The organism is Kitasatospora sp. NPDC024654 (assembly GCF_055559155.1).
The window spans coordinates 18,064-74,153 of record NZ_JBVHLF010000002.1 but is presented as its reverse complement, the minus strand read 5'-3'; the positions used below and the strand labels follow the sequence as shown (position 1 = coordinate 74,153).

The following is a 56,090-nucleotide window of genomic DNA, read 5'->3' as shown; positions in this document are numbered from 1 at the left end:
CTTCTGCAAACGGGAGGCCGGCCCCCGACGAGGGGGGCCGGCGAACGGAACGCGGGCCCGGGCGGACGGGCCGCCCGGGCCGGGCAGGGGTGTCAGGAAGAGCCGGTGCGGTAGCCGGTGGTCAGCCGGCTGCCGGTGTGGCGCCACTTGGGCTCCTTGTCCACGGTCCTGGCCGTGATCGAGCGCAGCGAGCGGATCACCGTTCCGTAGGCGCTGCTGACCCCGCTGGAGATCTTGCCGCCCGGGGGCTCGTCCATGAACGGCATGAACATGTCCGGGAAGCCCGGCATGGTGCAGGCGATGCAGATGCCGCCGACGTTGGGACAGCCGCCCACGCCGTTCATCCAGCCCCGCTTGGGGACGTTGCACTTCACCACCGGCCCCCAGCAGCCCAGCTTGACCAGGCACTGCGGGGACCCGTACTCGGTGGCGAACTGGCCCTGCTCGTAGTAGCCGGCCCGGTCGCAGCCCTCGTGCACGGTGGCGCCGAAGAGCCAGGTCGGGCGGAGCTTGTCGTCCAGCGGGATCATCGGCGCGGAGCCGGCCAGCTGGTAGAGCAGGTAGACCAGGGTCTCGGAGAAGTTGTCGGGCTGGATCGGGCAGCCCGGCACGCAGACGATCGGCAGGCCGGCCTTGGACTTCCAGTCCCAACCGAGGTAGTCCGGCACACCCATCGCACCGGTCGGGTTGCCGGCCATCGCGTGGATGCCGCCGTAGGTGGCGCAGGTGCCGATCGCCACCACCGCGGTGGCCTTGGAAGCCAGCCGGTCGAGCCACTCACTGGTGGTGATCGGCTGGCCGGTCCTCGGATCGTCGCCGAAGCCGCACCAGTAGCCCTCCTTCTTGACCGCCTCGTTGGGGATGGACCCCTCGACGACCAGGACGAAGGGCTCCAGCTCGCCACGTTCGGCCTTGAAGAACCACTCGATGAAGGTGTCCGCGCCGCCGACGGGCCCGCACTCGAAGTCGATCAGCGGCCAGTGGACCTCGATCTTGGGAAGGCCCGGCAGCGCACCGGTGACGATCTCCTCGATGCTCGGCTGCATCGCGGCGGTCAGCGCGACCGAGTCCCCGTCGCAGCTGAGGCCGGCGTTGATCCAGAGAACGTGGACCGGCGGCCCCTGCTCGGCACGGGCGGCGGCGCGCCAGGCGCTGTCGTCCGTGGTCGTTGCTGGTGCACCCATGAGGAGACCTCCTCGGGGAAATGGGGGCAAGCTGGAAGTAACGGATGAACAACGTGTATCAGTCATTTGCCACCAACCTAGGAACAACTGAGCCAAACGGTGGCGTGGCGGATAGTGACCTCGACGGCCCGAACCAGGGCGCCGAGGCCGATGAGAAAGGGCACTGACCGGGCAGGCGGCGGGTAGGAACGTCACCGGCCAAGGTCGGAGGTGGCGACGATGGACGGACCCGGTGGATCCGGCCTGACCGGACGCGAACGGCAGATCCTGGCGCAGATCGAGGCCGATCTGAAGGCCGACGCCGCGCTGGACCACAGTCTGAGTCGCATGCGGACCGATCGCTGGCGCTACCTCTGGCAGCGGCTCTGCGCGGTGCGGGTGAGCGCGGTGGTGTTCCTGGGCGCCGCCTCGCTGGGGTTGCTCGGCGTGGCCCTGCAGTCGCCGGTGCCCGGAGTGCTGCTGGTCGGCGCGCTGCTCTGGACGGTCACCCTGGCGGCTCTGGCGGGCCTGACCGGCCGGCTGCTACCGCCCGCGCTGCGCCGACGTCGTGACCCGCGGCAGCGTGACGACGGCTGACCTCGCGGACCGTCGGGGTTCGACACGCCGCCCCTGAAATCCGGCCGTCACCGCTGGTGGGCTGCGTGTAATCACTGGCATGGATTCCAGCAAGGCGGCGCGGATCGCCGAGGACGGCGCGGTGGCCCTGGACGGCCGGCTCCCCGTGATGGAGGCCGGCCGTGAACTGCTCCGCAAGGCCTTCCCCGACCACTGGTCGTTCCTGCTCGGCGAGCTGGCGCTGTACAGCTTCGTGCTGCTGCTGCTCACCGGCGTCTACCTGACGTTCTTCTTCAACCCGAGCATGGCCGAGGTGGTCTACCACGGCTCCTACGCGCCGCTGAACGGCGTGCCGGTCTCCGAGGCCTACGCCTCGACCCTGCGGATCAGCTTCGACATCCGCGGCGGCCTGCTGATCCGGCAGATGCACCACTGGGCCGCGCTGCTCTTCGTCGCCTCGCTCTCCGTCCACCTGTTGCGGGTCTTCTTCACCGGGGCGTTCCGGCGGCCGCGCGAGCTCAACTGGGTACTGGGCGTGACGCTCTTCCTGCTCGCCGTGCTGGAGGGATTCTGCGGTTACTCGCTGCCGGACGACCTGCTCTCCGGCACCGGGCTGCGCACCGCGCAGGGGATCGTGCTGGCGATCCCGCTGGTCGGCAGCTACCTGCAGTTCTTCGGGTTCGGCGGGGAGTTCCCGGGCCAGGCCGTCATCCCCCGGCTGTACAGCACGCACATCCTGCTGGTGCCCGGGCTGCTGCTGGCCGTCATCGGCGCCCACCTGACCCTGGTGGTCCACCTCAAGCACACCCAGTGGGCGGTCCCCGGACGGACCAACCGCAACGTGGTCGGGATGCCGGCCTTCCCGCAGTTCGCCGCCCGCTCGGCGGGCCTCTCGTTCGCCGTCTTCGGGGTCAGCGCGTTGCTCGGCGGCCTCGCGCAGATCAACCCGATCTGGGGGTACGGGCCGTATCGGCCGGACATCGCCTCCACCGACGCCCAACCGGACTGGTACGTCGGGTTCCTGGAGGGGGCGCTGCGCCTGATGCCGCCGTGCGAGATCCGGGTGGCCGGCCACACCCTCGCCTTCGGCGTGCTGATGCCCACCGTGCTGCTGCCCGGGCTGATGTTCGCGATGCTCTACCTCTATCCGTTCTTCGAGGCCTGGCTGACCGGAGACACCGGCGAGCACCACCTCTGCGACCGGCCGCGCAACCGGCCGACCAGGACCGGGCTCGGGGTGGCCGCGATCGCCTTCTACGCCGTGCTGCTGCTGGCGGGCGGTCAGGACGTGCTGGCCGACACCTTCCGGGTCTCGGTCAACGGCCTGAACTGGAACCTGCGGATCGCCCTGCTGATGCTGCCGCCGCTCAGCTACCTGATCACCAAGCGGGTCTGCCTCGGCCTGCAGGAGCGTGACCGGGAGCGCCTGATCGAGGGGGACGAGACCGGCGACGTGCGGCAGTCGGTGGAGGGTGGCTACCAGGAGAACAGCGAGCCGCTGCCCGCCGCCCGCCGCTACCTGCTGCTCTCCCGCGACCTCCCGCAGCCGCTGGCCGAACCGCGGCCCGGGGGCCCGTGGGTGGACCGCCTGCGCCGCGCGCTGAGCGGCTGGTACCACGGAGACCGGGTCGAGCTGCCGGCCCGGCCGGCCGAACGGGCCGGGGCCCGCGCGGTGACGGCGCCGCCCGGCGGCGAGGAGCCCGAGCGCGTGGAGTGACGGCGCTCAGCCGCGGTCGCGGTACTGGAAGACGAACCCGAACACGCCGAGGGCCAGCACGACGACGCCGATCAGGAAGAGCCACAGGCCGAGCACCACGCCCAGCCCGGCGAGCGCGGCCCCGGCCGCCAGCAGCGGCGGGTAGCCGCTGCGCGGTGAGAAGAACGCCAGCGGGCCGGTGGTGTCGACGATCTCCGCCTCCTCGCGGTCCTGCGCCCGCACCCCGGTGCGCCGGTACTGGACATAGAAGAAGACCGCGATCAGCGAGGTCATCAGGAACGCCACCGCCAGCGCCGCCTTGCCGGCCGGCTCCTTGGCGAACGCGTCGTAGATGCCGCCGGCCACCGCGAAGAACACCGCGACCGCCGCGAACAGCGCGGCCTCGGTCCTCATCGGCCGCTCTCCCCGGTCCGCTCGGTACGGCGTGCGGGCGGCCCGGCCGGCTCGCCGGGCACCTCCGGGTGGTGCAGGTCGAAGGCCGGGCTGTCCGAGCGGATCCGCGGCATCGCCGTGAAGTTGTGCCGTGGCGGCGGGCAGCCGGTGGCCCACTCCAGCGAGCGCCCCCAGCCCCACGGGTCGTCCTCGTCGACCCGCGGCGCCCACGTGGCGGTGCGCCAGACGTTGTACAGGAACGGCAGGGTGGACAGGCCGAGCAGGAAGGCGCCCAGCGAGGAGACGGTGTTCAGCGTGGTGAAGCCGTCCGAGGGCAGGTAGTCCGCGTACCGGCGGGGCATGCCCATGACGCCCAGCCAGTGCTGGACCAGGAAGGTGAGCTGGAACCCGACGAACAGGGTGTAGAAGTGCACCCGGCCGAGCCGCTCGTCGAGCATCCGGCCGGTCATCTTCGGCCACCAGAAGTAGAAGCCGCCGTAGGTCGCGAAGACCACCGTGCCGAACAGCACGTAGTGCATGTGCGCCACCACGAAGAAGCTGTCCGAGACGTGGAAGTCGATCGGCGGCGCGGCCAGCAGGACGCCGGAGAAGCCCCCGAACAGGAAGGTCACCAGGAACCCGATGCTCCACAGCATCGGTGTCTCGAAGGAGAGCGAGCCCCGCCACATGGTGCCGATCCAGTTGAAGAACTTCACCCCGGTCGGCACCGCGATCAGGAACGAGGCGAGCGAGAAGAACGGCAGCAGCACTTGGCCGGTGACGAACATGTGGTGCGCCCAGACCACCGCGGAGAGCGCGGTGATGGAGATGGTGGCCCCCACCAGGCCCGCGTAACCGAAGATCGGCTTGCGGCTGAAGACCGGAATGATCTCACTGATGATGCCGAAGAACGGCAGCGCCACGATGTAGACCTCCGGGTGGCCGAAGAACCAGAACAGGTGCTGCCAGAGCAGCGCCCCGCCGTTGGCCGGCGCGAAGACCAGCGCGCCGAACCTCCGGTCCGCCTCCAGCACCAGCAGGGCCGCGGTGAGCACCGGGAAGGCGAAGAGCGCCAGGATCGAGGTGAAGAGCACGTTCCAGGTGAAGATCGTCATCCGGAACATCGTCATCCCGGGCGCGCGCAGGCAGACGATCGTGGTGATGAAGTTGACCGCGCCCAGGATGGTGCTCAGGCCGGCCACCGCCAGGCCCATCGCCCACAGGTCCCCGCCCAGTCCGGGGGAGTGGACCGCGCTGTTCAGCGGCGCGTAGGCGAACCAGCCGAAGGCGGCCGCGCCGTCCCGGGTCAGTAGCCCGCTGAGCACCATCAGGCCGCCGAACAGGAAGACCCAGTAGGTGAAGGCGTTCAGCCGGGGGAACGCGACGTCCGGGGCGCCGATCTGCAGCGGCATGATCCAGTTGGCGAAGCCGGTGAAGGTCGGTGTCGCGAAGAGCAGCAGCATGATCGTGCCGTGCAGGGTGAAGAGTTGGTTGTACTGCTCGTTGCTGAAGAACTGGAGCCCCGGCTGGGCCAGTTCGGCCCGCATCAGCATCGCCAGCACCCCGCCGATCAGGAAGAAGCCGAAGGACGTGGCGAGATAGAGGCTGCCGATCACCTTGTGGTCGGTGGTGGTGAACCAGCGGACCAGCGCGGAGCCCTGCCGGATCCGGTGGCCGGCGGATCCGGACCCGGGGAGCTGTTCGGCGACGGCCATCCGTCCTCCTGCGGTCGGTCGGGAACAACCGGGGCGGGGGCCGCGGTCACCGCTGCCATCCTGACGGCGGTTCTGGACAAAGCCCGGGCGCTGGACCGGCCCGCGGGCCCGAATCGTCCGAATGGCGGCAGCGGCCGGAGCGCTCAGCGCGCCGGTTCGACGGACCCGTCGCCGGCCGCGCTGGTGACGGCGCCGAGCGGGGACGCCAGCTCCTCCAGGCTGCGGCCCTCCGCCCTGACGCCGATGGCGGCCTCGACCAGGCCGGCCGCGATCATCAGGGCGGCGCCGGTGGTGAAGGCGAGCGTGGTGTCGGCGGGTTTGCCGCTGCTCACCAGGCCGTTGAAGAGCAGCGGCCCGGTGATGCCGCCGAGCGCGGTGCCCACCGCGTAGAAGAGTGCGATGCACAGCGCGCGGACCTCCAGCGGGAAGATCTCGCTGACCGTCAGATAGGCGGCGCTGGCGCCCGCGGAGGCGAAGAAGAGCACCGCCGTCCAGCAGGCGGTCATCGTGGCGGCGCTCAGCGAGCCGTGGCGGAAGAGCGCGGCGGTGCCGAGCAGCAGCAGGCCGGAGAGGACGTACGTGCCGGCGATCATCGGTTTGCGGCCCAGGCTGTCGAAGAGCGGGCCCAGCAGCAGTGGGCCGAGGAAGTTGCCGACCTCGATCACCACGAAGTAGTAGCCGGTGCTGCCGGTGGGCACGTGGAAGAAGGTGCCGAGGATGGTGGCGTAGCCGAAGGTGACCGAGTTGTAGAGGAAGGCATGGCCGAAGGCAGCGGTAGGAGCGTACAAGCGCGGGCGGTTTCAGGGAAGGGGATTCGGCGTGGTGGGGGTGCGGGCAGAAACGGCCGACCCGATGCGGTCGGAGTCGAGCGGGCAGCGGGTGTTGACCTGCGAGGATTGCGCCATGGCGGGTGCGCATGGCAACTGGTGCGGCGTAGGCCGGCCACTCCGCAGGGCCTCCTTGGCGGAAGAGCTATGGACGCTTTGACAGGCGGGCAGCAGTCCCGATCGTTTCTCGTGTTTGAGCGGGCGTGGCAGCGTCTGTTCGTACAGATGCTGACCTTTTGCGGACCAATCTGACTGCGTGTCAGGTTGCTGCCGCGCGAGCCGGGCAGGCTGAACCTGGCGGCCTGCGCAAGCGCGGGGTCGAGGTGGCGCCAGCGGTCAAGTTGATCGCGGTCCTGGATCAATGATCGTACTGATGTACAGGCCGCTCCCCTTTGGGTGAACCTGGTCGCGCGGCCTGCCGAGTCGGTCGGCGCATTTCGTCACCAGGGCGATCATGAACTGCGCGAGCTCACGTGAGGAGGCCATCGGGTGCACACGTTCACGGGCTGTTGAACGGTCAGGGGCGCGCCGACCGGCCGCGAGTCGGTCAGGTTTCCGCCGGGACCGTCAGGGCAGACGCCGCAGTGATGAAGGGCGGCAAGCCGAGGACAAGGGTCGCGCCATTCCGCGTGGACGGACCCCCTTCGTCCGTGAGGGGGTGTCCTGCCCTGAGCTTGGGCTCTGCGGGGGTCGAAGGAGTCATGGGGCAGCATCCGGAACAGTGCAGCCGGTCAGTGCCGGCCGGCGCGTAGGACCAGGATCGGCACGTCGTGCCGGCGAGTGGACGGGTGGGTGAGGCGGGTGGCAACCCCGGGACCGGGTGACACGTTGATCAGTACTGATGTGCCGGCCCGGCTGGACCGATTGCCGTGGTCCCGCTGGCACTGGCGGATCGTCATCGGCCTGGGCACCGTCTGGATCCTCGACGGTCTCGAGGTCACGATCGTTGGCAACATGGCCGGCCGGATGGCGCGGCAGGGCAGCGGGATCTCGATCAGCACCGAGCAGGTGACCACCGTGGCGGCGGCCCTCTACGTGGCCGGCGCCTGCACGGGGTCGCTGTTCTTCGGTTGGCTGACCGACCGGCTGGGCCGCAAGAAGCTCTTCATGGTGACCCTGGCCGTCTACCTGGCGGCCACAGCGGTGACGGCGTTCTCCTGGACGGCCTGGTTCTTCTTCCTCTGCCGGTTCTTCACCGGCTTCGGCATCGGCGGCGAGTACGCGGCGATCAACTCGGCGATCGACGAGCTGATCCCGGCCCGGGTGCGCGGCCGCGTCGACCTGATCATCAACGGCAGCTTCTGGATCGGTGCGGCGGTCGGCGCGTTCGCCTCGATTGCCTTGCTGAACACCGCCCTGTTCGCCACCGACCTCGGGTGGCGGCTGGCTTTCGGGATCGGTGTGGTGCTCGGGCTGGTGATTTTGCTGGTGCGGCGGCACGTGCCGGAGAGCCCGCGCTGGCTCTTCACGCACGGGCGGGCTGAGGAAGCCGAGGTGGTGGTCAGCGAGGCGGAGCGCACGGTCGCGGAGCAGAGTGGGGCGGAACTCCCGGAGCCTGAGGGCGAGCCGATCACGATCCGTCCCCGTGCCTCGATCGGCTTCCTGACGATCGCCCGGACGGTCACCCGAAGCTACCCGCGCCGAACCACACTGGGGCTCGCCCTCTTCATCGGCCAGGCATTTCTCTACAATTCGGTGACGTTCGGCTACGCGGTCATCCTCACCACCTTCTTCAAGGTGCCGACCGGCAACACGGGTTACTACTTCGCGGTGATCGCGGTGGGTAACTTCCTCGGGCCGTTGCTGCTGGGCGGGCTCTTCGACACCGTCGGCCGGAGGCCGATGATCGCCGGGACCTACATCGGTTCCGGGGCGCTGCTCTTCGTCACCGCGTTCCTCTTCCAGCGCGGTGACCTGACGGCGACCACGATGACCGCCTGCTGGACCGCGGTGCTTTTCCTGGCTTCGGCCGGTGCGAGCGCGGCCTACCTGACGGTCAGTGAGATCTTCCCGCTGGAGACCAGGGCGCTGTGCATCGCCTTCTTCTACGCGGTGGGCACCGCGATCGGCGGCATCACCGGCCCGCTGATCTTCAACGGACTGGTGAGCAGTGGGAAGACCCGCGACACCACGCTCGCCTTCTGCATCGGCGCGGCATTGATGGTCCTGGCCGGTCTGGTCGAGGCGGCGATCGGCGTTCGCGCCGAGCGGCGCAGTCTGGAGTCCCTGGCGGCACCGCTGAGCCTCGTGAACCAATCGGCCCTCGGCGCCCAACCCGAGCAGTCGCCAGGAACTGGTCGCCGGGAGGCTTGAGGCCCAGTCCTAGGGCGACCGAACAAGCAGGGCAGAGGTGGTTGGGTCGCACAGCTGCGCCGAGCGACTGGCCGGCAGACGGCCAGGGCTCTCGAACCTCCGCGCCTGTGCCGTTCGGAAACTCGTCGCTGCTGGTCAAGCCGCGTATTGGTACTCGTTGATCGCGCCGCCGAGCACTCGGGTGCGCAGGGTGGAACTTCATCTTCCCCATGCTCTCCATGATGGACATCATCCTTCTGGGGCCGAAACCCCTGATCAGGAGTGTCCGTCAAAGCGGATCAAGCCCAACTGGTCGCGGCTGGGACTGACGACGGCGTCGTCACCGGTGGGGCTGCTGCGCCGTTTCCCCGATGTCTCCCGCCAGGACGTCCTGCACGGTGAACCGCTCGAGTTCGGTTGCGACAGCGCCGGCGACCGCCTGGTCGAGAGCGGTGAGCGAGCGCTGGACACCGCGGCCGACAGCGCACGCCGGGTCGGGTCCGTGCAGTCCGAGTACCGGGTCCGTTCCCTGGAGGAGCCGCCAGACCTGTGCGAGCGTGACGTCCCGGGGGTCGGCCGCCAGCTCCGAGCCTCCGTGCACGCCGGGGCGTGACCGCACCAGCCCGGCTTCGCGCAGCGGGCCGAGCACCCGGCGCACGTAGACGGGGTTGACGTTGGTGCTCTCGGAGAGCTCCTCCGAGCTCACGGGACGACCGTCGGTCCGGTCAGCGAGGTAGGTCAGAACGTGCACGGCTACCGCGAACTGTGTGTTTGTCGACCGTGCCATGGGCCCATCTTGCCATATTGCAACCATCGTCACTACAGTAAGAAATCCGCAACCATGATGATTGCAAATTGGAGCAGAGATGACGATCGCCATCACGGGCGCCTCCGGTGCCCTGGGACGAGCCACTGCCGACTTCGTGCTGCGGGCCGTCGACCCGCGAGAGGTGGTGCTCACCACTCGCCGCCCGGAGGCACTCGCCGACCTCGCCGCTCGTGGTGCCGAGGTGCGACGGGTCGATTTCGACGATCCGGGCACGTTCGCCACCGCCTTCCGCGGCGTCGAGCGGCTGCTGCTCATCTCCACCGACGCGATCGGTGCGCGCCTGGACCAGCAGCGTGCGGCCATCGCGGCTGCGGCCGAGGCTGGTGTCCGGCACGTCGTCTACACCTCCGTCCCCGAACCGGTCGCGGCCAACCCGGCGTTGGTGGTCGCCGACCACGCGGGCACGGAGCAGGCGCTGCGTGACAGCGGCCTGCGGTGGACGGTGCTGCGCAATAACCTGTACGCACACATGCAGGTGCCGGCGATCGAGCAGGCCCTCGCGTCGGGTCGGCTGGTGACCAACGGCGGTGCCGGCGCCACCGCCTACGTGACCCGTGCGGACTGCGCTGCCGCGGCCGCCGCGGTCCTGACCCAGGACGGGCACGAGGGCATGGCGTACGACGTCACCGGACCGCAGGCGCTGACCGCCGCCGACCTGGTGGCTCTCGCGTGTGAGGTCGGTGGTCGCGACGTCGAGCTCGTCAACGTCGCCGATGCCGAGTTCATCGCAGGTCTGCGGGCCGCCGGGCTCCCGGTCGAGGTCGCGGAGCTGGTGGCGTCGTTCGGCGCGGCGACGCGCGGCGGTTACCTCGCGGGTGCCAGCTCGACGGTGGCCTCCCTGACCGGCCGCGAGCCGATGGCGCTGGCGGACGTCGTCCGGACGGCGCTGAAGTCCTGAACGGGGGTGCCGGGACGAGGAAATCGGAAATGACGAAAAGGACGAGCGCCGATGTCCGGGGTGGCAGAGCCCCGGTCCGGAGCGCTTCGGGCGTGTTGATTCTCGGGGCTCTGGTGGCGCTCGGACCACTGTCCACCGACGCCTATGTGCCGGGCCTGCCCCGGCTCGCCGCCGACCTGCGCAGTTCTTCCTCAACGGCCCAACTGACGGTGACAGCCTGCCTGGTCGGCCTGGCCGTCGGTCAGCTCGTGGCCGGTCCGATGAGCGACGCGCTGGGCAGGCGCCGGCCGTTGCTGCTCGGACTGGCTGTGTACACGGCGTCGGGGTTCCTGTGTGCCATTGCCCCGAACATCGGATCCCTCGTTCTGTTGCGCGGCGTTCAGGGCATCGGCGGCGCCTTCGCTCTCGTCATCGCCTACGCGTGCGTTCGTGACCGCTACGCGGGGAGGGCGGCGGCCCGCTTCTTCTCGCTGCTGCTCGTCACGGGCCTCGCGCCGATCCTCGCCCCGCTCGGGGGCGCCCAGGTCCTGCGGCTTTCGGGCTGGCGCGGCATCTGTCCAGCGCCTCACCGGCCGCTCGCCGGGCACCTTCCGCGCCTTCGTCGAACGGGAGCTGTCATGAAGCCGCTGATGTTCCACGACGATCCGGCGTTCTGGTTCGAGACGCTGCGCAACCTGGGCCTGGCCGCCTACGGCGGCTCGGATGTCGGCGAGGTCATCGCCACCGCCTCCCGCGTCGACCCCGGCGACTACGACGGCTGGCACGACGCCTGGCTGTCCACCGCCGAGCGCCTGGAGAACGAGGCCCGCGCGAGCCATCCGGTCAGCGAGCGCGACGGGCTGCTGCGCGCCTCCAGCTACTACCGGGCGGCCGAGTTCTTCCTCCACGGAAGCCCCGACGACCCGCGCATCGACCACGCCTACGAGCGCGGCGTCGCCTGCTTCCGCGACGCCATCGCCCACCTCGCCGGGGTCACGCCCGTGGAGATCCCGTACGAGGGCACCGTGCTGCGCGGCTACTTCTACCGGGCGGCGGGCGAGGGTCCGGGGCCGACCGTGGTGATGCACAACGGATTCGACGGCGCCGCCGAGGAGTTGCACTTCCTCGGCGCACTCGCCGGACAGGAACGCGGCTACCACGTCCTGACGTTCGACGGTCCCGGGCAGCCCGCGGCCATCCACCGGGACAAGCTGGTGTTCCGGCCGGACTGGGAGAACGTGGTCGGTCCCGTCCTGGACTTCCTCACCCAGGCCCCCGGTGTCGATCCGGCCCGCATCGCGCTGCTCGGCGTCAGTCTCGGCGGCTACCTCGCGCCCCGCGCGGCGGCCTACGAGCCGCGTGTGGCGGCCGTCGTCGCCGTCGACGGTGTCTTCGACGCCGTATCGGCGCTGACCGCGCAGCTCCCGCTGCCGCACGAGGAGGCCGTGCGGCGCGCGGCGGCCGAGCACGACGACGAGCTGGACCGCATGATCGCCGACGCCCGCGCGCGCAGCCCGATCCTGCGCTGGGCCTGCGACCACGGCCGCTACGTCACCGGGACCTCGAGTGACCGGGAGTTCCTGGCCGAGTACGCCCGGTACAGCTTCGAGGACGGCAGCGCGGGGAACATCACCTGCCCCGTGCTGGTGTGCGAGGCGACCGACGACCTGTACTACGCCGCGACCGAGGAGTCCGATCCGCGCAAGCTGCACCGGCACCTCACCGCACCGAAGACGCTCCTGAGCTTCACCGCGGAGGAAGGCGCCGACGCCCACTGCCACCCGGGCGCCCTGCGGCTGGCGGTGGCGCGCATCTTCGACTGGCTCGACGACACGATCTGACCCGGCCCCCTTGTGCGGACCGCCCGGCTGCGCCCGTGCGTGGGAGGTGCGGCCGGGCGTGAGCCGCCACTCACGCGACCCCGCCGAGTACCATGACCCGTTCCAAGGGCCGGGGTAGGCCGACGACGAAGGAGGACCGGTGGCCCAGCGCACCGAGCGGGCAGACGCCCTGCGGAACCGAGAGGCCGTCCTGGCCGCCGCCGACGCCCTCTTCGCCGCCAGCAGCAGCCCCCACACCGTGTCGATGGACGACATCGCCGCAGCCGCGGGCGTGGGCAAGGGCACCCTCTTCCGTCGCTTCGGCGACCGTGCCGGCCTGATCGCCGCTGTGATCGCCTCCCGCCTCGAACCCCTGCAGCAAGCCGTTCGGCAAGCGCAGGACGGGGGCGAGGCCTCACCACGCCAGCAGGTGCGGGACCTCCTCGACACCGCGCTGCGCTTCAAGATCGAGAACCGTCGTCTGATGTCGGCCGCGAAGGACGCCGGGCTCAGCAGCCCGTACCAGGCTGAGCACTACGGCTGGTGGCACCAGAACCTCTGCGGGGCACTGGACCAGGTACCCAGCGTCCGCGACGCGGACTTCACCGCCCACGCACTGCTGGCCGTCATCCGCGCGGACCTCGTGGCGTACCTGATCGACGATCGGAAGATGGAACCAGAAGGCCTCCGGGCCTCGTTGGCGGCCTACCTCGACAGCGTCCTCGGTAGCTTCTCCGATCCACCCGGCGCGAGCGATGAGACGCCGAGCGACCGTCCCGCTGGGGCCCAATAGTCATCCGGCTTATCCAGGACGCCGGTTGGTGCCGGTGGCGGGTTCCGCTGAGTCCCGGCCGGAGATGGGTCCGCCTCCTGGTGGCCCGGCACGCTCGTGGCATCGTCGATGTTCTCCTCGACGCAGGTCCCCAGCGGCCTCGGCAGCAGCGGCACGGTGGCGCCGAGGCCGCTGGGGTGGACGGTGCGGTCGATGAGACCTACGTCCTCCAGGCGTCGTAGGGTCTGGCCGGCGGTGATCTCACGCGTGCTGTGGTGTGGCACGCAGTCCTTCGAGAAGCGTGGCCAGGTAGCGGTGTGCGGTGTCGATCCGGTCGGCGGGCGTGCCGCCGTGGACGTTGACGGCGTAAGCGATGCCGCACATGAGTGGGACGAGGTCGGCTGCGGTCAGGTCGCGTCGTACCGCTCCGGCGTCGTGAGCCCGGTCGAGGAGTGCGGTGCCGGCCGACTGAAGCTCCTTTTTGAGTTCCGTGGTGCGCGGCAGGGTGTCGGTGGCTGTGGCGGCGACCGGGGCCAGGGACGCGTCGGTGACCTGTGCTTCGACGGTGCGGAACAGGAAGGCTTCGAGCGCGTGCCAGGGGTCGGTGTCGGCCAGCGCCTGCCGGCCGTGGGCGGTCAGTGCTTCCAGGCAGGGAGTGGCGACGGTCTCCAGCAGTGCCTCGGGGGTGGCGAAGTGCCGGTAGACGGTGCCGACTCCGAGTCCGGCGCGGCCGGCGACGTCGTTCAGCTGCAGGGGTGTGCCCTGGTCGACCAGGGCACGGGCGACGGCGACGATCCGGTCCCAGTTGCGGGCCGCGTCCTTGCGCAGGGGCGTCGTCATGGGGGCATTCTAATCGGATGGCCCATCCGGATGATCCCGCTGCCGGTACCCGTAGTGCCTGGCGGGTCAGGTGGTCGTGAGGGGTGCGTACCGTTCGCTGAGCCGGCGCACGTCCTGGGCGAGGCGGGGGTCGGTCGCTGCGCGCAGCGGCGTCACCGGGTGCGCCTGGGCTCCGATGACGATGCCGGTCCGGCCCGCAAGGCCGTCGTCGGTGGCGGCGATGATCGAGGGCCGGGCAGCCAGGGACGCCGGACCCGAGGTGGAGCGTTCGAACTTGCGGCGCACCAGCGGCCACAGCAGCCGCAGGGCTGGTGAGACGATCTTCGGGTCGGTCAGGGTGCCGTTGGTCATGTCGGTCGCGGCGCCTCCGGGGTCGGCGGCGAAGACGGAGACGCCCGTGCCCTCCAGTCGGCCGGCCAGTTCCAGCGTGTAGGCGAGGTTGGCGAGCTTGGCGCGGCCGTACCAGTGGAAGCCGTAGTAGCCGCCGGGTGGCTCGACGGTGTCGAAGGCCCGCTTCGCGAGCCCGACCGCGCCCGAGGTCACGTTCACGATCCTGCTGGGCGCCCCGGCTGTCAGCGTGGGTAGCAGCAGTTCCGTCAGCAGGTACGGCGAGAGGTGGTTGACGAGGAACGACGCCTCGATCCCGTCCAGGGCCCGTTGCTCCGGGAACATCGCCCCGACGTTGTTGACCAGCACGGTCAGCGGTTCGCCGGAGGCGGCATGCTCGGTGGCGATCCGGGTGGCGAGCGCGCGCACCTGGTCGAGTGAGCCGAGGTCGGTGGGCAGGAACCGCGCGGGGTGCGCCGGGTTCGTCGCGTTGATCCGGTCGAGCGCCTGGGCGCCGCGGTCGGCGTTGCGTCCGACGACGGTGACTGCGAACCCGGCGTCGGCCAGTCCCAGAGCCGTCTCCAGCCCGATGCCGGCCGTCCCCGCCGTGACCACGGCTGTCTTCGTCATGTGCCCCTCCATCCAGTCATGCGGATAGCTTATCCGCTTGATGGGAACCGTAGCACACAATCGGATGATCTATCCGCTTGGTGGTGCCGGCAGGGACGCGTCCTGCTCGCGGGCGACGCCGCGCACATCCACTGCCGTGCTTGTTCGACCTGACGGCATAGTCGCCTGGGCAGGTGATCGCGGCCCCGCTCGGGAAGCGTTCGAGCGGGCCGCGAGCCGACGGTTCGGCAGTCCGGCAAGGTGAATCCGGAGAACGGCCCGACCAGCGGCCTGAGGGCCTGTAGGTTGAGCCGGCCGTACAGACCCTGCTGATGTCCGAACTGGTGGTCGTGGAGCCTTGGAGTTCAGCCGGCGTGCGGCTCCGGGTCGGCGCAGTGCGGGGCCAGCTTCGCGACGCACAGCCCCGCCGCCGCGCAGCAGGCGATCAGCGCCGGCCAGGGCAGCTGTGCTCCGGACGAGAGGAGCCAGACCAGCAGGCCGGGAGCCACCGCGCTGCCGATCCCCCAGGACAGTTGGTACGCCGCCAGGTAGCGGCCCGAGCCGTGGGCGGGTGCGGTGACCACGGCGAGCGCGTTGATCGTCGGTGCGTACAGCATCTCCGCCAGGGTCAGGGCGCACACCGCGACGACGGCGCCCGGAAGGACCAGCCGCGCGGGCGCTGCGTTCAGCAGCCACAGGCAGGTAAACGCCAGTGCCCAGGCCGCTGCCGCCGCCTGGACCACGCGCGTGTGGCGGTGGCCGGCGGTGCGCTTGGTCACCGTGGTCTGGGCGGACAGGACGAGCAGGGTGTTCAGGGTGAACAGGACGCCGCCGATCCACGCGGACTGGTGGAGCACAGCGGTCAGATACACCGCGACGAGCACCGACAGCACGTTCATACACAGGACGAGCAGGATGTTCGTGCCGTTGATCAGCAGCAGCCGTCTGTCCCGCAGCACCTGCGCGTATCGAGCGGGCTCCGTCGCCTCGCCGCTGTCCGCGCGGGCCCGCACGGACAGCGGCAGGCTCCAACTGCCGATCACCGCCGCCACGGTGAGGAAGCTGACCGCGTTGACCGCCGCCAACAGCGGATACGCCCAGGCGCGGCCGAAGCCCACCAGGATCGCTCCGCTGAGCCCGCCCAAGCCGTAGCCGGCGTTTCGGAACGCGCTCTGCAGCGCGAACCAGTGAGCCCGCTCGTCCGCGGGCGCGACAGCGCCGACCAGGCTGACCAGCGCCGTCCAGCAGGTGCTCTGACCGACGGCGGTGACGAATGCCGCTGTTACCAGTTCCCAGGCGCCGTCGACGCGCAGATAGGCCGCGAAGGCCGCCGCGCTGACCAGGTTGCCCGCCATCAGCACTGCCCGCGGCCCGAACCGGTCGATCAGCGGGCCGACGGCCAGAGGTGTGGCCAGGGCCAGGAGGCTCGCAGTGGTCAGGCCCGCGCCGATCGTCGGGAGCGGGATCGCTGTGGTGTGCAGGAAGTACAGCACCGCGAAGGGCCGGAACAGACCGGACCCGGCGCCGTCCACGACGAGCGCGACCAGCAGCGGCCACTGTCCCGCACGTGCGGTGATACCCGGGCTCATGCCGGCCACAGCCCCCTTGCCGACAGCCGGTCCCGTGCACGCGCCAGTTCCGACAGCGAGGGACCCAGATACATCCGGACGTACCCGCCGGAGGCGGTCTCCGCGACGCGGGCAAGCGGCCAGGCGTCGGAGAGCACGACCCCGCATTCGAGGACCGCGCGCCGCAGGTACTCCTCGACGGTGACGCCGTCCGGCACGGGGTAGAGCACGTACGGCGCGGCCGGACCCGCGGTCGTACGGGCCCGCACCGGGGGCGGCAGCCAGCCCAGCACGGCCGTGCGCTTGGCGGCTGTCTCCTCGCGTTGCCGGTCGAGATGGGCGTCCACCGCGGCCCGGTCGGACAGCCAGGCGGCCATCGCCCACTGCAGGTGGATGGCGTAGTTGAACGTGTGCTGCGGCCGTACCTCGTTGACCAGGTCGTCGAGCGGGCCCGGTTCGGCGATGACGGCGCCCAGGGCCCAGCCGTTGCAGCCGAACTGCTTGCCCAGCGAGCGCACGCCCAGCCACGGGACCGGGGAAGGGTCGCCGTCGAGCCGGTCGAGCAGGATCCGCAGGGCCGAGGTGGCCGGCTCGGAACACATGCCGTAGTAGGCGTCGTCGACCAGGATCGCGGCGTCACGCTCGATCGCCACGTCGATCATGGTCGCCACCAGGTCGGGCGACCAGTTCGCGCCGGTGGGGTTGTGCTGGGCGTTGAGCACGACGAGCGCGAGATCGTCGATCGACGCGGCGGCGGCTCGGACGGCCGAGGGGCCGGGACCGCCCTGCTCGGCCGGGTCGAAGGGCACGTAGGCGCTGGCGAAGCCCATCGGCTCGAACACGCCCGCGTAGTCCCAGGCCGGCGCGACCGCCAGCACGGTGCCGCGGGGCAGGCGCGTGGCGAAGTCGCGCATGGCACTGCGGGTGCCGGTCCAACCGACCGCCAGTTCCCAGGAGTCGTCCTCGGGAAGGCGCTGGGTGTCGGCCACGTAGTCCTTGAGGACCCGGCGCAGCAGCGGCAGCCCGTACATCGAGAGCTGGTAGCCGTGCGAGTAGGCAGGCACGTCCCGCAGCGCCGCCTGCAGAGCGGCGGGCGTCTGGTTCCAGGTCTCGCCGAGGCTGAGCATGATCGGCTCGCCCGCGGGCGAGCCGGAGTCGAGGTACGTCCTGAGCCACGCCACGTCGCGCAGCCGGTTGGGCGCCACGCTGTCGGCGATCAGCTGCCGCAGCGGCGAAGCCGTCGGAGTGCCGGTCACGCCGTCACCGACGTGGCGCGCCGGGTCGTGTGCAGGACCGGCTCGGGGTTGGGGTGGCCCGGGCGGAACAGCAGGATCGAGTAGCCGCAGTAGGACAGGTTCTCGTCGAAGAGCTCGTAGAAGTGGGCCAACCGCTCGCGCAGCGCGGCCAGTTTGTCGGCCGGCTGGTCGCGCAGGTGCGGCTCGCGCATCACGGAGGCGACGTACCGGGCGATGGTCTCAGGGCTCTGCCGGACGTATTCGTAGGGCTCGTCGGCGATCAGGCTCACGCCGGCCCGCGAGAACGCCTCCACCCAGTAGTCCTCGCTGGTCACCGGCAGCGGTACGCCGATCGCCTCTTCCACGGCGGTGCGCAGTGGCTCCGGCGGGGTCTCGCGGTAGTAGATCGGCACCGCTGCCAGGACGCCGCGCGGAGCGAGCACACGGTAGTACTCGTCGACGGCCCTGCCGTGGTCGGCCATGAACGAGGTGACGTTGCTGCAGAACACCAACTGGAAGGAGTCGTCGGGGAAGGGCATGCCCTGGCCGTCGCCGAGGACGAAGGTCACGTTGTCGATGCCGGCGGCCTGTGCCTTGGCGGTGGCGAAGGCGTTGGACAGCGGGTTGACGTCCAGCCCGGTGACCGGCGCGTCGAGCCAGCTGGCCATTTCGATGGTGGTGTAGCCGGTGTTGCTGCCGACCTCCAGCACCGGCTGCCCGGGACGGGGACGCGCCAGTTCCAGCACGCGGCGGACGGTGGCGCCGCCACCGGAGGGCATGTTGGGCTCGTTGGTCAGGCCGACGAGGCTGGAGAAGTCCAGCGCTCGGATCTCGGCGACGGACAGCTGCTCGACGGCTTCGGCGCCGGTGGCGGTGATAGTGGCGTTCATGAGGACTCCTGAGTCGGTACGTAAGGGGTCAGGACAGGGTGAGCGGGGACGGGATGCCCAGCTCGACGGCGACGGCGCCGACGGCCGTGGTGCGCAGGTTGACGTTGCTGAGCTTGTGGAGCGCGGCCTCGCGGGTCATGGCTCCGATGCGGACGTGGTGGGCCATCTCGTAGACGTACGGGTGGTAGCCGAACTTGCGCATGTGGTCGACGATCAGCAGTCCGTTGAGCCGGCAGTTGGTGGAGCACGAGTCGGTGTCCTTGGGCGCCCGCCAACCGTGCCGCTCCAGGGTCTTGAGCACGTCGGCCTCGGTGTATCCAGCGGCGTACAGCGGGTTGACCAGGCCGATCGGCAGCTCGCCGGAGTCCCTGGTCCAGGTGTCCAGGTCGGCGGAGAGCTCCGGCGCGGCGGCGCGCACCGGATCGAGGTTGCGGCCTATCACCTCGCGTAGGAACGCCGCCGGGACGAACGCGGCGTCGGTGAGCTGGCCCGGCGTCCAGCCGCCGGCCAGCAACGGAACGCCGTACGAGGCGGCCGTGCGCATACCGGCGGCGAACACCATGCCGATGCACGAACCGCACGCCGCAGTCGAGTACTTGACCGTCTCCGGACCGAAGGCGCTGGTCAGGGCGCTGCGGTAGACGCCGTGCATGACGCGCCGCTGCGGCCGCACGATGATGTGGTCGGCGCCCACGCTGTCGAGCACCGAACTCATGTTGGCCGCGGTCACCTTGGACAGGAAGCCGTTGTCCAGCGTCAGCGCCAGGACCCGCAGACGGTGCTTCTCGACCAGGTGGATCAGCGACAGCGAGCTGTCCTTCCCACCGCTGTAGAGCAGCACGACGTCGTGGTCCCGCCCGGCACCGGTGCGCCGGCACTCGGCGAGCACGGTGTCGACCTGCCGCTCGGAGTCGTCCACACGCTGCGCCTCGGACCGGCAGTACTCGCAGACGCCGTCGGCGTCGAACCGGGCGTCCGGGAAGTTCTCGGGCAGGACGCAGCGGGCGCAGACGGCCTGGTCGGTCTGGACGACGACGGCGCCGTCGACGTCGGTGAAACGGGCGCCGCTCATGGCGTGCTCCTAGGGGTGAGGGTGGTGGCGGGCTCCAGCAGGGTGAGCTCGCAGGCGGTGGCGTCGAGCAGGGCGCGGGTGCCGACCGGCAGCGTGAGCATCGGCTCGGTGTGGCCGAAGTCGACGTCGACGAGGACCGGGAAGCCGCGGCCGGCCGTGACGGCGCGCACGAGGGCGTCGTAGTCGTGCGACCCGCCGGCGGCCGCGCGCGGGCCGCTGAACCGGCCGAGAACCAGAGCGGCGATCCGGTCGAGCAGGCCCGCGTCCTCCCACTGGACCAGGTGTGCCCAGACCTCGTCCGGCCCCATGCCGGTGAATTCGAGGCACAGGATCGCGCCGTCGGTATCGGGCAGGTAGGGGGTGCCGAACAGGCGGGTGGCGGTGTTGCCGCAGCCGGGCAGCAGCCATCCTTCGGCACTCCCGGGGACGAGGCAGCGCCACGCAGCGCCGCCCACGGCGCGGCGGCGGGTGTCCTCGCGGTCCCACCAGAGCGTCTCGTCCGTCGAGAACCCGGGCCCGCGCAGCGGTCTTCGTTCGGGCGCCGGGCTCAGCGCGTGTTCCAGGCAGTCGAGCGTGTACGGCCACGGGCCACCCCACTCGCCCCATTCCGAGACGAGCATCGGCCCGTGGAAGGACACAAGGCCCGCCCGGGCGAGCGTGGCCCACAGCACGGAGGTGATATCGCTGTAGCCGATGATCGGCCGTGCGGCCTCGCACACCAGCTCCCAGTCGACGTGCCGCAGGACGGCCGAGCTGGTGTAGCCGCCGGTGGTGCACAGCACGGCCCCGACCCGGTCGTCGAGCAGGAGTGCGTGCAGCTCCTCGGCGAGCTGCCGCGGGTCGGCGGCTCCGATCCCGGTGTTCGAGGCCGTCGACGGCGTCGTCACGACCTGGCGGCCGAGCGCGCTTCGGGCTCGTTGATAGCGGCGGGGAAACAGCGCAGGCGCCGGGGACGCCGGTGTCCAGAGGCCGATCGCGGCATCCGGGGCGAGGGCGTGCGGCAGCCGCGGCGAAGGCGTCGGCATGGTCAGCCCCGTTCTTCCAACGCGGCGACCGCGCGCTGCAGCCGCCTCGCCGCCTCGTCCGGGCCGAGGATTCCCGCGATGTCGTCGGGACCGAGACGTTCCCGCCCACCGGTCAGAGCGGTGATGACGCAGCGTGTCAGGGTTCCGAGATCCGCTCCGCCCTCGGCCGCGGCGGCGGCCAGGGCCGGTGCGAGCCTGCCGCCGCCCTCGACGACGGCGGCGCCCCGGAGCAGCACGGCCGTGACCTGGTCCGCGTGTTTGGCCGGGAACATGCCCGGCTCGGGCCGGGGGGCGGGGGCGAAGGCGAACCGCAACAGCTCGGTCCCGTCGGCGGCCCTCGTCATCCGGGGACGCACCGCGGGCAGCGCCCGGGCGACCACCGTGTGGGCGGTCGGCGCCGCTGGTGGGAGGTCCGCGGCGATCCGCGCTGCGAGGACCGCGGCCACCTCGGCGTCGGGGGCCGCCCGTTGCAGGTAGCGGCGGTTCGTCCAGGCGAGCTTGTCCCGGTCCTGCTCGATGACGTCCTTGCGGCTGACCCGGCGGTAGTCGAAACCCGCGATCAGCTGGTCGAGGGTCCTGATGTCCGCGTCGCCGGGGTATCCCTGGCCCAGCATCGCGTAGTAGTTGATGACGGCCTGCGGCAGGTAGCCGTCGCGGCGGAGCTCGTCCAGGTAGATGCCGGCGCCGGTCGGCAGGAACTGCTCGTTGAGCCCGAAGTCGCCCGCCCGCACCAGCGGGAAGTGCAGGTACACCGGGCGGGGCAGGCCGAGCGCGTCGTGCATGACGGCCTGCGGCGCCATGTTGGCGACGCCCTCCGAGCCGCGCAGCACGTGGCTGATCCGCATGTGGGAGTCGTCCACGACGACGGTGAGGTGGTAGGTGGGCCAGCCGTCCGGGCGGCTGATCACGTAGTCGCTGAGCTGTTCGGCCGCGATCACGACGTCGCCGCGGATCAGGTCGTGCGAGACGATCTGCCCGGAATCGGGGACGCGCAGCCGTACGCTCGGCACGATGCCCGACGCCTCGGCGGCACGCCGCTGCGCGGCGCTCAGGTCGCGGCAGCGTCCGTCGTAGGGCCGTCCGCCCTCCTGCCGGGAGCGGGCGGCCAGTTCATCCAGTCGTGTGCGGTCGCAGTAGCAGTGGTACGCCTTGCCCTCGTCGAGCAGCTTCTCGATCGCCTCCCGGTAGAGGTGCAGGCGCTCGGACTGGCGGTAGGGGCCGTAGTCGCCGCCCACCTCGGGACCCTCGTCCCAGTCCAGCCCCAGCCAGCGCATCCCCTCGCCGTAGCTCTCCAGCGCGCCGGGGATCATCCGGTCCCGGTCGGTGTCGTCGAGGCGCAGCACGAAGACGCCGTTGTAGCGCCTGGCGAACAGCCAGGTGTAGAGGATGGTCCGGGTGAAGAAGGCCGCGTAGGCCACCTCGCCGTTGGGTGCGAAGCGCACCCGGACCTGGTCCAGCCCCGCTGGACGCGGCAGCGGGGCACCGTCGTGGTGTTCCATGGGTTTCCTTCTCCGCCCGGTTCAGGTCAGCGACAGCGAGGCCTGCGGCGCCGGTGCGGGTGACGTCGAGGCCTGCAGCGACTTCAGGATCTGGATGCTGCCGTGGTAGATCCCCAGCAGCATCGTGTCGTTCGGGGCGGCCGACAGCGGTGCGGAGTCCAGCACGAACGCGGCCTGCCCGTCCCGCAGCGGTACCGGCGTGAGCTGGCCGATGTCGACCAGGAAGTCGTGCAGCCACTGCGGAATCCGGACCCCGCGTCGGCGGGTCTCATCCCGGATCCCGTCGGCGAGCGACTCCACGACGGCGTCCTGGAACGCCAGCATCGTGTCGAAGTCGGAGCGCGTCGGTCGGCTGCTCTCGTCGAGGCCGGCGTACAGGAACTCGGCCGCCTCCCGCATGATCCGGGTGGCGGTGCCCTCGCGGGCCAGCCGGACCAGGATCGCCTGGTAGTGCGGGTGTTCCGGTACACCGTCGGCGTCGAGGTACGGGCCGACCAGGGCGGAGTCGAACAGGGCGGGGTCCTCCCAAGCCAGCCGCTGGTTGGCGGCCAGCTCCCGGACGGCCGGGTCGGTGCAGTACTCGCGCAGGTACTCCACCAGACGCTCCGCCAGGTCCACCACCCTGACGCCGCTGCGCCGGGAGAGCAGCCGCAGCGGCGAGCGCATCAGGCAGCCGTGGAAGACGGCCAGCGCCAACCGGATGTCGAGGCCGTACTTCCAGTCGGCCTGTGTCATCCGGTCGTGGGAGACCACGAACTCGGCCTCCATCTCGGGGTTGGTGATCTGGTAGGGGAACATCCGGGTGACCAGGCCGTGCTTGTCGCGGAAGGTCTCCGTCGTGTACTCGGTGTTGTTCAGCAGCAGCAACGGGTAGACGACGGGGTGTCCGCCGGAGTCGATGACCTCCTCGACGCTGGCCAGGTGCGTCGCCAGCGTCTCGCCGGGCAGGCCCCAGATCAGCTCGGTGTAGGTGGGGATGCCGTGGTCCTGGAACTCCTTCTGCAACGCGTGGTAGTAGGAGGTCCGGATGTTGGAGCGCTGCGCGATCTGCAGCACCTCGGGCGTGAACGACTGCGCGGACAGCGTCACCGCCGCGATCAGCTGGTGGGAGAACAGCAGCTTGGCCGCCTCCACCACGCGCTTGTTCGTGTTCTTGGCCCAGTTGGTGTACAGGAACATCTTCTTGTCGTGTCGCCGCAGCTCGTCCACCAGCCACTGGGCGATCTCCACGTCGCGCGGCAGGATCCCGAAGTTGGCGTCGGCGACGAAGATGGTGGCGTGCTGGGGCGCGTGCTCGACGACGTAGCTGATCTCCTGCTTGACCCGTTCCAGCGGGAACGGCCGGACCTTGGACTTCGTCGCGCCGCCCCAGTAGCAGAACGCGCACGAGTACGGGCAGCCGCGGTTGGTCTCCATGATGATCATCCGGGAGGCGGCGATGTCCTGCGCGGTGTAGACCCCGCTCAACAACGGGGATGGCAGTTCGGCCAGGTCACCGATGCGGGCAGCGGGTGGGGTGGTGACCACCTCGGCGCCTTCGCGGAAGCTGACGCCCTTGATGCCGTGCAGCGCGGTCCGGTTCTCGGCCAGCGCGCGCAGTACGGCCCGGAAGGTCAACTCGCCCTCGCCGTGGATGAGCACGTCGACCGCGGGCTCGGCGAACACCGCCTCGGTCTGGTAGCTGACGTCGTTGCCGCCGATCACCACGACGCAGTCGGGGTGGCGCCGCTTGAGCTCGCGGGCGATCAGCATGACCGCCGCGCGGTTCCAGAAGTACACCGACAGCGCCACCACGTCAGGGCGTTCCAGCTCCGCCACCCATTGCGGCAGCGAGTCCATCAGGTCCGGACTCTGGAACAGCACGTGTTTGTCGAAGCCGTAGCGCTCGGCGACGAGTTGGTCGGTCAGTGCCGCCGAGTGCAGCGAGCCGAGGATCAGGCTGTAGCGCACGTCGGGTATGGCCGTGACTTCGATCAGATGGCACGACAGCCGTGCCGTCCCGGATGCGGGCCCTGCGAGGTCGGGCATCGGAGGATCTCCTTCGCGATCGCGGGGGCGGGTCAGGGGGCGCTGATCCGGCCGTTGTGGCGCTCGACCAGTTGCAGGTCCCGGATGTCCGAGTGGTTGAGGACCCACATCAGGAAGCGCTCGACACCCATGCCGAACCCGCTTGTGCGCAACGGACGATGCTCCTTCATGCCCACGTACCAGGCGTACTCCTCCGGCTCCACCTGGTGGCGCGCCAGCGCCGCGCGTACCTGTGGCCCTCCGGTGTGCCGTTCCCCACAGCCCATCACCTCACCTGGCCCGAGCAGGAAGTCCGCGTTCAGCGCCTTCTCGCCGCTCGCATCGGTCGCCTGGTAGAAGGGCACCGAGAGGTCGTCGAAGCCGCTCAACCAGACGGCGGGACCGAACTGCTCGATCAGCCGGCGTTCGCCGGCCCGCTTGATGGTGCGCCACTCGTCACCGAACTCGAAGAACTCGCGATCGGCTCCGAGGACCTCGACCGCCTCGTCGAACGTCATGCGCGTCGTGGCGGACGCGAGGAACTTCTCGATGTGATCGGTGCTGCCGGCCGCCCGGCGGACGGGCTCGGAGAGTTCCGAGAGGATGGCGGAGGCGAGATGGCGGATGTAGGCGTCCGCGACCTCGATGACGTCCTCCAGCGAACCGGGGATCTCGGCCTCGCTGTGGAAGAACTGACTGAGATGAGTGGCATCGGCCTCTTCCCCGCGAAAACTGGGCATCAGGTAGTAGCAGCCCGCCGAGGTGAGACGACAGCCGTACTCCAACAGGAACTGCATGGAGTCAGCCAGGTAGACGGGCACTCCGAAGAGGTCCACCCGCACCGGCAGCGAGTCACTGCCCAGCCCCATGGGCGATGAGATGGAGCCGGTCGTCACCGGCAGGTGCACGGACCGCACGTTCCTGCTCCGCCAGAAGCGTGCGGTCTCGTGGCTGACGAGGTCCTGAAGGTCGACCAGAGTGCGGTAGAACGGCTCGTCCAGCACCGCGAGATAGCGCTGACCGCCTCCTGCGGTGTCGGGCTCAAGTGCCGTGTTCTTCAATGGTGTAGGCATGAGTGATCTCCATCGTGAGTCTCTCGGACAGGTCGGCCGGCCAGGGCTGCGGCCTTCTGCGGTCGGTCCGCCCACAGTCGGCGCGCGCGTCGCGCATGATCGAGCGCGCGGTCTTCAGGCGGCTCGGACGAGCGGAGGCACGGCCTCACGGGAACCGGCGGTGCGGTGGGCCTTGGCCGCCACTCAAAACTGTAGCCGCAATGATTGCGAATTGCTAGAACTGTAACCGTGGAGGTTTCGATATGGCGACATGCGTGTACGGGGAGGCAGAAGAGCGGTCAGTTCGCGGCCGCCGTACATGTTCTGACGCGCCGCGCGGCACGGATCGAGGGCGGCGCCAGTGAGTTCCGACGAACTCTCCGAGAGCACGGGTCCGCAGGATCCGGGGACCGAGCGGGCGGCTTCCAGCGGCGCCCGGAGGGCCGGTCCGGTCGTCGGGTGTTGACGGGAGGGACAGCGGGACCGTTCCCCCGGGCTGCTGCAGTGGTGAGGCGGGCGTCGGCGTGACGCGGTAGACCACGGATTTCTCTCGGATCAGCAGTCCGTAGACCACCGGGCCGATCTCGTCCTTCCGGCGGTCGCTCTCGTAGACGGCCGCGTACAGCGCTTCGCGTTGGGCCTCGTCCTCGAAGCGCCGGATCCAGACGTAGCCGTCCTCATCCTGCTCGTCGGTGAACGAGGCGGTGACCTTCATCCCCTGCGAGGTCTGGAACGGGATGGCCACGTCCTCCATGTAGCGGACCCACTCCTCACGGCGTCCGGGCCGGCTCTGGTAGCGGCGGATCTCGTAGAACATCGTGCTGCCACCACCAGGGAGAGAACGGCCGCACCGCGGCAAGCTCGTCCACTGGGCGGCCTGCTCCAGCGGGAAGACCTGCTCGACCTTCGGCGCCGGCCGTGGACGTCCCCTGTTGAATGAGGAATTCGGCGGCCCGGTCGGCGCCTTCGACCTCGAAACGCTGACGGTGCGGGCCGTCGGACGCGACGCCGAGGTCGTGCATCGCGCAGGCGGCGAACAGCAGTCGTCGTCGTAGTCCCGGCCGGCGGCCAGGTCGAGGCGGGCGGCTACCAGCCTGGCGAACAGGTAGCTGCGGGCGCTGTGGTTGTACACGGAGGGCGTGTGTACCGGCCGGATGAGGTTCACGACGGCGTCGGCAAGTGGCGTGCCGGGCAGGGTGATCAGGTCGGTGGCTGCCTCGTGGGGAGGAGGTCCGGTCATGACTTCATCGTCGCCGCGTCCCCACCTACCCGACGAGTGGCAAAATTGACCAACTTCGTTAGGATTTTGCCATGACAGTGCATCGAGTCGCGGCCCCGGCGCTGGACGGGGTCACCTCACTGCCGCCGACACCGTTATCGTGCCGGTCCCCCCGACCTCCGGACGCCACGTGCTCGGACCCTGCTCTTGCCGGAAACCTCATCCGCCCTGTTCAGGCCGCGTGTTGGTACTCGTGGAGGATGCCGCCGAGTCGGTCGGTTCGGGACCTGCGGCAGATCTTCGACGACCTGGTCCGGCTCGAGACCGACCTGTGGAACGAGATCGACGCGCGGCTCCGCCGCGACGCCGACCTGCCGCTGGGCAACCTGGACGTGATGCTCGTCGTCGGACGCACCGTCAACTGCCGGGTCAACGACATAGCCGCAGCCCTGTCCATCACCATCGGCGGCGTCAGCCAGGCCGTGGACCGCCTGGAGAAGCGCGGCCTGTGCGCACGCCGCCCCAACCCCAACGATCGCCGCTCCTCGATCGTCCAGCTCACCCCGGCCGGCCAGGAACTCACCATCACCGCCGGGGCGCTGTTCGACGAGGAACTCGAAGCCCGCCTTGCCGCCTCCCTCGACCAGAATCCAACTGGGCCACCCAGGAGGCGGTCGGATGCGCGGTTGCGCCCAGGATCCGGACCCGGCGGCTGGTGTGCTCGATCGCGGCGAGCACGTACAAGCGGGCTCCGGACAAGGCGGCCGTCTCGAAGAGGTCGCACGCAGGAGCGCGTCGGCCTGGGAGCGCGGGAAATCGATGCCGGTCCCGGTCTCGGTTGGTCCCGTACCCGGTGGTTGGCGCCGCGCTCGGGAAAGAGCGACGACACCGGGCCCGTCGGCTTTCCGTGTCCGGCCGGTGGACTGCCACCATGCTTCTGACTGGGCACGCTCAAGCAGATCACCTCCGGCGGCACCGTCCCGGTGATGAACGCCGCCGTCGGCATCGAGGTCGCCTCTGGGCTGATCGTCCTGCTGGCCCGGCCGGATGCTGTACGTCCTATAACCGGCGGCCATGGGCTACCTGGTGCGCCGGGCGACTTACCAGCCGGATGCGGAGTTGGGCGAGTAGCAGGCCCAGCGTGACATCCGCGAGCTGGTCCGCGCCGGCTGGCTGGTTGCGAAGGGTGAGGCCCAGGGCCGTTACTGCATCGCCGGCCCGGACTGCCGGAGGAGATCACCCGCGGGGTTCGCGAGCCGCTGCCGCTGCGTGATCCGTACGTGTAGTCGGTGCCGGCCCGGAGTTGCTCTGAGTCTCTCCTCGGGTTTGTGGTCGGTCAGTGGTTGCCGAGTGCGGCTTCTTCGCGGTCGAGGTTGTGCTGCAGGCGTCGCCGGGTGGTGTCGCTGATCTGGTGTTGGTCGTAGAGGCGGTGCAGTTCGGTGTTCTGGACGGCTATCACCGTGCGCCGCAGTTCGCGGTACGGGGCGTCGACGGGGCTGCCGTCCGGTCCGTCGTCGGTGCGGTCGAGGCGGGCGTTGAGGGCTCGCCGGGCCCGGTCGATGGTGGTTTCCGGCATGGCGTCCAGGGCGGCGAGCTGCTCGACGTGGTCGAGTGCGGCCTGGTTGAGCGCGTCCTGGGCGTTGGCTTCCTCGCGGGCGGTGTGTTCGGGTTCCAGGGCGAGTCCGGAGCGCTTGACCACGGTGGCCAGGGTCAGGCCCTGGACGACCAGGGTGAAGACGATGACCGCGGCGGTCAGGACCAGGACCAGGGGGCGTCCGGTCAGGGCGGTGCCGTTGTTGGCGACCAGGGGGATGGACAGGGCGGCGGCCAGCGGCATCACGCCGCGGGTGCCGGCCCAGGTGACCACGCCGGCCACCCGCCAGGACAGCCCGCCGCGGCTGGGCTTGACCGCGCGGGTCAGCGGCAGGGTGCAGATCACCCGGACCGCGACCAGTACCACGGCCACCGCGAGGGCCTGCAGTGGCCACCAGATGCTGCCCGCCGGCAGGTTCCGGACGAGTTCCGGCAGCTCCAGGCCGACGATGCTGAAGACGACGCTCTCCAGCAGGAACACCACCACTGCGTAGACGGCGTGCAGCTGGAGGCGGATGTGGGCGTCGGTGAGGCGGTGGCTGGAGCGGCTGAGGAGGACGCCCGCCACGACCACCGCGGTGACGCCGGAGGTGTGCGCGGACTCCGCGAGCACGTAGGCCGCGTACGGCGTGACCAGGGCGATCACGGTCTCCAGCACCGGCTCGGTGGTGCGGCGGCGGACCAGCCACACCAGGCCCGCGACGGCGGCGCCGATCACGGTGCCGCCTCCGCCCATGAGCAGGAACTGCCCGACCGCAGCGGGCAGGCTCACCGCGGCCCCGGCGGCAACCGCGATGCCGGCGGCGACCTTGAACAGGACCAGGGAGGTGGCGTCGTTGAACAGGCTCTCGGCCTGCACCAGCACCTGCACGCGGCCGGGCAGCGCCAGGCGCCGACCGAGCGCGGTCACGGCCACCGGGTCGGTGCTGGCGAGGATCGCCCCGAGGACGAAGGCCATCGCGGGCGGCAGGCCGGTCAGTGCGACCGCCGCGAAGCCGACGGCCGCCGCCGAGGCGAAGACCAGGCCGAACGCGAGGATGGTCACCGGACGCCACACGATCCGTAGGTCGCGCAACGACAACTCCTCGGCGGAGGCGTACAGCAACGGTGGCAGCACGACCAGCGCGATCGTCTGGGGAGCAACGTGCAGCGCGGGTACCCCGGGGATCAGCGCCACGCCGATGCCGGCCAGGACCAGCAAGGAGGGGGCGGGCACGCGCCAGTGCCGGGCGAAGGTGGCCACGGCGGTGGCCAGAACGACCAGGAGCAGGACGATTCCAACGGCGTGCACCGGTGAGAGTTCCCATCACGACGAGCGGGGTCACTGCCGCCCGATCGCTGCAGTCGTCCCCCGAGCCGACCAGGCTTCCCGGCACACCGCTGGTCATCTTATCGGGACATTAGCGGTGTGCGGCAGGGGCTTACGTGAGGCGCGGGTTCGACGGCTGCTACGCGCCCTCGCGCCGAGGCTGTAGCGCCGGGCGGCATGACGGACATGCGTGTGGTGGCTGCTGGCTGCCGGCCCGGCTCAGGCTGCTCGTGGACCTCGTGGGAGCCGCCGGTCGATGTCTGGAGCCCGTGCCGGCTCGGGGCTTGGCGGATGGGGGTGGAAAGGACTCATGTCCGTTGACCAGCCGCAGCCCTGCAGCGACCCGCCGGCCGCCGAGGAGGATCTCGTCACCGCGGTGCTGACCGCTTCCCGTGTCCTGGTGGGGATTTCCGCCCGGTCGCTGGGGGAGGTGGCCGAGTCCTTGACGCTGCCGCAGTTCCGGATGCTGGTGGTGCTCGACAGCCGTGGTGCGATGAGCCTGTCGCGGCTGGCCGAGCTGCTCGCGGTCAACCCGTCCACGGCGATGCGGATGGCGGATCGGCTGGTGGCGGCCGGTGTGGTCGTGCGGGCGGAGAGTCCGCGCAATCGGCGCGAGGTCCTGTTCTCGCTCAGCGGCGAAGGGTCACGCACGGTCGCCGAGGTCACCGACCGCCGCCGTGTGGAGATCGCGCGGGTGGTCGATGCCATGCCGCCCGAGCAGCGGGCCGGCCTGGTCGACGCGCTGCACGCCTTCGCCGAGGCCGGGGCGGCGAGCCCGCCGCCCCGGCCCGCGAACTCGACCTGCTCGGCTGGTGACCGGCCGCTGCCCCGCCCGGCGACGGGCGGGGCAGCGGGCCGTTTCCGGGACGGCCGTCCCTCACGTGGCGGGGCGGGCCTGGGGTGGCGCTGCTCAGCTGTCGCCGGCCGTGGGCTGTGCGCCTGCCCGTGGCGGGTGGGCCTTGTGCAGGGCGGTCAGGACGGACTGGTGGGTGAGCCAGCCCGTCAGGCGGGTGTGGGTGGTGTCCAGGACGGGCAGGCCCGCGCCTTCGACCTGGAGGAGGCCGCGATGCCGCCGGCCGCGCCGCAGGCGACCAGGATCCGCATCCGGTCCTCGGGGACCTCGACCACGCGGCCGAGGGTGGAGCCGAGGGCAGGGCCGATCTGCACGATCGGCCCCTCGCGGCCCACCGAGCCGCCACCTCCGATGCACAGCGCGGAGGCCAGCGACTTCACCAGGGCGACCTGCGGGGCGATCCGCCCGCCCCGCCGGGCCACGGCGTACATCACCTCCGGCACCCCGTGCCCGCGCGCCTCCCGTGCGAAGCGCTGTACCAGCGGCCCGTACAGCAGGCCGGCGACCACCGGGGCCAGCAGCACGAACCAGCGCCCCAGGCCCGGCACGTGGGGGTTGGCCGCGTGCCCGGCGGCCGCGTAGTCGGCGTGACCGGACAGCGCCAGGGTGAACGTCCTGATCATCCAGCGGAAGGCGATCGCCCCCAGCCCGGCTCCGGCGCCGACCAGCAGGGCCAGCACGAGCAGGCCGGTCTTGGCCTCGCGCAGCGCGAAGGGTACGGCGTCGGGGCTGCGGCGCGCGGGTGCCGGAGGGCGGGGAGAGGGGAGGGCGGTGGTGTCAGCGGACACGTTTGCATTATGCAAAACATATCGTCGGAGCGCGCAAGGGGCGTCTCGTCCCGCGGTCGGCGCACGGGGTCTCCCGAGGCTCGCAGTGTGCGCCCGCGCTCGCCAGTACGCCCCCTCGGCACGCGCCCATCGCCCGCCGGGCATGGCGGCAGCAGGCCCGAACCGTCGAGCGTCAGCTCAACACCACCCGCGAGGTCTGGAGTGCCCTCGACGAAACCGTCGAGCACGCGGCCGGCCCGACCGCGTGCTCTGTGCCCTCTACGCGGTACACGACCGCCCTGGGTAACCGGTGCGCCGCGCCACCGGCCAGGCCGGCGCCGGCTTGAGGGAGTGGTGCACGTGACATCCGCGAACCCGTACGCGCACGGGACCACTACGTGCGCCGTGCTCAAAGCCCGACGGGTCGCGATGCTCGGGGCCGCGCCGAGGGGTGCGACCCCGCGTGCTGGTCAATCGTCGAACCGGTAGACGAAGCCGGCCGGCGGCATCGTGCCCACGGTCGACAAGGTGCGGGCGGCGAGCGCGGCGAAGACCCGGGTGCTGGCGGCCATGCGTTCCAGCAGCGCCGAGACCGGTTCGGGCACGGTGGCCACGCCGTTGGCGTAGTCGGTGACGTAACCGACCAGGGTGACGGGCAGCTCCGCCTCCCCGGCGAGGACCACTTCGGGCCCGGCGGTCTGGCTGACCGCGGTCACCCCGGCGGCGGCCAGGGCGCGGATCTCGCTGCGGGTGTTGAACCTGGGCCCGTCGACATGCCCGTAGACGCCGCCGTCCACGACCTGGTCGTGGGTTTCGCGGGCGGCTTGCAGGACGGTGCCTCGCAGCGGTTCGCTGAACGGTCCGGCGTCCAGGATCCAGTGTCCGCGCCCCTGCTGGCCCGGGGTGTCGAACCAGGTGCAGGGGCTTCCGTCGGGCAGGCGGTTGGAGGGGAAGTACAGGTCGTCGAAGACCACCAGCGACCCCGGCGCCGCGGCCGGGTCGACGGTCCCGCACACGGTGAACGACAGCAGCGCGTCGACCTTCAGTTCCAGCAGGGCGGCCAGGTTGGCGCGGTGGTCGACCTGATGGGACAACAGCCGATGGCCTTCGCCGTGGCGGGACAGGTGCACCACGTCGACCCCTTCGATGGTGCCTTCGGTGACGTCGACCGGCCCGTAGCGGGTGTCGACGCTCCTGGGCGTCGCGTGCTCGTGGAACGGCCAGCGGTAGCTGCCGGAGCCGGTGATGATGCCTACCCGCATGTGCGCTTCTCCGTGGGTCGCAGGACAGTTGGTCGGTCGTGGTGGCTGCTGGCGGTGGCCCGGCGGGTTCCGGCGCGGACCCCGATGAGGGGCCGCAGGCGGTGCGGTGCGGTGTTCTCGCCGGGGGCGAGGATCGCGTGCTGGACCCGGGGCGGCCGACCGCGTGGGCGACAGGGCCGCGCCGCTCGCGCGGAAGCGGGCCTTCGGTGGGGTTCATGCCGACCTCCCCGTGTTCGCCTACTGGGCGTGTGTTGCTTGTCGCTCGGCATCGCGGATGGCGCGAGCGGCGTTGATGAGCCCGATGTGGCTGAAGGCTTGGGGGAAGTTGCCGAGGGCCTCCGCTGTGGTGGTATCGGTTTCCTCGGCCAGCAGGCCGAGGTCGTTGGCGTGTGCGAGGGCGGCCTGGAAGACGTGTCGTGCGCGGGTGGTGTGGCCGGTGAGGGCGAGGGCTTGGGCGAGCCAGAAGGTGCACAGCAGGAACGCGCCTTCTTCTCCCTGAAGTTCGTCGGTGAGGTAGCGGCGGACCAGGCCGTGGTGGTCGGTCAGGTGGGTGGCGATGGCCAGCACGGTGGACTGGACGCGGGGGTCGTGCGGCGGCAGGAAGCCGACGATGGGCAGCATGAGCGCGGAGGCGTCGAGGTCGTCGCTGTCGAATGCCTGGGTGAAGGCGCCCAGTGCGGGGTTCCAGCCGCGTTGTTCGATGGCTTGGCGGATCCGGTCGCGCTCGTGCCGCCAGTGGGGCAGGCGCTCCTCGGCCTGGAGGGCGGGGGCCATGGCGATGGCGCGGTCCAGGGCGACCCAGCACATCAGTTTCGAGTGGAGGAAGTGTCTGCTGGGTCCGCGTCTTTCCCAGATGCCCTGATCCGGTTGGCTCCACCGCCGGGCGGCTGTCTCGGCCGCCTGGAGCAGGAAGGTGCGGGTGGCCGGGTCGAGGGGGTCAGCGGGCGGGAGGGTCTGGTGGGCGGCGTCGAGGAGTTCGCCGTAGACGTCGAGTTGGCGTTGGCGCCAGGCGTCGTTGCCGATCCGAACGGGGCCGCTGTTGCGCCAGCCGGTCAGGTGGGGCAGGAGCCGTTCGCTCAGGTCACGTTCGCCGCCGATGCCGTACATGATCTGCAGGTCGACGCCGCGGTCGAGTGGGGTTGCCGCGGCCCGGGCGAGGAAGCCGAAGAAGCGGTTCTTCTCCTTGTCGCAGGCGGCTGTGGAAAGCGCCTGAATGGTGAAGCTCGCGTCGCGGACCCAGGTGTAGCGGTAGTCCCAGTTGCGCGTTCCGCCCGTCCTCTCGGGCAGGGAGGTGGTGGGCGCGGCGACGATCGCCCCGGTGGGAGCGAAGGTCAGGGCTCGCAGCACGCGTCCGCTGTGGCCCACCTCGTCCTGCCAGGGGCCGACGTAGCCGCGGTGGAGCTTCGACCAGGAACGCCAGCCTGCGATGGTGTCGGACGTGCGGCGCCGGATCCGCCCCGCCCGCCAGCCCACCGACTCGCTTTCCCATGCCGGCCCGACGTGCAGGGCGAATCCGAGGCGGTGCCCCGCCGGGAGCGGGATCCGGCCGTGCGCTGTGGAGCCGCTCACGTGGAGGTCGACGGGGCTCGACAGCAGCAGGACATGGGCACCCCCGTAGGCCGCGATCCCACCTCGCCCGGCTGACAGGAGTGGGTGGACGAGTCCGAACTCCGGGCGCGGCGCGTAGGAGATCTCGATGTCCACCCGCCCTTCGGTGCAGGTGATCTGCCGCAGGAGCACACCGGGCGAAGCGGTGCCGAGCGCGTGCCCGCGTTCGCGCCGCCCCAGAGCGAGGGCATCGTGCAGGACCGCCGTGCCCTCGGTCGTGCGGAAGGTCGTCTCCAGCACGAGGGTGTCCCGGACGTAGCGGCGGCTGATGTCGACCGGGCCGGTGGGGCGGATGGACCAGTGGCCGGCGTCCTCGTCGAGGAGTCGGGCGAAGATCGCCGGGCTGTCGAACCTGGGCAGGCAGAGCCAGTCCACCGAGCCGTCGGAGGTGACCAGCGCGGCCGAGCGGCAGTCGGACAGCAGGGCGTGGTCACCGATCGGTCGCGCGCTCATGCGCCGCAGCCCGTCCGCCTCGGGCCGGACGCGGCCCGGCCAGGACGACTTGAGCGCTCGCCTGCGCCGCAGGTCTCTCCAGGTGCTTGACGAGTGTCATCGATCCCGGCCTCCCTGCACGGCGGATTCACCACCAGCCAATCAGCACGATCGGTGGATCGCACGTGCCGGCCGCCGGCGGTTGCGCCGACCGGGTGGCACGATCCGGTGCCGCGCTCGGCGTCTGGCCGGCGTGGGCAGCCCCGCCTCAGCGACGACGGCCCGAGGTCGAGTCCTGGCGGCCGAGGGCGAGGAAGCATCGGTTGCCGCGTCTCCACTGGTCGGTCACGCTGAGCGCCAAGTCCTCGGCGATCCTGTGGAGCGCTGGTGCTCCCAGGCGTGCCCAGGGAAAGGGCGGGCCCTGGTGGCCGTGGTTGTCTTCGAGCTGGGCGGTGCAGCGCTCCTCGACATCATCGTCGGGGTCGGCCTCGACGAGGAGGACACCCGTTGGGGCGGTGAGCTGAATGCAGCGGCACAGCAGGGCGCGCGGGTCGCCTCCGATGCCGATGTTGCCGTCGTTGAGCAGGACGGTCCGCCAGTCTCCCTCGGCCGGTAGCCGGTCGAAGACCGATCGGCACAGTGCGATTCCGCCGAGGGCGGTGGTGTGGGCCACCGCGCGGGGGGTCACGTCGACGCCGAGCGCGAAGACCCCGCGACCCAGGAGCGCCCTGCACAGCCGGCCTGGTCCGCAGCCTACGTCGAGAACGGGGCCGACGCAGTGTTCGAGCATCAATTCGTCGGCCACGGTGGGCTGCGCGAACCAGCGGTGCACCGGCATCCGGATCCGGCGCCCGTCCCCCAAGCGCAGGTACACCGGTTCGTGACCGGTTCGCAGGGCCAGTGCGTAGGGGTCCTCCCCGGTGTGGGACGGCCCGTCCTCGTCGGTCGTCACGGTGCGGCGCCGTGACCTGGTGCGGGTCGTTCCTCGTCGGCGCGGGCGGCCCGCCGGACGCGGCGGAGCTTGAGAGCGAAGGCCAGCGCGGAGACGGCGAAGAGCGCGGCGGTGATGGCCAGCCAGCGGCCGAGGTAGATGCCTTCGGGCAGTCGTGCGGCATCGGGGTAGGGGATCGACAGGTCGAGGATGAGGGGGAACCAGACGAGCAGGAGAACGCCGGAGAGGAAGGCCGGCACGCGCAGGTAGTTGATCCACGGCACCCGCGGTACGCGGGGCGCTCGATGCCGCAGGACGGCCTGTCCCGACAGGTCGGCGAGTGAGTACAGGGGCAGCAGGATCAGGTCGTGGAGGATCGCCGCCCCGACGAACCAGATCGCGACCTCGAGCGGGCGGACGGCGAACAGACGTACCAGGGCGTAGCCGGTGAGGGCGAACGAGGCGATCAGGACGAGGAGGTGGAGGGGGCTGGAGCCGTACCAGCGGACGAAGCGCGTCATGGTCAGGTCCTGAAGGTGAGTCGGTGCACCCACTTGGTGTTGTTCACGCCGGGGTTGGCCGGGACGATGACGCGGGCCGGGTATCCGTGGTCGAGCGAGAGGTCCGCGCCGTTGACGCGCAGGGCGAGCAGCGATCGGGGGTCGTGGATCTGGTTGCCCCGCAGGACCACCGAGCTGTAGGGGCCGGGTGGTTGGACGGATTCCACCAGGACGCTTCCGGCGTCGGGTAGGCCCGCCAGGGTGGCGAGGTCGGTCAGCCGGAGGCCGCGCCAGTGCTGGTCGGAGGTGGACCAGCCCTCCACGCAGGCGATCGGCAGGGCGGCGGCGTGCTGGGGCATCGCGAGGAGCTGTGCGCGGGTGAGGACGAGCGTCGGCCCCGGGCCGTGGATCTCCAGTCGCCAGTCGGGGCCGACGTGCGCGGGGGCGACGCCGACGGCCGCGGCGGTCTTGTTGACCTGGAAGCCGTTCGGGCCACCGCCCGGGTCGCGGTTGTGCGGCGCGAGAAGGGCGGTGCTCCGCAGCCGGCCGCCGATGCTCTGTCCCGCGGTGACCACCAGGAGGAGCAGCGATCCGCCCCCCACCATGGCGAGTGCGCCGCGCCGCGCCATCGTCGGCGCCGCGGGCTCGATCGGGACCAGGCCGTCCGGGTCGGCCGGCTCCGGCCGGGTGTCGTCGAGGCCGGTGCGCAGCTCCGTCAGCAGGTGGCGGGAGCGCAGCGCGCGGGTCATCCGGCCGAGTTTGAGGCACACGTGGACGACGAAGGCGGCGATGAACACCCAGGCGCCGTAGAAGTGCAGGGTGTAGAAGGAGCCGGGGAAGATGTAGTAGAGCTGGATGTTGAGGATCCCGGTGACGAACTCGAAGACGACCCCGCCCACCAGTGCCAGCAGTGACAGCCGCTCCAGCGCGTGGGCGGCGCTGCGGGCCGGCGGCCACTCGAAGAGCTTCGGGATCACCGACCACAGTTTGGCCAGCACCACCGGCACCAGGACCACGCCGAGGGTCACGTGCACGCCCTGGGTGAGCCGGTAGAGCCAGTAGGGATGTGTGGGCCAGTCGAAGAGGTAGAAGCCCAGCAGGCCCTTGTCCGGGGTCTGGTCGTTGAGTGCGCCGAGGCCGGGGTTGTAGGCGGCGTAGGACAGCGCGCCGGTCACGAAGAGGACCGGGATGCCGATCAGCAGCACCAGGCCGAAGACGGAGGTCAGCCAGGGCCCGCGGATGGGGCTGCGCCAGAAGGCGGGACGGAACGGCCCCGGGGGCGCAGGGGTCTGCTCGATTCGCCGCACGAGGGCCCGGGCACGAGCGGCTGCCTCGGTGGTCCGTGCCGCCGCGGCGGCGCGAACGCGTTCGAGGCGCCCCCGCGCGTGCCCCTCGTCCGAACTCGGGCGCCGCGGCCCGTCGGAGCCCGGGGCCGGCGGCCGTCCGCTACTGTCCATCGGCTGCCTCCGCTGTCCCCGGGCCGGCTTTCGAAGGGGTGGTTCGAGCTCCGGCACGCCGTCAGTGCCCGTCAGGTCGTCAGCTCCAACCTGGCACAGGTCGGGGCGGCTTTCCGTGTCCGGCGTGCATGCGGGTGTCCGTCGCCAGCCGAACGGTCGAACCGGCGCTCCGCAGGGCTCGACGGGTCCCCACACGGTGGCCTCATGATGGTGGGGTGCGACGCCTCAGCACACGGTGCAGTGCCTCCGCCCGGCCCGGCCGCACGGTGCCGACCAGGGAGGTGTGCTGGTTCGTCGGGATCGGCGTCGCCTCCACGGTGGCCCAGGCATTGCTGTACTGGGTTCTGCGCCACTGGTCGCCGCCCGTCCTGGCCAACTTCGCCTCCCTGCTCGTCGTCACCGTCCTCAACACGGAGGCCAACCGCCGGCTGACCTTCCGCGGCTCCGCGGTCCGGGCCCTCCAAGCGCACCTGGCCGCAGGTGGCCTGTTCGTCCTGGCGTACCTGGTCACCTCTGGCGCTGTCCTGCTCTTCCGGCACTACCGGCCCGCCGCCTCACCAGCGGCGGAGCTCCTGGTGCTCGCACCGAGCTTCGCCCTGGTGACCGTGGTGCGCTTCACCGTCCTGCGGATGGTCGTCTTCCGACGCCGCCACCGATGACCCCTCGCGCCCGATGTGGCGCCGCCGCCGTCACGATGCTCCTGGCAGACAGTGTTGCAACGACTGGTTGAACTTGGTGAATACAGCCGTGAGGCCTACAACCACCTGTGTGATCGGCTCGGCGTCGTCCAGTCCATGGGACGTGTCGGGTCGGCGCTGGACAACGCGGCGGCTGAGAGCTTCCACTCCACGATCAAGGTCGAGCACATCCACCGGCACCGCTTCGCCACCCGGACCGAAGCCCGCTTGAAGATCGCGACCTGGATCACGGGCTTCTACAACATCCGCCGACGGCACAGCGCGGCTGGCGGCCTACCGCCCGTGGACTTCGAACGGATCATCAGCAAGGCACGAGCCGAGGCCCGTCAGGAGGCCAAGGCCGCACAGCGGAGGACTCCACGGCTACAGGGGATTGACAACCGTGGCATCCCCCGAACGGGTGACGGGCGGTCAGCGCACGTCGCGCGGGCGGAACTGGACGCTGATCCGCGGGCCGACCGGTCGGGCGGTCTTCGGCACCGCGTGCTCCCAGGTGCGCTGGCAGGAGCCGCCCATCACCAGCAGGTCGCCGTGGCCCAGCGACCGCCGCACGGTGGGACCGCCGCCGTGCCGGGGGCGGAGCAGCAGCGGGCGTGGTTCGCCGACCGAGAGGATCGCGACCATGGTGTCCTCGTGGGCGCCGCGGCCGATGGTGTCGCCGTGCCAGGCGACGCTGTCCCGGCCGTCGCGGTAGTAGCAGAGGCCGGCGGTGCGGAAGGGCTCGCCCAGCTCGGCGGCGTAGTGCGCGCTGAGCGCCGCGCGGGCCTCGGCCAGCACGGGGTGGGGGAGCGGGTCGTCCTCTCCGTAGTGGGCGAGCAGCCGGGGGACGGCCACCACCCGCTCGTACATCCGGCGCCGCTCGGCCTGCCAGGGGACGTGGACGACGAGGTGTTCGAACAGGGCGTCGGCGCCGCTCAGCCAGCCCGGCAGGACGTCCAGCCACGCGCCCTGGCCGAGCACCGTCCGGCGGGCGGCGCTCAGCGGGCCGAGGCCGAGCTGGTCGGCCGCCGCGAAGAGCGATCCCTGGAGGTGAGTGGTCATGGCATCAGGGTACGCCCGAATGGGAACGAGTGTTCGAACATGCGGGCATGTGTGCGGGCCTCCGTACAGCTGTGCGGTGCCTGGTGGCGGTCGGGATCGGCTGTCCGGATCGGCCCTCGGGGCACCCGTCGGCCGCGCTAGATTCGGTGCGGGCAGACCGAGGCGAGGAGGCCGTCGTGCACGAGCTGGAGCCGGAGCTGGAGACCGCGGAGGACGACCCGCAGCGCTGGTGGGAGGCCGACGCGGCGGTGCTCGGTCCGGCCGCCGCGCTGGACGTGGCGATGTACTGGGCGCGACGGATGGCGGACTGGTCGGCCGGGCACGATCCGCGGGTGGCGGGTGCCGACCTGGAGGCGGTCCGGACCCTGCTGGGGCTGGCCGTCTACCGGTCCGCACAGCTGGAGGGGGTGGCCGATCCGGGTGGGCTGCCCACCCTGATGCCGATGATCATGCTGTCCCGGAGCAAGGCGCCGTCCACCGCGGCGGTCCGGCCGCTGGGTCACCTGGGTGCCGGCCGGCTGCGGCTGGCCGACCGGGAGCGGATCCGGGCCGCGCTGGCGGACCCGGATCCGGCGGTGTTCGAGACGTTGCGCAAGGAGACGGTGATGGTCCTGGTCTCCAACACCGACCACGCCCGCACGGTGCTGGGGATCCGGAGCAACGACAGCGCGGTGTGGACCGAGCGGCCGCTGATCCCGCTCGCCTCGCGGCACCTGGAGCTGCCGGACGCGGACCTGGCCTGGGACTGGTACAGCGCGGCCTGAACGCCGCCGGGCCTCAGGCCTGACCGGTGTCGAAGCGGCTGATCCGGCCGTCGGCGATCTCGAACTGCCAGCGGGTGCGCATCTCGCCCCAGGTCTCGTTGGTGAAGCGGGCGACCAGCTTCCGGCCGTCCTTCGACTCCTGCTCGACCGCCATCCGGCCGTTGGAGGAGAAGATCTCCCGGTCCACCCAGGCATCGAGGTCGCGGTCGCTGCCGTCGTCCGACATCGTGGCGCCGTCGGCGAGCAGCTTGAAGAAGGCCTGGCGGTCGCCGCTGTTGACCGCGCCGACGAAGGCGCGGACGGTCGGGTCGGAGAGCTGGTCGGGTGAGATGGCCATGGGGACTCCCGGGTCGGGGTTGGTGGGGGCGGTGCCGTCCAGTCAAACGCACGATCGGGAGCGGGTCGCGGGAACGTGCGCCGTCCAGGTGGTCGGCGCCGGGTGACGGGCCTCCCGCCGGGGCGAACGCATCTGCTATCGAATAGCTCGGTGACCGATGTAATCTGAACACATGCGCGAGCACCGTGTTCCCCCGTCTCCTGCCGTGCCCGGGCTGCGTGCCCTGCTCACCACCGAGCGGCCCCGGCCGGAGCTGATCCGCCGGCACCCCGCGGCCTGGCGGCTGGCGGTGGCCACGGTCTGCTTCGGTGCCTTCATGGGGCAGCTGGACGCCAGCATCGTGACCCTCACCTACCAGCCGCTGCGCGAGGAGTTCCACAGCGGTCTGGCCGGGGTCGAGTGGGTCTCGCTGGCCTACCTGCTGGCCCTGGTCGCGCTGCTGGTCCCGGTCGGCCGGCTCTCCGACGTGCACGGCCGCAAGCTGTTCTACCTGTACGGCTTCGCGGTCTTCACGGCCGCCTCGGCCGCCTGCGGCCTGGCACCGGGGCTGGCCGCGCTGGTCGGGTTCCGGGTGGTGCAGGCGGTGGGTGCCGCGCTGATGCAGGCCAACAGCGTCGCCCTGGTGACCACCAGTGCGCCGGCGGACCGGATGCGTGGCGCGCTCGGGATCCAGGCCGCCGGCCAGGCGCTCGGACTGGCACTCGGGCCGACCGTCGGCGGTGCACTGGTGGACACCCTGGGCTGGCGCTGGGTCTTCCTGGTCAACGTGCCGATCGGTGTGCTGGCCCTGGTCGGCGGCCACTACCTGCTGCCGCGCACCCGCCAGGGCGCGGACCACGGGCGAATAGACGTGCGGGGCGTGCTGCTGCTGGCCTGCTCCAGCACGGCGGCCCTGCTCGCGCTCTCAGTGGCCTCCGGGCTCGGCCTGCCGCTCTGGACGGTGCTCGGGCTGGTGCTGATCGCCGGCCTGGCCGGCTGGGCGTTCGTCCGACGGCAGCGCAGCTGCCCGCGGCCGCTGCTGGACCTCGCGCTGCTGCGGGCCGGGCGGATCGGTCCGGGCCTGCTCGCCGGGCTCTGCGGCTACCTGGTGCTCTTCGGACCGCTGGTGCTGGTTCCGGTCGCGCTGGCCCGGCACGGCACGGCGCCGCTGACCACCGGGCTGGTGCTGACCGCGCTGCCGGTCGGCTTCGCGGTCGCCGCCACCACCGCCGAGCGGCTGCTCCCGGCGGGCTGGTCCGACCTGCGGCGCAGCCGGATCGGGGCGGCCGGCTGTCTGGTGGCGCTGGCGCTGCTCGTGGCGCTGCCGCTGCGGGCCGGCACGCTGCCCTGGTCGCTGGCGCTGCTCGGGCTGGCACTGGGGGTGCTGATCCCGGCCAACAACACCCTGGTGATGCGGGCGATCCCGGCCGGCTCGGCGGGGACCGGGGGTGGCATGGTCAACATGACCCGCGGTCTGGGCACCGCGATCGGGGTCGCCGCCGTGACGCTGGCCCTGCACCTGGCCCCGGGGGACGGCGGGCCGAGGGCCGCCGGGTTCGTGCTGCTGGGCTTCGCCGCGTTGGCGCTGGTCACGACCGTTCCGCTGCGGTTGTCCGTCAAGTTTTGGTAATGATTATCAGCATTATGACAGCTGGGCTGGTTCTGAAAATCGTTTCTGACTAGCGTGAGTGGTGTCGAACCGTGCCGGACACCGCTCAGTCGGGGTCCGCCGCTCCCGAGGAGTCCCCACCCCATGCGCGTCCCCCTGTCCCGTCCCGGCCGCCGGCCCGTCGCACGGCTGGCGATCGGCGCCGCCGCCGTCGCGACTCTCGCGGCGACCACGAGTGCCTGCTCCACCGCCTCCCCGGCGCGGAGCGCGGCCGGCTCCACGGGCGGCGGCAAGGTGATCCAGGTCGCCGCGGCGGAGAACTTCTGGGGCAGCATCGCGAGCCAGCTCGGCGGTGACCACGTGAAGGTGACCAGCATCGTCACCAACCCGGACACCGACCCGCACTCCTACGAGCCGACCACCGCCGACGCCCGGACGGTCACCGGCGCATCGTTCGTGATCACCAACGGGATCGGCTACGACGCCTGGTCCGACAAGCTGCTCGCCGACAGCCAGGTGAGCGGTCGGACCGTGCTCAAGGTCGGTGACCTGCTCGGCAAGAAGCCCGGGGACAACCCGCACCAGTGGTACTCGGCGGACAGCCTCCACCAGGTGATCGACCAGATAACCGCCGACTACCAGAAGATCGACCCGGCCGACTCGGCGTACTTCGCCGACCAGAAGCAGACCTTCGAGACCACCACGCTGGCCCAGTACAACCAACTGGAATCCGACATCAAGGCGAAGTACGCGGGCACGCCGATCGGTGCCTCGGAGTCCATCGTGACCCCGCTGGCCGAGACCCTGGGCCTCAAGATGCTCACCCCGGAGACCTTCCTGGACGCCGAGAGCGAGGGCACCGACCCGACCGCCGGCGACAAGGCCCTGATCGACCAGCAGATCGCCACCAAGCAGATCAAGATCTACGTCTACAACACGCAGAACTCCGACCCCGACGTGATGGCCCAGGTGAGCGCCGCCAAGGCCCAGGGCATCCCGGTCGCCACGGTCACCGAGACGCTGGCTCCCGCGAACGCGACCTTCCAGGCCTGGCAGACCCAGGAGCTCCAGGGCATCGAGGCCGCACTGCACCAGGCGACGGGCAAATGAGCCGGCAGCTGGTCCTCGGCACGGACCCCACGACGGCGCCGGCCACCACGCCGGGCACCGACCCGGTGCTCGCGCTGCGCGGGGCGGCGGTGCGGGTGGGCGGACGGACCCTCTGGTCCGGGGTCGACCTCACGGTCGGCCCGGGCGAGTTCACCGCCGTGCTCGGCCCGAACGGGGTGGGCAAGTCCACCATGGTCAAGGTGCTGCTCGGGGTGCTGCCCGCGGCGGCCGGTGAGGTGCGGGTGCTCGGCGCCCAGCCCGGCGCCGCCAACGCCCTGGTGGGCTACCTGCCGCAGCGGCGCAGTTTCGACCCCGGCCTGCGGATCCGCGGCATCGACGTGGTCCGGCTCGGCCTGGACGGTGACCGGTGGGGGATCCCGCTGCCCGGCCTGCGCACCGCGCGCCGGCGCGCCGAGCACGAGCGGATCGCCGAGGTGATCGAGCTGGTCGGCGCCACGGCGTACGCGCACCGGCCGATCGGGCAGTGCTCGGGCGGGGAGCAGCAGCGACTGCTGATCGCCCAGGCGCTCGTGCGCCGGCCCCGACTGCTGCTGCTGGACGAGCCGTTGGACAGCCTCGACCTGCCGAACCAGAGCGCCGTGGCGGCGCTGCTGGGGAGGATCTGCCACCAGGAGGGGGTGTCGGTGGTGATGGTCGCCCACGACGTCAACCCGATCCTGCACCAGCTGGACCGGGTGGTCTACCTGGCCGAGGGCGGCGCGGTGGCCGGCACGCCGGAGCAGGTGATCACCTCGGAGACGCTCACCCGGCTGTACGGCACTCCGGTCGAGGTGCTGCGCACCGCGGGCGGCCGGCTGGTCGTGGTCGGACAGCCGGAGGCGCCCGCGCGGCACGGCGACCGGCACGCGGACACGACGCCGGTGGTCCCCCAGGTCGTCGCGCAGCGGAGCGGAGACGGTGATGACGCTGCTGGCTGACGGGTCGGGGCCGGTGTTCTCCTGGAACCTGGTCGCCGACTTCCAGGACATGTGGTCGTACGTGTTCATGGTGAACGCCTACCGGGCCGGGGCCGTCGTGGGGGCGGTCTCGGCCGTGGTGGGCTGGTTCATGGTGCTGCGCCGGCAGACCTTCGCCGGGCACACCCTCTCGGTGGCGGCCTTCCCCGGTGCCGCGCTGGCCACCCTGCTGGGGGTGAGCGTCTCGCTGGGCTACTTCGGCTTCTGCGTGGCCGCCGCGCTGGTGATCGCCGCGCTCGGCCGGCGCGGCCGGTCGGGCGGCGCGGAGGAGTCGGCCGGCACCGGTACCGTCCAGGCCTTCGCGCTGGCCTGCGGTTTCCTCTTCCTCACCCTCTACAAGGGGTTGCTGGAGGGACCGGAGGCGCTGCTGTTCGGCAGCTTCCTGGGCATCACGAGCGACCAGGTGCTGGTGCTGGCGGTGGTGGCCGCGGTGGTGCTCGGGGTGCTGGCGCTGATCGGGCGCCCGCTGCTGTTCGCCTCGATCGACCCGGAGGTCGCGGTCGGCCGCGGGGTGCGCGTGCGGCTGCTCTCCGTCGTCTTCCTGGTGCTGCTGGGAGCGGCTACCGCGGAGGCCAGCCAGATCACCGGCACGCTGCTGGTCTTCGCGTTGATGGTGATACCGGCCGCGACCGCGCAGCAGTTGACCGCGCGGCCGGGGCTGGGGCTGTTGCTCGCGGTGCTGCTCGCCGTCGGAGCCTGCTGGCTCGGCTTGTTCGCCGCGTACTACCAGCCGTACCCGCTGGGCTTCTTCGTGACGACCTTCGCGTTCGGCGGGTACGTGCTGGCCCATCTGGTGCGCTGGGTACGGGAGTCGCCCGGACGGACCGCTCGGGCGACCGCGGCGGTGGCGGGGGGTGCGCTGTGACCAGCTCGCTGGCCGGTACCGCCATCATGACCCAACCGTTCTTCCAACACGCCCTGCTGGCCGGCACGTTCATCGCGCTGGCGTGCGGGCTGGTGGGCTACTTCCTGGTGCTGCGGGCGCAGATCTTCACCGGTGACGCGCTCAGCCACGTCGCGTTCACCGGCGCGATGGCCGCCCTGGCCGGCGGTTACGACCTGCGGCTCGGCCTCTTCGTGGCGACCATCGGGGTCGGCCTGCTGCTGGGTGGGCTGGGTCGGCGCGGGCGGCCGGACGACGTCGTGATCGGCAGTGCCTTCGCCTGGATCCTCGGGCTGGGCGCGTTCTTCCTGACCGTCTACACCACCTCGCGCAGCGGCGCCGGCCAGGGCGGGGCCGGGACCACCGTGCTGTTCGGTTCGATCTTCGGCCTGGGCGGCAGCGCGACCACGGTCGCCGTGCTGATCGCCGGCGGCTGCTGCCTGGCGCTGCTGCTGATCGCCCGGCCGCTGCTCTTCGCGACCCTGGACGAGGCGGTCGCGGCGGCCCGCGGGGTGCCGGTGCGGATGCTCGGCTTCGGGTTCCTGGCGCTGGTCGGGGCGTGCGCGGGGGAGGCCACCCAGGCGGTGGGCTCGCTGTTGCTGCTCGGGCTGCTGGCCGCGCCGGCGGGCGCGGCGCTGCGACTGACCGAACGGCCGTTCCGCGGGCTGGCGTTGTCCGCGGCCTTCGCGGTCGGCGAGCTGTGGGCCGGGCTGCTGCTGAGCGCCGAGTTCCCCACGCTGCCGCCGAGCTTCAGCATCATGGCGGCGGCGACCGCGGTGTACGGCGCGACCTTCCTGCTCCGGCCCGGCCGGGCGGGGCGCGGGCGGGCGCTCCCGGCGGGGGCCGGGGCGGCCGGCTGAGGCGCCTGCTCCGGCACTGCTTCGCGCGCCCGTCGGCCAACGGCCGGCGGGCGCGTCGGCGTTCACCAGGAGGTGGCCGGTTGTGCTGCTGAGTGCCCGCCGGTTGATCTACAGTGCTGCAGGTCATAACCCGTCACTTGGTGACCTGAGGAGGAATCGAGTCATGTCGGCTGAGACGTTCGAGTTCCAGGTGGAAGCGCGTCAGCTTCTGCAGATGATGATCCATTCGATCTACTCGAACAAGGACGTGTTCCTGCGCGAGCTGGTCTCCAACGCTTCCGACGCGCTGGACAAGCTGCGCCTCGAAGCCCTGCGCGACGACACGCTCGGTGCGGACGTGTCCGACCTGCACGTCGCCATCGAGGCCGACCGGGAGGCCCGCACGCTCACCGTGCGGGACAACGGCATCGGCATGTCGTACGACGAGGTGGTCCAGCTCATCGGCACGATAGCCAACTCCGGCACGGCGAAGTTCCTGCGGGAGCTGAAGGAGGCCAAGGACGCGACCGTGACCGAGGGCCTGATCGGCCAGTTCGGCGTCGGCTTCTACGCCAGCTTCATGGTGGCCGACGAGGTCACGCTGCTGACCCGGCGCGCCGGCGAGAGCACGGGCACCCGCTGGACGTCGAGCGGCGAGGGCACGTACACCATCGAGACCGTGGCCGAGGCCCCGCAGGGCACCGCGGTCACCCTCCACCTGAAGCCCGTGGACACCGAGGACCGGCTCTACGACTACACGTCCGGCTGGAAGATCCGGGAGATCGTCAAGCGGTACTCGGACTTCATCACCTGGCCCATCCGGATGGCCGCCGAGGGCGCCGCGGAAGCGGCGGACGGCGACGACGCCGCCCCGCGCGAGCCGGAGACCCTGAACTCCATGAAGGCGCTGTGGGCGCGTTCGCGGGACGAGGTGTCCGACGCCGAGTACCACGAGCTCTACAAGCACATCAGCCACGACTGGACGGATCCGCTGGAGACCATCCGGCTGCAGGCGGAGGGCACCTTCGAGTACCAGGCGCTGCTCTTCATCCCCGCGCACGCGCCGCACGACCTGTACACCCAGGGCTACCAGCGCGGCGTCCAGCTCTACGTGAAGCGCGTCTTCATCATGGACGACTGCGAGGCGCTGCTGCCCGGCTACCTGCGATTCGTCAAGGGTGTCGTCGACGCGCAGGACCTCTCGCTCAACGTGTCCCGCGAGATCCTGCAGCAGGACCGCCAGATCCAGCTGATGCACCGCCGTCTGGCGAAGAAGGTGCTGTCCGCGATCAAGGACATGATGGCCAACGCCCCCGAGCGCTACGCCACGCTCTGGCGGGAGTTCGGCCGCGTCCTCAAGGAGGGCCTGCTCGGCGACTTCGAGAACCGGGACGCCATCCTCGCCGTCTCCTCCTTCGCCTCCACGCACGACCAGGAGGCGCCGACCACCCTGAAGCAGTACGTCGAGCGGATGAAGGACGGGCAGGAGCACATCTTCTACCTGACCGGTGAGTCCCGGCAGGCCATCGAGAACTCCCCGCACATGGAGGCGTTCCGGGCCAGGGGCATCGAGGTCCTGCTGTTGACCGACCCGGTCGACGAGGTGTGGGTCGAGGCCGTCCCCGAGTTCGACGGCAGGCAGCTGCGGTCGGTCGCCAAGGGCGAGGTCGACCTCGGTACCGACGAGGAGAAGAAGGAGGCCGAGACCGAGCGCGAGAAGCGGCAGCAGGAGTACGCCGGGCTGCTCGGCTGGATGACGGACCGACTGGGTGAGAGCGTCAAGGAGGTGCGGCTCTCCTCCCGGCTGACCGTCTCGCCCGCGTGCATCGTCTCGGACACCCACGACGTGACCCCGGCGCTGGAGAGCATGTACCGCGCGATGGGCCAGGACGTCCCGCGGATCAAGCGGATCCTCGAACTCAACCCCGGTCACGCGCTGGTGAGCGGCCTCAACAAGGCGCACACCGAGCGCGGGGAGGACACCGGTCTCGCCGAGGCCGCCGAACTCCTCTACGGCATGGCGCTGCTGGCCGAGGGCGGCGAGCTGAGCGATCCGTCACGCTTCATCAAGCTGGTGGCGGACCGCCTCGAGCGGACCTTGTAGCGCGCGGCGCGCTGGATCAACCGGTCCCGGAACGGGGGCCGGCACGGCTCACGTGGCCGTGCCGGCCCCCGTTCCGCTCTCCGGCGCCGGCCGGGCGCCGCTGCGCTGTCGGTCGGTCCGCCGGGTAGCGCGTCGAGCAGGGAATCCCCTCGCAAACCTCGCCGCGTCCTGCCCTGCGGCGGCTGTCGTGTTCCGGCCATGTCCAGTTGATGAACTGGCATGGCCTCGTCATGGAAGCCTATGGTGGGTCACATCCGGTCGGCGGCGTCGCCTCCGCCGGGCAGGTGGCGGTTCGTCGGCCTGACGCTTCGGCGAGACCAACCGCACCGCTGCTTCGAGCACGTTCTCCTTCCAACTCGGCGGCCCACTGCCGCTGTTCGGCTCTGCTTCGCGGTGGCCCCCACATGCCGCCCCGAACGGGTCCCCCCACAACAGAAGGAACAACGCAGTGACAGAGAAGAACACCTACGGCCGCGCCATCGCGGTCCTGGCGATAGCCGGAGCGCTCAGCTCGGTGATCGTCCCCGCGGCCGACGCGGCCCCCGCCTCCCCGGCGCACCGTCACCACCACTACGCACTGGGCGCGTTGTTGGATCCGACCCGGGACCACACCCACACCGCGCTCGCCCCGCACGCGCTCGCCGCCGACCTGCCCGCGAGCGTGGACCTCAGCAACTACCTTCCCGCCGTGGGCGATCAGGGCCAGGTCGGGTCGTGCGTGGCGTGGGCGATCGACTACTCCGCCATCGGCATCATGGAGGGCGAGCAGGGCATCAAGGGCGCCCCGCACGCCCCGATGTACACCTACGCGCAGATCGCCCAGGGCGACGACCAGGGCAGCTACGCCTACCAGCACTTCGACATCCTGACCACGCAGGGCCTCGACACCAAGGCCGACTACTGGCAGGGCGACTTCGACTACACCACCCAGCCCGACGCCAACGAGACCGCGAACGCGGCCAACTGGAAGCTGTCCGGCTACACCGCCCTGGACACCGGTAGCGCTCTGGTGAACGAGGTGAAGAGTTCGCTCGCGCAGGGCGAGCCCGTGGTCTTCGCCTTCGAGGTGTACCAGAGCCTGGAGGACATCGATGCCTCCACCGCCGCCAACTACAGCTACTACCCGACCGATTCGGAGCTGGCCGGGCAGCCGCTGGGCGGTCACGAGGTGGCCATCGTCGGCTACAACGACCAGGGCGTGAAGATCGCCAACTCCTGGGGCAGCTCGTGGGGTGACAACGGCTACTTCACCGTGCCGTGGAAGTTCGTCACCAACCAGATCGAGGAGGCCGACGCCGTCGGCAAGATGATCGCCACCGGCTCCGGCGTCTACTGATCCGAGCCGTCCCCCGGTCGTAGCCCTCGGACGACCGTTCCGGGAGATCAGCTGCCGGGCGGCCCGGGAAACCGGACGCCCGGCAGCTGATCTCCCACGTCCCTTTCCGGCGCCCTCCGTTCAGTGCGTGGCTCCGGCCGCGAGCGGCAGGTCGGTCCGGGTCGCGGCGGCGGTCAGCAGGATGGTCCGGATCGCCGCCGCGGTCAGTGCCACCGGGAGCGAGGGGGCCGCGCGGTCCACCACCTGTTCGGGGGTGAACGGGACATGGACGAACCCACCGCGCAGGGTGGGGAGTTTGGTGGCGATGTGGTGCATGAGCCCGTAGAAGACGTGGTTGCACACGTAGGTGCCGGCGGTCTGGGAGACCGAGGCGGGCACCCCGGCCGCCCGCAGCGCGGCGACGCACGCCTTGATCGGCAGAGTGCTGAAGTAGGCCGCCGGACCGCCCACGACGATCGGTTGGTCGACCGGACGGTGGCCCGCGTTGTCGGGGACGCGCGCGTCGTCGACGTTGATCGCCACGCGCTCCAGGGTGATGTCCGGGCGGCCGCCGGCCTGCCCGACGCCGAGTGCCAGGTCCGGCCCGACGGCCTCGATCGCCGCCCGCAACTCCTCGCGAGCGGTGCCGAACACGCAGCTCAGCCGGACGGCGGTGATCTCCAGACCGGCCGGGCGGTCGGCCGCCACCAGCGACACCGCCTCCCAGGACGGGTTGACCTCGGCGCCGTCGAAGGGTTCGAAGCCGGTGATGAGGACCCTGGTCATACGGCGGACCTCCAAGACGGGTCGGGCGAGGGCCCGGGCGGGCGGGTAGGTGCCGACGGGTCAGAACGCGAAGAGCGCGACGACGGCGATGTTGCAGAGCAACAGCACAGCGGCGGTCGGGAGTTGGGCCTTGATCGGACCGTACTGGTCCTTGAGCTCCAGCAGCGCGGCGGGGACGAGGTTGAAGTTGGCGGCCATCGGGGTGACCAGCGTGCCGCAGAATCCCGCGAGCATGCCGGCCGCCAGCACGACCGGTGGCCGGCCGTGCAGATGCTGGACGAGGACGGGCCAGCCGACCGCGGCCGTCAGCACCGGGAAGGCGGCGAAGGCGTTGCCCATGACCGCCGAGAACACCGCCATGCCGACGCAGTAGACGACCACCGCGAGGTACTTCTGGTCCGCGGGGAGAACGGAGGTGGTGATCCGGCCGACCTGGGCGCCGACCCCCGCGACCTGGAAGACGCCGCCCAGCACGGTGAGGAGCTGCGGCAGGAGCATGATCGGGCCCATCGACTCCAGCAGGCCGCGGCCGGCGTGCAGTGGGGTGGCGACGCGGCGCTCGCGGACCACCGCCATCGCCACCGCCAGCGCGGTGATCGCGCCGAAGCCCAGACCGAGGATGGTCTCGCTGCCGGGCTGCAGCAGGGCGGTGCCGCCCGGGTGCCAGTTCTTGACGACCGACGCGCACACCACCGCGACCAGCGGAACGGTGAGCGCGGGCAGGAAGAGCCGGTTGCCGACCCGGGCGGCCGAGGCGGCCCGTTCGGCCGGAGGGGTGGTCCGTGGCTCGCCGCGGCCGACCCGGCCGAGGCCGGCCAGCAGCACCATGGCCAGCACCGCGGCGCCCAGCGGCGCCGCGGGCGCGGTCCGGTCCGCCACCCAGGAGCTGTAACCGAAGGAGACGCCGAGCAGGCCCCAGAAGGCGGCGGAGCCGAACCGCCGGGGATTGCTGCGGTCCCGCGCCATCTGGGCGGCCATCACGAGGAAGAGCGCGCCGACCAGCCAGTAGAACCACTCGACCTTGATCACCGAACGTCCTCGCGGGTGCGGGCCGTTGCCAGTTGATTGAGCGTCAACTCCCGTTCCAGTGAACGGTCCAGGCGCAGCAGCCGGAAGCCGTGGACGAGGAAGGCGCAGGCGGCGGTGGGGACCGCCCAGAGCGCCACCGCCGCCGGTTCGAGATGGACGTGGTAGGTGGTGTTGACCAGTCCGGTGATCAGCAGGACCGAGCCGACCGCCAGGAAGCAGTCCTCGCCGAAGAAGAGGCCCACCGTGTCGGCACTGGCCGCGAAGGAACGGATGCGCTCGCGTGCCCGGTCGGTCAGCGGGCCGTGCCGGCGTTCGGCGGCCCGCTCCGCGATCGGGACCACCATCGGCCGCACGCTCTGCGCGGGGCCGCCGATGCTGGTGATCCCGAACGCCGCGGTCAGCTGACGGATGCCCAGGTAGAGGGCGAGGAAGCGGCCGGTGGTGAGTCCCCCGAGCCGGGCGATCAGGGTCCGGGCCTGGTCCTGCAGCCCGTGGTGCTCCAGCAGGCCGATCACGGGGAGCGTGATGACGAAGACCGTCACCGACCGGCTGCCGGCGAAGCCGGTGCCGAAGGCGTCCAGGATGCCGACCGGTGAGAGTCTGCCCAGCGCCCCGGTGACCACCCCGGCGACGCCGACGACCAGTAGGGGGTTGCGCCTGGTGGCGAAGCCGACGACCACCACGAGGACGCCCAGGAGAACGATCATCCGTCCGCCTTCCGGAGAGCAGCCACCACGGAGTGCGATGGGGGACTGCGGGGGACGCTAGAGGATCACCGGACGGCTCCACAAGGGTGTTGACATGATCGGCTCACCCTGGCGCGGTGACCGGTCAGTTGTCGCCGGACTGCTGCGCCTGCTCCATCAACGCCGCGGAGTCCACCAGGTCGTCCGCGGGCGGCGCGCTGGGCAGCACCGGGGTGCCGTAGTCGGAGTAGTCGGCGGTGAGGTCGAGTTCGCCGTTCTTGGTCTGCGTCCGGGTGGAGTGCCTGACCAGCAGGTCGTCGCCGTCGACCCAGACGTCGATGTGCTCGCTGGTGATCCCTTGCGACTGCACCTGCTGGCGCAGCGCGTCGAGCTGGTCGGAGGTCAGCCCGTCGGCGGCGCCGGCGCTGTCGGACAGGTCGTCGAGCGACAGGTCGCCGCTGTAGTGCGTGGCGGGCGTGGAGTCGACGGTCTCCGTGCCGTCCGCGGTGACCCTGCCGGAGGCGATCAGGGCGCGGACCGCGGCGACCGGGTCGGCGTTGCGGAAGCCGTTCCGCAGCGAGTCACCCGCCGTGCCCAGGTAGGTCGCCAGGTCCGCGTAGCCGTACTTCAACCAGTGCTTGCCGCCGAGCTGTGCGGTCACGGCCGGGGACAGGCGCATGTTCACGTACACCGCGTCGGGCAGGTAGACCATGTCTGCCGGGCCGCTCGACCCCAGCTTCGACGTGAGGGCCGCCGGCAGTTGCGTCTGCATCGTGCCCTGCACGCCGTTCGCCCAGGAGAGCGAGCCCTTGCTGGTGATCGTCCCGCTGGGGGTCTGGACGGTCTCGCCGACCACGGCCGACTCGGCCGCGCCGGTCCGGTCGCTGACCTTCCGCAGCAGCCCGGCCGGGGTCACCTCGATCGGCGACGCGCCGCCGCCCGGGGTCGCCGCGGTCGGCGATCCGGGGGCCAGGTGTGCGGCGCCCGGCTTGGCGTCCGCGCCGCAGGCCGCCGTCCCGGCCAGGGTCAGGACGAGGGGCGCGGTGACGAGTGTGCGGGTGCGTGCGGTGCTCATGCTCGGATCCCCTCCCGAGCGGCCGGTCGGCCGCTTCACTGATGGAGCAACCAGCGGACTCCGGCCGATCGCCCGGCCGGCTCGCCCGGCTCTTTTCCGACGTCAGTGCGCGCCGCCGCGCGGGAACAGGTCGGGGTTGTCCAGGACGTACTCCCGCACTCCGGTGGCCGGCCGGCCGGTGACCCGCTCGACGTCGTCGGTGGAGCGGTCGTAGCGGTTCTGCGCGTGCAGGCGGGCCATGGTCGCCAGGTGCTCGAAGACGTGGTCGGGAAGCCCGAGCGGGCGCAACTCCTGCTCGACCCACTCGTCGTACGGCGGATCGAGGTAGCTGATGGGTCGGCCCAGCACCGCGGAGAACTCCGCCGCCAGCTCGGTCAGGTCCCGCGAGGCGGGTCCGGTCAGTTCGTAGGTGTGCCCGGTGTGCGGGGCGGGGTCCGCCAGGACCGTCGTGATGACCTCCGCGACGTCCGCGGCCGCGATCGGGGAGGTGCGACCGGCCCCGAACGGCAGCCGGATCGTCCCGTCCTTCGTCATCGACTCGTACGCGAACACCCGGAAGAGCGGATTCTCCATGAACACCGTGGGCCGGACGTGCGTCACGGGCAGCCCCGACCAGTTCAGGACCTGTTCCGCCAGCCAGTGCCCGTGCTGCTGCGCCGACTCGGCCGTACTGGTGAGATCCATCTGCGAGACGGTCAGCTGGGACATGTTGACCAGCACCTCCAGGCCGCCGTACTGGCGGGCCGCGGCGGCCACGGTCACCGTCGCCTCCAGGTACTGCGACGACACGCCCATCCCGAAGTACATCCGTCCGCAGCCGGCCAGAGCGCGGGCCACGTCCGCACCTCGGGTCAGGTCACCCACCACGACCTCGGCACCCAGCGCGCGCAGCCCCTCGGCCCGCTCGTCGTCCACCCGGACGAGGGCGCGGACCGGCAGGCCCCGCCGTCGCAGCGCGTCGGCCACCCGCCTGCCCACGCCGCCCACGCTGCCGGTGGCGCCGGTCACCAGAATCGGCTGGTCATCCGTCATGAGGTCGCTCCTGTAGTCACGTACCGGTCCTCGGCGGCCGGACCCTCGCCACGAGGGTACGTTCGCCGTGCCCGGTCGGCACCGTGGTGGGGAGCGGCCTGCCGGTCAACCGGGGTGATCCCGGGCGCGCCGTCCCGGGTTCCGGGTACCCGGCCCGGTGATGATGGGAGACCGCGTACCTTTCCCCGGCCCGAGGTGATGACGGATGTGCCGTCTGTTCGGCATGAGCAGCGCTCCGCAGCGGACGCGCGCCACCTTCTGGCTGCTCGACGCCCCGGACAGCCTGGCCGCCCAGAGCCGTCGCGACCCCGACGGAACCGGGCTGGGTTTCTTCGACGCCGACGGCACGCCGCACGTGCACAAGGCCCCGATCGCGGCCTGGGAGGACCGCGCGTTCGCCGAGGAGGGCCGCGAGGTCGAGTCGGTCACCTTCGTGGCGCACGTCCGCTACGCCTCGACCGGCGGCCTGGAGGAGCGCAACACCCACCCGTTCCTCCAGCACGGCCGGCTGTTCGCGCACAACGGCGTGGTCGCGGGCCTGCCCGAGCTGGAGGCCCAGCTGGGCGAGTCGCGCGCGCTGGTGCAGGGGGACACCGACTCCGAGCGGGTCTTCGCACTGATCACCCGTTCGATCGAGCACCACGGCGGGGAGGTCGGCGCCGGGCTGGCCGCCGCCGCCCGCTGGATCGCCGCCCACCTGCCGCTCTACGCGCTCAACCTGGTGCTGATCACGCCCGAGGAGATGTGGGCGCTGCGCTATCCCGACACGCACGAGCTGTACGTGCTGGAACGCCCGGCCGGCGGTCTGCACGGCACCAGTCGGCTCGACCACTGCGGTCGGGGCGGGCGGCTGCACGTACGGTCGGGGGAGCTGGCGCAGGTGCCCGCGGTGGTGGTGGCGAGCGAGCGGATGGACGAGAACCCGCACTGGCGGCTACTGCGTCCGGGCGAACTGCTGCACGTCAGCCGGGAGTTGCGGGTCCGCTCGCACATCGCGCTGCCCGACCCGCCGGCCCACCAGCTGGCCCTGGCCGACCTCGCCGACCGCGCGGCCGCCTCGCAGAGCGTGCACTGAGCGCCGGAGCGAGCGATACCAGCGGCACCTATTGACGTGGCCGGTCCCGCGATGTGACTGTGGCATCGGCACTTTACTCATGGACACGTCACGCAGTGTCCGCGTACCGCATGCGGCCGCGCGCGGGCCCATGTTGACCTTCGGTCAGCTGATGACCGGCGACGAGCGGCCGTCGCGACGCGAGTATTGGCATGCTCGCGACAATCGCGCGTCCGCGCTCGCCGCCGCGCATCACCGTGTCGGCACGCCGTGCGCCAGGGGAGAGGAACCCTTTTGATGAACTTCCGCAAGGTCGCCATGGCCGCGGTGTCGGTCGGCGCGTTAGCCGCCGGCCCGCTCGTGCTGCCGGCCACCGTGGCCCAGGCGCAGAGCACCGCGAGCCCGCGGCTCGGCTCGGCGGCAAGCCTGCCCAGTCCCCAACTCGCCGGCCGGGGAACCGTCCAGGTGTGCGCCGGCATCGCGCGGAACCGCTGCATGGCCGAACTCGTCACGGTGGCGCCCGGGTCGACCAAGGCGCTCGCGACCAGCGCCCCGGCCGGGTACGGACCGGCGGACTTCGCCGCCGCGTACCATCTGCCGGCCGCCAACGCGGGCCCCGCCAACACCATCGCGATCCTCGACGAGGGCGCGTTCCCGACCCTCGAGGCCGACCTCAACGCCTATCGCACGCAGTACGGCCTGCCCGCGTGCACCACGGCCAACGGCTGCTTCAGGCAGGTCGACGAGCACGGCGGCGCTCCGCTGGCCGCCGGCACGACCTCCGACGAGAAGAACTTCGACGAGCAGGTCGGCGTCGAGACCACGCTGGACGTCGACATGGCCTCCGCCGCCTGCCCGACCTGCCACATCCTGGAGATCACGGTCAACCGTGACATGACCACCAGCGAGGACCAGGCCGCCGAGGACTTCGGCGTCGCCATGAACACCGCGGCGGCGCTCGGTGCGTCGGCGGCCAGCGTCAGCTACCAGTTCAGTCCGGACGCGACCCTCGACCTCGGTGCGGCCGCCCGCGACTTCTACCACCCGGGGATGGCGATAACCGCCTCCTCGGGCGACGGCGGATACGAGGGAACGCCCTCCGGCTGGCCGCAGAACCTGCCCACCGTCACCTCCGTCGGCGGCACCACCCTCTACCGCACACCCGGCGCCGGCCGGGGCGGCTACACCGAGGTCGCCTGGGACGGCTCCGGCAGCGGCTGTGCCGCCGAACTGCCGCCCGCGCTTGGCCAGCCCACCAGCGTGTCGGCCAACTGCCGCGGCCACCGCGCCGGTTCGGACGTCGCCGCCGACGCCGACCCGACCACCGGTGCGGCCGTCTACGACGACTACACCCCCTTCTCCGGCCAGCAGCAGGGCTGGCTCGCGGTGGGTGGCACCAGCCAGTCCAGCCCGTACATCGCCGGCCTGTACGCACGCGGCGGCCACCTGGCCGACGTCGAGGGGCCCAACACCCTCTACGCCGCGCCGTCCTCGGCGTTCAACGACGTCACGGTCGGCCAGAACGCGCCGGCGAACAGCGGTTGCACGGTGCTGTGCGTCTCCGGGCGCGGCTGGGACGGCCCGACCGGGCTCGGCACGCCCAACGGCCTGTCGGGGTTCTGACCGAGGTACGGGAGGGGGAAGCGCGCGGGCGGCCGGGGGGGGGCGTCCCCCCCCCCCCCCTCCCCTTCACGAAGAAACAACAAAAGGGGAAGAAAAACCCCCACTAAAAGCCGCTCGCGCAGGTGTGGTACGAG

At 71.2% G+C, this 56,090-nt stretch carries 47 protein-coding genes and 6 pseudogenes; 22 read left to right on the top strand and 31 right to left on the bottom strand.

Going from position 1 to position 56,090, the window contains the following annotated elements:
* Positions 1-92: 92 nt before the first annotated feature.
* A complete protein-coding gene (locus tag ACZ38L_RS01580; protein WP_465688149.1) occupies positions 93-1,184 on the bottom strand; it encodes an NADH-quinone oxidoreductase subunit B family protein in 1,092 nt (363 codons plus the stop codon).
* A gap of 44 nt (positions 1,185-1,228) precedes the next feature.
* On the opposite strand from ACZ38L_RS01580, the gene ACZ38L_RS01575 reads away from it, so the two are divergent.
* The 3 genes from ACZ38L_RS01575 (at position 1,229) to qcrB (ending at position 3,456) form a co-directional block, all read left to right on the top strand.
* On the top strand, positions 1,229-1,351 hold the full coding sequence (locus tag ACZ38L_RS01575) for a hypothetical protein (protein ID WP_465688147.1): 123 nt from the start codon (positions 1,229-1,231) through the stop codon (positions 1,349-1,351).
* A 52-nt stretch (positions 1,352-1,403) separates the two neighbouring features.
* Entirely contained in the window at positions 1,404-1,760 is a 357-nt protein-coding gene (locus tag ACZ38L_RS01570; RefSeq protein ID WP_465688145.1) for a DUF3040 domain-containing protein, read from the top strand.
* A 79-nt stretch (positions 1,761-1,839) separates the two neighbouring features.
* Positions 1,840-3,456: a cytochrome bc1 complex cytochrome b subunit gene (gene qcrB, locus ACZ38L_RS01565; protein WP_465688143.1), complete on the top strand. Its 1,617-nt coding sequence runs from the start codon at positions 1,840-1,842 to the stop codon at positions 3,454-3,456.
* 6 nt (positions 3,457-3,462) lie between these two features.
* Here qcrB and ctaF read toward each other — a convergent pair whose 3' ends face one another.
* From ctaF to ACZ38L_RS01550, 3 genes and pseudogenes are all read right to left on the bottom strand, one after another.
* Positions 3,463-3,849, bottom strand: a complete 387-nt coding sequence (gene ctaF / locus ACZ38L_RS01560) for an aa3-type cytochrome oxidase subunit IV (RefSeq protein ID WP_465688141.1) — start codon at positions 3,847-3,849, stop codon at positions 3,463-3,465.
* Positions 3,846-5,543, bottom strand: coding sequence for an aa3-type cytochrome oxidase subunit I (ctaD, locus tag ACZ38L_RS01555; protein ID WP_465688139.1), 1,698 nt, complete (start codon positions 5,541-5,543; stop codon positions 3,846-3,848). Before ctaD ends, ctaF begins: the two co-directional genes overlap by 4 nt.
* A gap of 143 nt (positions 5,544-5,686) precedes the next feature.
* Positions 5,687-6,307 (bottom strand): annotated as a pseudogene (locus tag ACZ38L_RS01550) (MFS transporter); the annotation flags it as partial.
* Positions 6,308-7,201: 894 nt separating this feature from the next.
* Here ACZ38L_RS01550 and ACZ38L_RS01545 point away from each other — a divergent pair.
* The gene (locus tag ACZ38L_RS01545) at positions 7,202-8,683 is read left to right on the top strand and encodes an MFS transporter (protein ID WP_465688429.1); all 1,482 of its coding nucleotides are present in this window, start codon (positions 7,202-7,204) and stop codon (positions 8,681-8,683) included.
* A gap of 319 nt (positions 8,684-9,002) precedes the next feature.
* On the opposite strand, the gene ACZ38L_RS01540 is transcribed toward ACZ38L_RS01545, so the two are convergent.
* Entirely contained in the window at positions 9,003-9,449 is a 447-nt protein-coding gene (locus ACZ38L_RS01540; RefSeq protein WP_465688137.1) for an Rrf2 family transcriptional regulator, read from the bottom strand.
* A gap of 79 nt (positions 9,450-9,528) precedes the next feature.
* On the opposite strand from ACZ38L_RS01540, the gene ACZ38L_RS01535 reads away from it, so the two are divergent.
* The 3 genes from ACZ38L_RS01535 to ACZ38L_RS01525 all read left to right on the top strand — a co-directional run bounded on the left by ACZ38L_RS01535 (position 9,529) and on the right by ACZ38L_RS01525 (position 12,981).
* Complete coding sequence (locus tag ACZ38L_RS01535) at positions 9,529-10,389, top strand: SDR family oxidoreductase (RefSeq protein WP_465688135.1); 861 nt, start codon at positions 9,529-9,531, stop codon at positions 10,387-10,389.
* Positions 10,390-10,481: 92 nt separating this feature from the next.
* Entirely contained in the window at positions 10,482-12,209 is a 1,728-nt protein-coding gene (locus ACZ38L_RS01530; RefSeq protein WP_465688133.1) for an MFS transporter, read from the top strand.
* 139 nt (positions 12,210-12,348) lie between these two features.
* A complete protein-coding gene (locus tag ACZ38L_RS01525; protein WP_465688131.1) occupies positions 12,349-12,981 on the top strand; it encodes a TetR/AcrR family transcriptional regulator in 633 nt (210 codons plus the stop codon).
* A gap of 240 nt (positions 12,982-13,221) precedes the next feature.
* On the opposite strand, the gene ACZ38L_RS01520 is transcribed toward ACZ38L_RS01525, so the two are convergent.
* Both ACZ38L_RS01520 and ACZ38L_RS01515 read right to left on the bottom strand, forming a co-directional pair.
* Positions 13,222-13,800: a TetR/AcrR family transcriptional regulator gene (locus ACZ38L_RS01520; protein ID WP_465688129.1), complete on the bottom strand. Its 579-nt coding sequence runs from the start codon at positions 13,798-13,800 to the stop codon at positions 13,222-13,224.
* 66 nt (positions 13,801-13,866) lie between these two features.
* Positions 13,867-14,757, bottom strand: coding sequence for an SDR family NAD(P)-dependent oxidoreductase (locus tag ACZ38L_RS01515; RefSeq protein WP_465688127.1), 891 nt, complete (start codon positions 14,755-14,757; stop codon positions 13,867-13,869).
* Positions 14,758-14,797: 40 nt separating this feature from the next.
* Here ACZ38L_RS01515 and ACZ38L_RS01510 point away from each other — a divergent pair, with 40 nt between their 5' ends.
* The gene (locus ACZ38L_RS01510) at positions 14,798-15,001 is read left to right on the top strand and encodes an aromatic-ring hydroxylase C-terminal domain-containing protein (RefSeq protein ID WP_465688427.1); all 204 of its coding nucleotides are present in this window, start codon (positions 14,798-14,800) and stop codon (positions 14,999-15,001) included.
* A gap of 100 nt (positions 15,002-15,101) precedes the next feature.
* On the opposite strand, the gene ACZ38L_RS01505 is transcribed toward ACZ38L_RS01510, so the two are convergent.
* The 9 genes from ACZ38L_RS01505 to ACZ38L_RS01465 all read right to left on the bottom strand — a co-directional run bounded on the left by ACZ38L_RS01505 (position 15,102) and on the right by ACZ38L_RS01465 (position 26,324).
* Positions 15,102-16,325 (bottom strand): MFS transporter, encoded by a 1,224-nt coding sequence (locus ACZ38L_RS01505; protein ID WP_465688125.1) that lies wholly within the window; start codon positions 16,323-16,325, stop codon positions 15,102-15,104.
* Complete coding sequence (locus ACZ38L_RS01500; RefSeq protein WP_465688123.1) at positions 16,322-17,560, bottom strand: pyridoxal phosphate-dependent aminotransferase; 1,239 nt, start codon at positions 17,558-17,560, stop codon at positions 16,322-16,324. Before ACZ38L_RS01500 ends, ACZ38L_RS01505 begins: the two co-directional genes overlap by 4 nt.
* Positions 17,557-18,429 carry a class I SAM-dependent methyltransferase gene (locus tag ACZ38L_RS01495; RefSeq protein WP_465688121.1) on the bottom strand — a complete coding sequence of 291 codons (873 nt, stop codon included), beginning with the start codon at positions 18,427-18,429 and terminating at the stop codon, positions 17,557-17,559. The genes ACZ38L_RS01500 and ACZ38L_RS01495 overlap by 4 nt, the downstream gene beginning before the upstream one ends.
* 28 nt (positions 18,430-18,457) lie before the next feature.
* Positions 18,458-19,501 carry an adenine nucleotide alpha hydrolase family protein gene (locus tag ACZ38L_RS01490; protein WP_465688119.1) on the bottom strand — a complete coding sequence of 348 codons (1,044 nt, stop codon included), beginning with the start codon at positions 19,499-19,501 and terminating at the stop codon, positions 18,458-18,460.
* A complete protein-coding gene (locus ACZ38L_RS01485) occupies positions 19,498-20,526 on the bottom strand; it encodes a S66 peptidase family protein (RefSeq protein ID WP_465688117.1) in 1,029 nt (342 codons plus the stop codon). The genes ACZ38L_RS01490 and ACZ38L_RS01485 overlap by 4 nt, the downstream gene beginning before the upstream one ends.
* Positions 20,527-20,528: 2 nt before the next feature.
* A complete protein-coding gene (gene gltX, locus ACZ38L_RS01480; RefSeq protein WP_465688115.1) occupies positions 20,529-22,025 on the bottom strand; it encodes a glutamate--tRNA ligase in 1,497 nt (498 codons plus the stop codon).
* A gap of 21 nt (positions 22,026-22,046) precedes the next feature.
* The gene (locus ACZ38L_RS01475; protein ID WP_465688113.1) at positions 22,047-24,053 is read right to left on the bottom strand and encodes a radical SAM protein; all 2,007 of its coding nucleotides are present in this window, start codon (positions 24,051-24,053) and stop codon (positions 22,047-22,049) included.
* A gap of 32 nt (positions 24,054-24,085) precedes the next feature.
* Positions 24,086-25,105 carry an amino acid--tRNA ligase-related protein gene (locus ACZ38L_RS01470; RefSeq protein ID WP_465688111.1) on the bottom strand — a complete coding sequence of 340 codons (1,020 nt, stop codon included), beginning with the start codon at positions 25,103-25,105 and terminating at the stop codon, positions 24,086-24,088.
* 214 nt (positions 25,106-25,319) lie between these two features.
* Complete coding sequence (locus tag ACZ38L_RS01465; protein ID WP_465688109.1) at positions 25,320-26,324, bottom strand: NIPSNAP family protein; 1,005 nt, start codon at positions 26,322-26,324, stop codon at positions 25,320-25,322.
* Between the two features lie 71 nt (positions 26,325-26,395).
* Here ACZ38L_RS01465 and ACZ38L_RS01460 point away from each other — a divergent pair.
* Positions 26,396-26,836: pseudogene (locus tag ACZ38L_RS01460) on the top strand (MarR family winged helix-turn-helix transcriptional regulator); the annotation flags it as partial.
* A gap of 118 nt (positions 26,837-26,954) precedes the next feature.
* Here ACZ38L_RS01460 and ACZ38L_RS01455 read toward each other — a convergent pair.
* Both ACZ38L_RS01455 and ACZ38L_RS01450 read right to left on the bottom strand, forming a co-directional pair.
* Positions 26,955-27,130: pseudogene (locus ACZ38L_RS01455) on the bottom strand (helix-turn-helix domain-containing protein); the annotation flags it as partial.
* Positions 27,131-27,639: 509 nt separating this feature from the next.
* Complete coding sequence (locus ACZ38L_RS01450) at positions 27,640-29,187, bottom strand: Na+/H+ antiporter (RefSeq protein WP_465688107.1); 1,548 nt, start codon at positions 29,185-29,187, stop codon at positions 27,640-27,642.
* A gap of 274 nt (positions 29,188-29,461) precedes the next feature.
* Here ACZ38L_RS01450 and ACZ38L_RS01445 point away from each other — a divergent pair.
* Positions 29,462-29,764 (top strand): annotated as a pseudogene (locus tag ACZ38L_RS01445) (MarR family transcriptional regulator); the annotation flags it as partial.
* 497 nt (positions 29,765-30,261) lie between these two features.
* Here the strand turns inward: ACZ38L_RS01445 and ACZ38L_RS01440 are convergent.
* From ACZ38L_RS01440 to ACZ38L_RS01415, 6 genes and pseudogenes are all read right to left on the bottom strand, one after another.
* Positions 30,262-30,681 (bottom strand): annotated as a pseudogene (locus ACZ38L_RS01440) (chloride channel protein); the annotation flags it as partial.
* 614 nt (positions 30,682-31,295) lie between these two features.
* Positions 31,296-32,087, bottom strand: coding sequence for an MTAP family purine nucleoside phosphorylase (locus ACZ38L_RS01435; RefSeq protein WP_465688105.1), 792 nt, complete (start codon positions 32,085-32,087; stop codon positions 31,296-31,298).
* 237 nt (positions 32,088-32,324) lie between these two features.
* Positions 32,325-34,148: a glycoside hydrolase family 15 protein gene (locus ACZ38L_RS01430; RefSeq protein WP_465688103.1), complete on the bottom strand. Its 1,824-nt coding sequence runs from the start codon at positions 34,146-34,148 to the stop codon at positions 32,325-32,327.
* 247 nt (positions 34,149-34,395) lie between these two features.
* Complete coding sequence (locus ACZ38L_RS01425; protein WP_465688101.1) at positions 34,396-35,079, bottom strand: class I SAM-dependent methyltransferase; 684 nt, start codon at positions 35,077-35,079, stop codon at positions 34,396-34,398.
* The gene (locus ACZ38L_RS01420) at positions 35,076-35,579 is read right to left on the bottom strand and encodes a hypothetical protein (RefSeq protein WP_465688099.1); all 504 of its coding nucleotides are present in this window, start codon (positions 35,577-35,579) and stop codon (positions 35,076-35,078) included. Before ACZ38L_RS01420 ends, ACZ38L_RS01425 begins: the two co-directional genes overlap by 4 nt.
* A 2-nt stretch (positions 35,580-35,581) precedes the next feature.
* Positions 35,582-37,015, bottom strand: coding sequence for a molybdopterin-dependent oxidoreductase (locus ACZ38L_RS01415; protein WP_465688097.1), 1,434 nt, complete (start codon positions 37,013-37,015; stop codon positions 35,582-35,584).
* A gap of 215 nt (positions 37,016-37,230) precedes the next feature.
* Between ACZ38L_RS01415 and ACZ38L_RS01410 the strand changes: the two genes are divergently transcribed.
* Positions 37,231-37,674, top strand: coding sequence for a GtrA family protein (locus tag ACZ38L_RS01410; protein ID WP_465688095.1), 444 nt, complete (start codon positions 37,231-37,233; stop codon positions 37,672-37,674).
* A 15-nt stretch (positions 37,675-37,689) separates the two neighbouring features.
* A pseudogene (locus ACZ38L_RS01405) lies at positions 37,690-37,995 on the top strand (integrase core domain-containing protein); the annotation flags it as partial.
* Between the two features lie 129 nt (positions 37,996-38,124).
* On the opposite strand, the gene ACZ38L_RS01400 reads toward ACZ38L_RS01405, so the two are convergent.
* The gene (locus ACZ38L_RS01400) at positions 38,125-38,754 is read right to left on the bottom strand and encodes an alpha-ketoglutarate-dependent dioxygenase AlkB (RefSeq protein ID WP_465688093.1); all 630 of its coding nucleotides are present in this window, start codon (positions 38,752-38,754) and stop codon (positions 38,125-38,127) included.
* Between the two features lie 176 nt (positions 38,755-38,930).
* Here ACZ38L_RS01400 and ACZ38L_RS01395 point away from each other — a divergent pair, with 176 nt between their 5' ends.
* Entirely contained in the window at positions 38,931-39,518 is a 588-nt protein-coding gene (locus ACZ38L_RS01395) for a hypothetical protein (RefSeq protein WP_465688091.1), read from the top strand.
* Between the two features lie 13 nt (positions 39,519-39,531).
* On the opposite strand, the gene ACZ38L_RS01390 is transcribed toward ACZ38L_RS01395, so the two are convergent.
* Positions 39,532-39,855, bottom strand: a complete 324-nt coding sequence (locus ACZ38L_RS01390; protein ID WP_396559520.1) for a nuclear transport factor 2 family protein — start codon at positions 39,853-39,855, stop codon at positions 39,532-39,534.
* A gap of 172 nt (positions 39,856-40,027) precedes the next feature.
* Here ACZ38L_RS01390 and ACZ38L_RS01385 point away from each other — a divergent pair, with 172 nt between their 5' ends.
* From ACZ38L_RS01385 to ACZ38L_RS01355, 7 genes are all read left to right on the top strand, one after another.
* Positions 40,028-41,464 carry an MFS transporter gene (locus ACZ38L_RS01385; protein ID WP_465688089.1) on the top strand — a complete coding sequence of 479 codons (1,437 nt, stop codon included), beginning with the start codon at positions 40,028-40,030 and terminating at the stop codon, positions 41,462-41,464.
* A 123-nt stretch (positions 41,465-41,587) separates the two neighbouring features.
* Positions 41,588-42,553, top strand: coding sequence for a metal ABC transporter solute-binding protein, Zn/Mn family (locus tag ACZ38L_RS01380; RefSeq protein WP_396559516.1), 966 nt, complete (start codon positions 41,588-41,590; stop codon positions 42,551-42,553).
* Complete coding sequence (locus ACZ38L_RS01375; protein ID WP_465688086.1) at positions 42,550-43,491, top strand: metal ABC transporter ATP-binding protein; 942 nt, start codon at positions 42,550-42,552, stop codon at positions 43,489-43,491. The genes ACZ38L_RS01380 and ACZ38L_RS01375 overlap by 4 nt, the downstream gene beginning before the upstream one ends.
* Positions 43,475-44,395, top strand: a complete 921-nt coding sequence (locus ACZ38L_RS01370) for a metal ABC transporter permease (RefSeq protein ID WP_396559512.1) — start codon at positions 43,475-43,477, stop codon at positions 44,393-44,395. Before ACZ38L_RS01375 ends, ACZ38L_RS01370 begins: the two co-directional genes overlap by 17 nt.
* Complete coding sequence (locus ACZ38L_RS01365) at positions 44,392-45,273, top strand: metal ABC transporter permease (RefSeq protein WP_465688083.1); 882 nt, start codon at positions 44,392-44,394, stop codon at positions 45,271-45,273. Before ACZ38L_RS01370 ends, ACZ38L_RS01365 begins: the two co-directional genes overlap by 4 nt.
* Before the next feature lie 163 nt (positions 45,274-45,436).
* Entirely contained in the window at positions 45,437-47,356 is a 1,920-nt protein-coding gene (gene htpG / locus ACZ38L_RS01360; protein WP_465688081.1) for a molecular chaperone HtpG, read from the top strand.
* A gap of 448 nt (positions 47,357-47,804) precedes the next feature.
* Positions 47,805-48,692, top strand: coding sequence for a C1 family peptidase (locus ACZ38L_RS01355; protein WP_465688079.1), 888 nt, complete (start codon positions 47,805-47,807; stop codon positions 48,690-48,692).
* Between the two features lie 120 nt (positions 48,693-48,812).
* Here ACZ38L_RS01355 and pcp read toward each other — a convergent pair whose 3' ends face one another.
* From pcp to ACZ38L_RS01330, 5 genes are all read right to left on the bottom strand, one after another.
* Complete coding sequence (pcp, locus tag ACZ38L_RS01350; RefSeq protein WP_465688077.1) at positions 48,813-49,457, bottom strand: pyroglutamyl-peptidase I; 645 nt, start codon at positions 49,455-49,457, stop codon at positions 48,813-48,815.
* A gap of 60 nt (positions 49,458-49,517) precedes the next feature.
* A complete protein-coding gene (locus tag ACZ38L_RS01345; protein ID WP_465688075.1) occupies positions 49,518-50,486 on the bottom strand; it encodes a DUF979 domain-containing protein in 969 nt (322 codons plus the stop codon).
* Positions 50,483-51,193: a DUF969 domain-containing protein gene (locus tag ACZ38L_RS01340; protein ID WP_465688073.1), complete on the bottom strand. Its 711-nt coding sequence runs from the start codon at positions 51,191-51,193 to the stop codon at positions 50,483-50,485. Before ACZ38L_RS01340 ends, ACZ38L_RS01345 begins: the two co-directional genes overlap by 4 nt.
* Before the next feature lie 124 nt (positions 51,194-51,317).
* Entirely contained in the window at positions 51,318-52,247 is a 930-nt protein-coding gene (locus ACZ38L_RS01335) for an SCO4651 family lipoprotein (protein WP_465688071.1), read from the bottom strand.
* Between the two features lie 102 nt (positions 52,248-52,349).
* Positions 52,350-53,279: an NmrA family NAD(P)-binding protein gene (locus tag ACZ38L_RS01330; RefSeq protein ID WP_465688069.1), complete on the bottom strand. Its 930-nt coding sequence runs from the start codon at positions 53,277-53,279 to the stop codon at positions 52,350-52,352.
* Positions 53,280-53,484: 205 nt separating this feature from the next.
* Between ACZ38L_RS01330 and ACZ38L_RS01325 the strand changes: the two genes are divergently transcribed.
* A complete protein-coding gene (locus ACZ38L_RS01325) occupies positions 53,485-54,354 on the top strand; it encodes a class II glutamine amidotransferase (RefSeq protein WP_465688067.1) in 870 nt (289 codons plus the stop codon).
* Between the two features lie 276 nt (positions 54,355-54,630).
* Positions 54,631-55,956: a S53 family peptidase gene (locus tag ACZ38L_RS01320; protein ID WP_465688065.1), complete on the top strand. Its 1,326-nt coding sequence runs from the start codon at positions 54,631-54,633 to the stop codon at positions 55,954-55,956.
* Positions 55,957-56,090 lie beyond the last annotated feature (134 nt).

What these genes read in the sequence shown, in the direction of transcription:
- ACZ38L_RS01580 (WP_465688149.1), bottom strand. Translation starts at nt 1,184, where the DNA reads ATGGGTGCACCAGCAACGACCACGGACGACAGCGCCTGGCGCGCCGCC.
- ACZ38L_RS01575 (WP_465688147.1), top strand. Translation starts at nt 1,229, where the DNA reads ATGAACAACGTGTATCAGTCATTTGCCACCAACCTAGGAACAACTGAG.
- ACZ38L_RS01570 (WP_465688145.1), top strand. Translation starts at nt 1,404, where the DNA reads ATGGACGGACCCGGTGGATCCGGCCTGACCGGACGCGAACGGCAGATC.
- qcrB (WP_465688143.1), top strand. Translation starts at nt 1,840, where the DNA reads ATGGATTCCAGCAAGGCGGCGCGGATCGCCGAGGACGGCGCGGTGGCC.
- ctaF (WP_465688141.1), bottom strand. Translation starts at nt 3,849, where the DNA reads ATGAGGACCGAGGCCGCGCTGTTCGCGGCGGTCGCGGTGTTCTTCGCG.
- ctaD (WP_465688139.1), bottom strand. Translation starts at nt 5,543, where the DNA reads ATGGCCGTCGCCGAACAGCTCCCCGGGTCCGGATCCGCCGGCCACCGG.
- ACZ38L_RS01540 (WP_465688137.1), bottom strand. Translation starts at nt 9,449, where the DNA reads ATGGCACGGTCGACAAACACACAGTTCGCGGTAGCCGTGCACGTTCTG.
- ACZ38L_RS01535 (WP_465688135.1), top strand. Translation starts at nt 9,529, where the DNA reads ATGACGATCGCCATCACGGGCGCCTCCGGTGCCCTGGGACGAGCCACT.
- ACZ38L_RS01520 (WP_465688129.1), bottom strand. Translation starts at nt 13,800, where the DNA reads ATGACGACGCCCCTGCGCAAGGACGCGGCCCGCAACTGGGACCGGATC.
- ACZ38L_RS01515 (WP_465688127.1), bottom strand. Translation starts at nt 14,757, where the DNA reads ATGACGAAGACAGCCGTGGTCACGGCGGGGACGGCCGGCATCGGGCTG.
- ACZ38L_RS01510 (WP_465688427.1), top strand. Translation starts at nt 14,798, where the DNA reads ATGGGAACCGTAGCACACAATCGGATGATCTATCCGCTTGGTGGTGCC.
- ACZ38L_RS01505 (WP_465688125.1), bottom strand. Translation starts at nt 16,325, where the DNA reads ATGAGCCCGGGTATCACCGCACGTGCGGGACAGTGGCCGCTGCTGGTC.
- ACZ38L_RS01495 (WP_465688121.1), bottom strand. Translation starts at nt 18,429, where the DNA reads ATGAACGCCACTATCACCGCCACCGGCGCCGAAGCCGTCGAGCAGCTG.
- ACZ38L_RS01490 (WP_465688119.1), bottom strand. Translation starts at nt 19,501, where the DNA reads ATGAGCGGCGCCCGTTTCACCGACGTCGACGGCGCCGTCGTCGTCCAG.
- ACZ38L_RS01485 (WP_465688117.1), bottom strand. Translation starts at nt 20,526, where the DNA reads ATGCCGACGCCTTCGCCGCGGCTGCCGCACGCCCTCGCCCCGGATGCC.
- gltX (WP_465688115.1), bottom strand. Translation starts at nt 22,025, where the DNA reads ATGGAACACCACGACGGTGCCCCGCTGCCGCGTCCAGCGGGGCTGGAC.
- ACZ38L_RS01475 (WP_465688113.1), bottom strand. Translation starts at nt 24,053, where the DNA reads ATGCCCGACCTCGCAGGGCCCGCATCCGGGACGGCACGGCTGTCGTGC.
- ACZ38L_RS01470 (WP_465688111.1), bottom strand. Translation starts at nt 25,105, where the DNA reads ATGCCTACACCATTGAAGAACACGGCACTTGAGCCCGACACCGCAGGA.
- ACZ38L_RS01465 (WP_465688109.1), bottom strand. Translation starts at nt 26,324, where the DNA reads ATGACCGGACCTCCTCCCCACGAGGCAGCCACCGACCTGATCACCCTG.
- ACZ38L_RS01435 (WP_465688105.1), bottom strand. Translation starts at nt 32,087, where the DNA reads ATGCGGGTAGGCATCATCACCGGCTCCGGCAGCTACCGCTGGCCGTTC.
- ACZ38L_RS01430 (WP_465688103.1), bottom strand. Translation starts at nt 34,148, where the DNA reads ATGAGCGCGCGACCGATCGGTGACCACGCCCTGCTGTCCGACTGCCGC.
- ACZ38L_RS01420 (WP_465688099.1), bottom strand. Translation starts at nt 35,579, where the DNA reads ATGACGCGCTTCGTCCGCTGGTACGGCTCCAGCCCCCTCCACCTCCTC.
- ACZ38L_RS01415 (WP_465688097.1), bottom strand. Translation starts at nt 37,015, where the DNA reads ATGGACAGTAGCGGACGGCCGCCGGCCCCGGGCTCCGACGGGCCGCGG.
- ACZ38L_RS01400 (WP_465688093.1), bottom strand. Translation starts at nt 38,754, where the DNA reads ATGACCACTCACCTCCAGGGATCGCTCTTCGCGGCGGCCGACCAGCTC.
- ACZ38L_RS01390 (WP_396559520.1), bottom strand. Translation starts at nt 39,855, where the DNA reads ATGGCCATCTCACCCGACCAGCTCTCCGACCCGACCGTCCGCGCCTTC.
- ACZ38L_RS01385 (WP_465688089.1), top strand. Translation starts at nt 40,028, where the DNA reads ATGCGCGAGCACCGTGTTCCCCCGTCTCCTGCCGTGCCCGGGCTGCGT.
- ACZ38L_RS01380 (WP_396559516.1), top strand. Translation starts at nt 41,588, where the DNA reads ATGCGCGTCCCCCTGTCCCGTCCCGGCCGCCGGCCCGTCGCACGGCTG.
- ACZ38L_RS01375 (WP_465688086.1), top strand. Translation starts at nt 42,550, where the DNA reads ATGAGCCGGCAGCTGGTCCTCGGCACGGACCCCACGACGGCGCCGGCC.
- ACZ38L_RS01370 (WP_396559512.1), top strand. Translation starts at nt 43,475, where the DNA reads ATGACGCTGCTGGCTGACGGGTCGGGGCCGGTGTTCTCCTGGAACCTG.
- htpG (WP_465688081.1), top strand. Translation starts at nt 45,437, where the DNA reads ATGTCGGCTGAGACGTTCGAGTTCCAGGTGGAAGCGCGTCAGCTTCTG.
- pcp (WP_465688077.1), bottom strand. Translation starts at nt 49,457, where the DNA reads ATGACCAGGGTCCTCATCACCGGCTTCGAACCCTTCGACGGCGCCGAG.
- ACZ38L_RS01340 (WP_465688073.1), bottom strand. Translation starts at nt 51,193, where the DNA reads ATGATCGTTCTCCTGGGCGTCCTCGTGGTGGTCGTCGGCTTCGCCACC.
- ACZ38L_RS01335 (WP_465688071.1), bottom strand. Translation starts at nt 52,247, where the DNA reads ATGAGCACCGCACGCACCCGCACACTCGTCACCGCGCCCCTCGTCCTG.
- ACZ38L_RS01330 (WP_465688069.1), bottom strand. Translation starts at nt 53,279, where the DNA reads ATGACGGATGACCAGCCGATTCTGGTGACCGGCGCCACCGGCAGCGTG.
- ACZ38L_RS01325 (WP_465688067.1), top strand. Translation starts at nt 53,485, where the DNA reads ATGTGCCGTCTGTTCGGCATGAGCAGCGCTCCGCAGCGGACGCGCGCC.
- ACZ38L_RS01320 (WP_465688065.1), top strand. Translation starts at nt 54,631, where the DNA reads ATGAACTTCCGCAAGGTCGCCATGGCCGCGGTGTCGGTCGGCGCGTTA.